This window comes from Collinsella aerofaciens, assembly GCF_039758965.1.
GTDB classification, from domain to species: domain Bacteria; phylum Actinomycetota; class Coriobacteriia; order Coriobacteriales; family Coriobacteriaceae; genus Collinsella; species Collinsella aerofaciens_BR.
In genome coordinates this window covers 1-57137 of record NZ_JBDMSL010000017.1, presented here as the reverse complement: position 1 = coordinate 57137, position 57137 = coordinate 1, and the positions used below count along the sequence as shown (strand labels likewise).

Here is a 57137-nt window from a genome sequence, read left to right as displayed (position 1 = left end):
GATTTAGCGAAACGAGTGACGCCGATCGCTTCGGCTTTTTGGGCGCTCGCCGTGGCGTGGGCGGCAACGGGGCGCGCGCTGCGACCGGTGGCGGAGGCCGAGGCGCGGGAGTGCGCGTTCATTTGCACCGCCTTGCACGACCTCGTCACCCTGCTCATGGCGGTGACTGCGAACTGCGACGTGCTTGAGGCGGAGGCATCCGATCAGGCCGGCCTTGCGTCCTGGGTCGCCAACATCCGTCCAGCGGCGGACGAGATGGCGACTCGCATCGCCGACATGCTCATGCACATGGGCGGCGACAAGCCAGGGCGATCCCCGCAACGGGCATTATTATCCGGGAAGAGTTTGGTTGCGAGCCACGCCGGTGTGAGGGCCTGAGTCGTCAGGCCCCGCACAGGGGGACCGCGATGGTGGCCACCGCGCCGCCCGAGGGGCTGTTGGCGAGCGAGACGGAGCCCCCGTGGGCGCTCGCGGCCTCGGAGGCGGCGTGGAGGCCGAGCCCGTAGTGGCGGCCTCCGTCGCGCGAGGAGCGGGAGGAGTCGTCTGTGAAGAGGCGCTCGCAGCCGCGTTCGAGGGCGGCGGGAGAGAAGCCCGGTCCGTCGTCGGACACCTCGATGACGAGGTGTCCGCCCGCGACGTCGCAGGAGACCGCCACGCGCGAGCGCGCGTGCTCGGCGGCGTTGGCCACGAGGTTCGCGGCGGCTCGCGTCAGGGCGGTTCGGTCGAGCGGGGCCTCGGGCGCGCCCGCGACAGCGGGGCCCGTGGCCGCGTCGAGCGTCACGCCTCGCGACCGGGCGATCTGGGCGGCCTCGGCGAGGACCTGCTCGCAGAGCTCGGCCGGCCGCATGGGGGCCCTCTCCGCCCCGCCGGACCCGCGCGAGGCCTCGATGAGCAGGCGCACGTAGCCGTCGAGCCTTTCGACACTGCCGGCTATGTCGCGCGCGGCGGCCGCGAGGTCGGCGTCTTTCTCGTCTTCCAGCTCCTCCGCCACGAAGTCGGCGTTGGCGCGCAGCACGGTGAGCGGCGTCTTGAGGTCGTGGGCGAGCGACGCCACCTGCTCGCGCTGCCCCCGCTCCGCGGCCCAGCGGGCCTCGAGCGACTCGGCGAGGGAGGTCCGCATGGCGTCCATCGCGGCGAGGACGTCGTTCACCTCGCGTACGTTGGTGCTGCCGACCGCGAAGTCGAGCTCCCCCGCGCCGACGCGCCCCGCCGCCTCCGCGAGCGGCGCCATCTTGCGCGAGATCACGCGGCTCGCGCGGCGCGCCACGAGCGCGAGCGCGAGCGCGCTTCCCGCAGCGGCGCCGACGAGCATGAGGTTCTGCGGGTTGGGAAGCAGGCCGGCGAGGTCGCGCGAGACCCACTGAGGCAGGTACTCGCTGACGAGTGCGCAGGCCCCGCCGCCCTTGAGTGGGAACGCGGCGTAGGTGAGGCCCGAGCCCCCGCCCTCGATCTCCACTGTGCCCGGATCCGCGGCAAGTGCCGCACGGGCCATTTCCGTCGCGCCCTCGAGCCGTGTGCCCTCGAGGTCTGTCATCAGCACGTGTCCGTCCTTGTTCAGGATGAGGTAGCGGTACGCCGTCGGCACGTCCTGCTGCCCGCAGACGCCGTCGCGTGCCAGGCCCACCGCGACCTCGCGCGCATTGGCCGGCCCCCAGCTTGCCTCGTAGACGAAGCCCGCGTTGATCGCCGCGGAGAGCGCCATGAACGAGGCGAGCCACGCCGTGGCGACCGCCGCGAACGCGTAGGCGAAGTAGCGCGCGATGACGAAGGAGAGCGGCATGCCCCCGCGACCTCGCGCCCCGGTCCTCAGAGCTGCCACTTGTACCCCATCCCCCAGACGGTCGCGATCGGATCGGCGCCGGCCTCGGAGAGTTTCCTCCGGGCGCGGCTGACCTGCATGGATATGGCCGCGTCGTCGGCGTCGCTCTCCCAGCCGAGCACTGCCTCGCGGATCTGCGCGCGGCTCATGACCTGTCCGGGGTGGCGGGCGAGGTACTCGCAGATAGCGTACTCGGTGGGCGTGAGCGGCACGGCCTTGCCGCTCACGGCGAGGCCGCGCGCCCCGAGGTCGATCCGCACCTCCCCGAAGGAGAGGGCGTGCGAGCGCGGCCGGCGCTCACGGCGTAGATGGGCCGCGACCTTGGCGCGCAGCTCCGCGGCCCCGAAGGGCTTGCGGACGTAGTCGTCGGCGCCCAGGCCGTAGCCGGCCACGGCGTCCTCCTCGGCCACGCGCGCGGTCAGGAAGATGATGGGCCCGTCGAAGTCCGGGCGGATCTGCCGCACGAGCTCGAAGCCGTCGAGCCCCGGCATCATGACGTCGCAGAGCACGAGGTCGAAGCGCGAGAGGTCCATCCCCGGGACCGCCGTCGGGTCCGTTGCCTTGACGACCTCATGGCCGTCGCGGCCGAGGACGCGCGCGAGCGCGTCGAGGATCGCCCGTTCATCATCCACTGCCAATATCCTCGCCATGTTCGACCTCCTGAAACTTCCGTCGGAATTGTACTAGCGCCGCACTCAGCGGTCCAGAGCCCCGCGCGCAGCCGCGGGCGCGGGCGCCCACATGGCGATCTCAGGGTTGGGCAGCACGCGGTCGGCGATCGAGCGCAGCGCCGACCCGCAGCCGGCGTCGAGCAGGGCATTCCCGCCCAGGACGAGCGCTGCGGAGAGGAGGGCGAGCACGGCGGCGAGCGGCTTCCTACTCATCTGCCCTCCCGTCCTCGAAACGGCAGAACCAGGCCAGAAGGACGGCGGCGGCTGCCAGGGCGAGCACGAGGCCAGCGAGCGCAGTCGTGAGGAGAGGGGCCGCCGCGCGCGCGGCGTCGATGAAGGCCTCTATCCCGAGCGACCCCAGGCGCGCGGGCCAGGCGAGCGGCACCCAGCTCAGGGGCGTCGCCAGGGCACCGGTGAGCTCGCCGGTCATGAGGCCGTGCGCAAGTCCGCCCACTGAGAAGAACGCGAGGAGCATCCCCGCCGCGCCGGCGCAGATGGCGGCGTTGCGGCTGAGGCGCAGGGCCACGCCGAGCCCCAGCGCGTAGAGGGGCAGGCTGCCCAGCACGATGCCCGCCCAGGCGGCCGCAAGCGGAGCGGGCCCGAGCGGCAGGCGCCCGGCGACGGCGAGCACGGCCCCGAACACGCCGAGCGCCACGGCCAGCGCGCCCGCGCCGAGCGCCGCAAGGGCGAGCAGCTTCGCCGCGACGGCGCGCCCGCGCGAGGGGACCGCCGTGAGGTTGGCGAGGTGCCCGGCAGCGCGCTCCTCGTCCACGGCGAGCCCGCAGACGATGGCGGACATGAGCGGCATGAGGGCGCCGAGGAACTGGGCGTAGGCGTCCGCGCCCAGCGCCGGGTCCCATCGGGTTACGGAGAAGTACTCGCCGCAGGCAAGACCGGCTGCCAGGCCGCAGACGAGGTGCACCGCCGTGAGCGGGGAGCGCGCCAGGCGCAGGGCCTCGGAGAGCAGGGCCCGCGGGAGAGTCATGCGCGGCGTCGGGTCGGAGAGTCGTGTCATGGCCATCACCTCTCCTCGGAGCGCGCGAACCAGGCCGCGCCCGCCGCCGTGAGCGCGGCGAACGCGAGTGCGCAGACCGCAAGGCCCGCCAGTGTGAGCATGCCGTCCGCCGTGAGCGCCCCGCCGAGCGCCATGTCCGCCGCGAGTGGCTCGCCGCTCGGCAGCACGGGGATGAAGCTCGTGGGGATGACCATGCTCGCCGACGGCGGAAAGAGCTGCGGCAGCGGCATCAGTGACCAGGCGAACCCACCCACGAGCTGCGCGGCGAGCGGGCAGAAGATGCCCGCGAGCATGCCGAGTCGCGCCGTGAGGAAGAGCCCTGCGGGGATCATCCACGCCGCGGTCACCGTGTTGGCGAGCGCGCAGAGGAGCATCGTGAGCGTGCCCGCGGCCGTGAGGCCCTGCGAGGAGAACGCCGAGCCCGCGAGGTAGATGCCGAAGACCACGAGGTTCGAGAGCGTGCAGAGCGCGAGGCACCAGAGCGCCTTGGCCCACCAGGCGCGCCCGAGCGGGAAGCCCAAGCCTAGAAGCCCCCGCATCCGCGTGCGCGTGTCCGCCCGCGCGACGCACGCCACCACGAGCGAGAGAGACACGGGCAGAAAGAGCGCGTACCAGTAGTTCCACGCGCTGAAGATCTGCACGCCCCGGTAGGGCATCGCGCCGAGCAGCGGCATCGGCAGCGCCATGAGCACGGCCAGGCGAACCGGTGCCGCGTGGCGCGACTTCAGGGCCTCGGCACGCAGGCCCGCGAGCAGGCCGCCTTTCTCGCCCGTCATGCCGCCACCTCCCCGCGCGCTCGACGCCCCTCCCGGCAGACGCTCATGAAGAGTTCCTCGAGGTCCTGCCCGGGCCGAAGCTCATCCTCGTAGGCGAGGCGCCCACCGTAGATGATGCCGATGGTGTCCGCCATCTGCTGCACCTCGGAGAGGATGTGGCTCGAGACGATTACCGTCGTGCCCGCCGCCGCGAAGCCGCGGATCTGGTCGCGCAGCTCCTCGATGCCGATGGGGTCGAGGCCGTTGGTGGGCTCGTCGAGCACGAGCAGGCGTGGCCGGGCGATCAGCGCCAGCGCGAGCCCCAGGCGCTGCCGCATGCCCATCGAGAAGCGCCCGGCGCGCTTCTTCCCGGTGTCCGCGAGGTCCACGGCGGCGAGCACCTCATCTACGCGGCTCTCGGGAAGGCCCAGCAGCGTGGTGCGCACGCGCAGGTTCTCGCGCGCGGTGAGGTTGGGGTAGAGCGGCGCCTCCTCGATGAGGCTGCCGATTGCGTAGAGGTCCTCGCGGCGCCAGGCGTGCCCGGCAAAGAGGATCTCCCCGGCCGTCGGCCGCAGCATCCCGCAGATCATCTTGAGCGTTGTCGACTTGCCGGCGCCGTTGGGGCCGAGCAGCCCGTACACCTCGCCCTCGCGGATATGAAGGCTCACGTCGGCCACGGCATCCTGCGCCTGGTCGCCGCGGCCGAAGCGCTTGGTGAGCCCGCGCGTCTCGAGCATGTAACCCATGGGTTCGTCCTTTCTCTTCCGGGCGCGCGGGCCGAGTCGCCGTGTCCGCGCGCCTTGCCTTTCGGGTTCACCATCCATGGTGGGGCGCGTTTCTAACGAAGCTGTAACGGCCGTTGGGCTCTTTTGGCGCCAGCCCTTCTCGACCCGTACGCCACTCATGGTATGTTTATCGCGATAACAAGGACGGAGGTGCCCGTGGCACGCAATAAGTACCCGGAGGAGACGGTCGAGAAGATTCTCGACGTTGCCGAGCGGCTCCTCGTGGAGCGCGGCTACGAGCACACCACGATGATCTGAAGAGCAATACGCTAAATCGAAAAAGGTAATCGAAGCCGCGCCTGTGGACTTATCGAGGGTCGAGATTCCCGCCCCATCCATCGGCACCCAGCAGAAGGTCGTCGACATCCTCGACCGCTTCGACACCCTAACGAAATCGCTCACCGACGGTATCCCTGCCGAGATCGAGGCGCGACGTCAGCAATACGAATATTACAGCGACCGCCTGCTCGACTTCCGAAACTAAGTGAGAATAAGTTATCGGTACGCTTTTTTATAAAATGTAAAAAAGTACCCCTATAACTGATAAAATGGACACTGAAAAAAGGGGGTGCATCTTGCGTATATACCGACGTGAAAAGTATCTGAAGCAAATGCGTGGTTTCTACCACGATGACGGGATGATCAAGGTAATCACCGGTGTTCGCAGGTGTGGTAAATCCTGCCTCATGCAATCAATCGCAGACGAACTTGTGGAATCCGGTGTAGCGAGCGACCACATCATCTATATCGACCTCGACTCACGGGAGAACAGGAAGGTCAAGACGACCGATGAGCTCGAAAATCTGATTGACATGTCGACCCCAGCAGACACTGAGGGGACGAAGTACCTCTTCATCGATGAGATTCAGAACGTAGAGGAATTCGAGCTGCTCATCAACGGCTACCGGACAGATGGCGGTTGGTCCATCTTCATTACCGGTTCGAATTCATATCTGCTTTCTGGGCAGCTTGTTACAAAGCTGACGGGTCGCTATATCGAGTTCGAGGTGTTCCCACTCGACTTTGCGGAATATATCGATATGAAGCGTTTTCTCGGCAAGCCTGTCAATGACGTTCTCGTGGGAGAGTTTACCGAGTACCTGACCCTTGGAGGATTTCCCAAAGCGTTGGAGTATGAGGGCGAGGATGAAAAGCGCACCTATATCAAGAGTGTTATTCATGAGATCTTTGAAAAGGACGTCAAACATTCGAACAAGATTAAGAATGTCTCGGTTTTCGATGCCGTCCAGACGTATCTCATCAACAACTTTGGTGCGCCGACGAACCTGAAGAACCTCCTTGCGTACTTCAATGATGTCGAGAAGATTCCCATCAAGCGCGAAACGCTCAATCGGTATATCCAGATTCTTGTTGACGCGAAGATCCTTTATCGCTGCTCGAGGTTCGATCTCAAGTCTCGGCGATCGCTTATCCGCGAAGAGAAGTACTACCTGGCTGATCCCGGCTTCTATTTCGCCATGAACACGGATGCGAGGATTAACTACGGGCCGGCGTTGGAGAACGTGCTCTACCTCTATCTTGCATCGCGCGGGTACGAGCTTTCTGTGGGCCGTATTGGGAAGCTCGAGTGTGACTTCATCGCTCGTAGGCGCAATGCTTACGCCTACATCCAGGTCTCTATGTCGATTGCCGACAGAGGCGTCGAGGAGCGCGAGTACAGGCCGTTCGGCCACATCAGGGATGGGTATCCGCGCTACTTGTTCACGCTTGACCCTCTATTGCAGGAGAGGGATGGCGTCAGGCACCTTAACATGGCGTCGTTTATGCAAGATGGCGGTGATCTTATTTGAGCGGCGGCCAGATTCTTTTGCTCCCTAGTGCGCAAACAGTGCGGGCATCAAATGAGGACCATTGCCTCACGCAGAATCGATAGATTGAGGACTTGTTTTGATGTTGACAAGCTTTTGGCCAGTGACTCCTATTGCCGAGTGGGAATAGCGGAAATAACAGCCTCCGGACCTTTTGGTTCGGAGGCTTTCTTTTTCGTTCTGTTCGGAAGGAGCTCCTTGCCAGAGTCCCATGGATAGCGAACGGCTTTATCGAGCGTGTGCGTTTTCGTAGGCGCCTTTGATTTCTTCCGGCAAATTGTCGGGAATCAGCGTCTCCAGCCTATCCTCGCTGCCATCTTGAATCGCTTGCTCGTAGTACCAGCATTTGAACTTCAACATGTCCAGGGCACGGTTCATCTTCGCGATCTCCGACTCCATGTGGGCCTTCCGCTCCTCGAACATGGCCTTGCGCTGGGGGTATGTTGATGGACCCTCTGCACACCATTCCATGAACAGACGGATGTCCTTGATCTCCATTCCCGCCTTCTTCAGGCATTCGATGACCCGAAGCGCCTCGAGTTCCGTATCGCCGAATCGGCGAATGCCGGACATCCGCTCCAGCCCCGGGAACAATCCCTGCTTGTCGTAATACCGCAGCGTTGAGGCGGGCAGACCGAACATCTCCGCCACCTGTCCGATTGTGTACATGGCCCCTCCGAATAAATCTCGAATTCATTCCTTGACCTAAAGTCAGGTTTAGGTATTACCTTCATTCTCGTCAATACAAATCGGTAGCGCAAGGGGTGGTCTGTAATGGGCAAAACGGTTTTCGCCGGTGGCGTGAACGGTGTGGGCGGAATCGCCGGGCACCCCGCCCTTGAGCAGGCGCGACGAATGGGCATGGGGATCTAGGCGGGCAGCTTGACCGCGCGGAAGCAGTTTTGCACTCAAAACCATCGACAGGAGGAATCAAACATGGCAATTAAGCAGACGGCGGGCAGGGATACCCTGGGGGACTTTGCCCCCAAATTTGCACAGCTCAATGACGATGTGCTGTTCGGCGAGGTGTGGAGCCGAGAAGACGGGCTTTCCCTTCGAGATCGCAGCGTTGTGACGGTGGTTGCCTTGATGGCACAGGGGCTGACGGACTCTTCGTTCCAATATCATCTGATGTCCGCAAAGAACAACGGGGTGACCAGGACTGAGATAGCGGAAATCCTTACGCATGCGGCGTTTTATGCGGGATGGCCCAAGGCGTGGGCGGCCTTTCGCATGGCGAAGGAGGTCTGGGCGGATAGTGATGCCGTCGACGCACGAATCAAGCATCAAAACGAGATGGCCTTTCCCATCGGTGCCCCCAACGACGCATTTGCGAAGTACTTTATCGGGCAAAGCTACCTCGCGCCCCTTTCCACCAAGCAGGTCGGCGTCTACAACGTGACGTTCGAACCCGGCTGCCGCAACAACTGGCACATCCATCACGCCAAAAGCAGTGGCGGACAGATCCTCGTCTGCGTGGCTGGTCGAGGGCTTTACCAGGAATGGGGCAAACCGGCACAAGAGCTGTGCCCTGGCGATGTAGTAAATATTCCCGCGGGCGTAAAGCACTGGCACGGTGCGGCGCCCGACAGCTGGTTCTCCCATCTCGCAGTGGAGGTTCCGGGCGAGGAGGCCTCCAACGAGTGGTTGGAGCCCGTGGACGACGAGCAATACCTTAAAGCGACTGACAAGGAGGCTTAGGCATGGAGCAGTTGAAACTGACGCAGGAATGGGACAAGGTGTTCCCCAAAAACGACAAGGTTGAGCACAGCAAGGCGACCTTCCACAACCGCTACGGCATCACGCTGGCTGCCGACGTGTACGTGCCTAAGAACGCGGAAGGCAAGCTGCCCGCCATCGCCGTCAGCGGCCCGTTTGGCGCGGTGAAGGAGCAGTCCTCCGGTCTGTACGCGCAGAAAATGGCGGAGCTGGGCTTTTTCGCAATTGCCTTTGACCCGTCCTATACCGGCGAGAGCGGCGGTACGCCCCGCTATGTGGCATCCCCGGACATCAACACCGAGGACTTCTGCGCAGCGGTGGATTTCCTCTCCGTGCAGGAAAGCGTTGACCCGGAGCGTATCGGCATTATCGGTATCTGCGGTTGGGGCGGCATGGCAGTCAATGCGGCGGCCATCGACACCCGTATCAAAGCTACCGCGGCTATGACCATGTACGATATGACCCGCGTGACCGCAAACGGCTATTTTGACGCCGAGGATTCCGAGCAGGCGCGCTTTGAAAAGCGGAAAGCGTTGAACGTGCAGCGCACCGAGGACTATAAAAACGACGGCTATGCGCTGGCGGGCGGCGTGGTCGATCCGCTACCGGAGGACGCGCCGCAGTTTGTAGCGGACTATTACGCCTACTACAAAACTCCGCGAGGCTACCATCCCCGCAGCCTGAACTCCAACGGTGGTTGGAATGTGACGTCCTCGCTGTCGTTCCTGAATATGCCGATTTTGCAATACAGCAGCGAAATTCGCTCTGCGGTACTGCTGGTGCATGGCGAGAAAGCACACTCCCGCTATTTCAGCGAAACCGCGTACAGCAAGCTGACGGGGGACAACAAGGAATTGCTCATTATCCCCGGTGCCAGCCACACCGACCTTTACGATCAGATGGACGTCATTCCGTTTGGAAAGCTGAAAGCGTTCTTTGAGGAGTATTTGAAATAAGACGCACCTTGCTTTTTACTTATTAACGGTCATGCATTTAGCGAGGACGGTTTGCGGCAAGACGCCTCGCCGCGCTACTAGTCGTCGGCCCGCGCCGCCGAGAACAAGGCACCCAAGTCTGCCTGGATCGCCTCTGCCTTGCTTCCAAGCTGCAGCGGAGCCGAATCGCCCGAGATGTTCACGCTCAGCAGGTGCGCATCCGGCAGCTTTGCGGTCATGCTCCAGAACGGGAGCGTAATGATGCCGGGGGTCATCTCGCCCACGCCGAGCTCCAGCAACAGCACGCGGCTACTACCGCGCTCGCGCACGAAGCGCTCATATCGTTCGAGACTCTCGCGCCATACCGTGCCCAGCAAAAACGTGTCGTCTCGCACCCACGGCATAAGCTGCCAGCCGCAGTGCGGGCATCGGGGGACATCATCGCTGCGGATCTCGAAGCCCGCACTGCCCACGTGGTTGTAATGATTGGCGTGAAGGCGGCCGTTGGAAAGAAACTCATTTCCGTGGGGAAGAAACTTCTCGGTGAGTAAAGCTCATCGGAGCGGGGATAGAGCTTTGTCTGCGGGGTACGAAATGCTGGCTAGCGGTTGCGACGCCTTGTTGCAGAAATGCCAACTGCCGCAACTACACCACCGGCAACACTCAGGGCGGCTGCCATCGCACCGTTGTCGCCCGTCGCGGGTAAGGTGGTCCCGGCTGGTTTAACCGCCGCTACTGCCTTAGTGGAAACGGGATTTGCCGCGGGCTTGTCTGCCTTGGGCTGCGGTGTGGGCTCGGGCTTGGTTTCCGGTTCGGGTTTGACCTCTGGGCTCGGTTTAACACTTGGATCGGGTTTGGAACCGCTCGTATCGGTTGCAATCAAGTGCACGTCGCTGTCGAAGACGTAGCGGATGTAGTAATCGTGCCGCGTTTCGTGCATAATCCCCTGCCCGCTGTCGAAGTCACGGTCAACGTGTGTGCCAAGGTAGGTTGAGCTGTTGAGGTCCAGCCTGTAAGGGATTTGGTCGTCGGCGTAACTGCCTGTAAAGACCACGGTTGCTCTAACGTGATTGTCAATCATGGTCAGGGCAATAGAGACGCTGGCCTCTTTGGGGTTCTCGGTTTTTATAAGGCTTTCGGTATCGGTGTCGATCTTGAAGAGATGGACGGTGTCGTTAAGCCCGTAGATGAAGTCCTCGGGTTTGTCGAGGAAATCGTATACAAACGCCTCATTCTGGACCAACATGAAGGCAGGAGGGAGCTCCAGGTCATAGTTATGGTCGACAACGGCGGTAGCTGTGAAGCTGCCTTCCGCGTTGGCTTCGTTGCAGGTAATGGGTGCTGCGACATCGGTTTCGGGTATTTCTGTCGCCAGTGCTGCGCAGGGTAGCAAAAGCAGTCCTGCCACAAGAATGCTTACTCCGAAGGCGGCGATTCTGGCGTCTGCATGACGCTTGACGTCGCGGATAGACAGGCCAGTCCGTTTGTTATGGGTCTGCGGTGCAACATGCTGTCCATACATAAGACGCTCCTTGTTCGTAGGCTGGTTTCCGCGGATCTATATTGCGCCTGGCCGATGCGGCTAGGCTCTTTCACGCGAACGCTTATGCGAGCAGGGAGAAAGCTCAAGCTAATTTTCCCACAGTCGATACTTTGCGAGCAACGATTTGCTGTTCAATTCTCGGAGAGAGAATCAAGACGGTCGAGGAGTTATCAGGCAATGAGATTGCGTCTAGAGAACACGAACGAGAGATGTCTTCTGCGGACGACTGAATAGCTCCGTCTGTTCTGGTTACAACGAAATGTGTGCCGTGCGCCTGCGGCATGAAGGAGGGAGATTCTCATGAATATCGTTGTATTGAGTGGTAGCCCGCGCAAGGGCGCCAATACCGACACCATGGTCGAGGTGTTTGCCGAGACCGCGCGCGAGGCCGGCCATACAGTCGAGGCCATCCGCGTTGCCGGCAAGAAGATCGCTGGTTGCCTGGGATGCCAGTACTGCTTTGCCCATGAGGGCACCTGTGTGCAGAAGGATGACATGGCCAAGGTGATCGAGTCGCTGAAAGACGCAGATATGGTCGTCTTTGCCTCGCCTATCTACTGGTTTGATATCACTGCGCAGGAGAAGGCCGCCATCGACCGCCTGTACGCCTTCGGTGCTACGGGCTTCCCGTTCACCAAGACGGCCCTTCTGCTCGATAGCCACAGCGAGGGCGTCTATGATGCGGCGATCGCTATGTACAAGTCAACCTGCGCGTACTGCAAGTGGGAGGACCAAGGCATTATCACCATCAGCGGTATGACCGAGCGCGATAGCATGGCATCGTCACCCAAGTTGGAAGAGGTGCGAGAGCTCGCTCGCAAGCTCGCCTAAGGGCAAGAAGAACGCATGGCAATCGGTGTTGGTGGAAAATGCTTGCTATCCTTACCAAGAGGAATGCTGATTGCCATGCGTTGATGCTTCCGCGGACAATTCCGGCGTGCTAAAACGCCTTCTCGTTCAAGAATTCCCTGAACGCGGGGATGTCGAAGCCAACGAGACCACGCCCGCGCTCTCCGATGACGCCGTCCTCGAGGAGGCGGCGCTTGTATTGGCTTGCATAGTTGCTGGCGACGCCCATACGCTTGGCAATTTCTGAGACCCTGCTGGGGCCAGAATCGGGCAGCATCGCGAGTAAAAACTCAATGTCTTTATCGGAAAGCTCCCGATAGGTCGTTTCGAGAATGCGATCGCGCAGTTCCATGCGGGCAAGCAGAGAACCCTGTTGGACATCAGATGCGCTGATTTTGGGCGAGCTCTCCGAAACATCCCAAGTGCGATATCCGACGAGCTGCATCATGTAGGGGAATCCGTCGACGGCCTTCACAGCATCCTCGAGCGCTTCTGGTGTGATTGAGCGGCCTCCGGCCTCAACGGTTTTGCGGAATGCGTTTGCAATTTCAACGTCAGTGATTCGTCCTAATTGATGATATTGGGAACGTCTGAGGAACGAGACGGAATCGTTGCGTAGCAGTGCCGATACTTTGTAGGGTAGTCCTGCCATGAGTAGGGAGACTTTTTTACCTTCGCGCACAAAGTGCTGGTAAACAGAGGCAAATTGAAGCATTTCTTCGAGATCGACTGTGACTTCATCGATGGTGACGAGAAGTCCGATGTCATGTTTTTCGAGTTGCTTAAAGATGCCATTCATGCGTGTGCGCCAGTTGCCCTGGGCCTCTTGAGCATATGTCCAATCGATGCCCACTGGACCAATTTGAACGCCGTTTATGCGCGCGTGAGGCTGTGAGAGGTAGCTATCTGCGGCTTCTTTGGTTCGCTCGATAATATCTTCGAGCATGCCTGGCATGGCGGAGACATTTGCTGCGATCCAGCCGTGTTCAAGCGCCGTTTCTGAAAGGAGCGAGAGAAGCGCCGTCTTGCCCGTTCCCCTTGCGCCCGTAAAAATAGTCGACAGGTTGGGATCTCCCGGGCCGTTGATAAAGCCACGGTTGATGTCACGCAGGATATGCTCGCGACCCGCTAGAAAGGGAGGGACGCTTCCAAATGTTGGGGTAAAGGGATTCTTGCTGTACTCCATGGTAGCTCCTTTACAAGTTTTGCTAATTTTTGCAACTTTTGCTAATTTTTGCAAGTTTTGCTAACGGTTTAACATGTCTTGTGCCGCGGGATTGCAGGAGTGAAAAACGGGGATTCCTATTATTCCGACTACGTTGCAGCGAGTGGGACCCGGAGCGCGATGTTGCTGCGCTCCGGGCCCCACCGTTTTGAGAGTTTATGGCGGTTCTGCCGTCGTCCTAGTCAAACAGGCTCGGCATGTCGTTTTCCTTCATGAGGGCACCGGCAGAGGGGAGGCTCTGCGCGGTGAACTTCTCGGCCGAGACGCCGGCGCCAAGAATCTCCTCGGTCGTGCCGACGGTGGTGACCGAGCGGCCCTTCTTGGCCGTAAAGGCTTGGACGCCCTGCGTGTTGGTTGTCGTCTTGGTCTTGAGTAGCGACGTGTTGAAGTTCATCAGGCGGTAGTCGCTCGAGACCAGCGCGATGTCGCGATCTTCCTTGAGTACCTGAGCATACAGCAGTTTGCTGCCGCCGTAGATGGCGTTCTTGAGGCGTTTGCGGTTGGTCTTGGTGACGTATCCAGAAAGCGCGACGCGCACCACGCGGCCGTTCTCAAAGACGAACAACACGTCGGCCTTGTAGTCCTCGGGGTCGATGACCCAGATGACACTCTCGTCGGGTTCCATCTCAAGATCGGTCGGCAGGTACGAGCCCAGCTGGGCCGACTTGGTGTCCTCAAACGCCGCAACCTTGCACTTGTACACCTGGCTCTTGTTGGTAAAGACCAGCAGCTCGTGGGTGTTGGAGGACGGAAACTCGATAAAGGGTTTGTCGCCGTCCTTGTACTTGAGTGTGGTCGCCTTCTTGAGCACGCGGTCCGTCATCTTCTTAAGGTAGCCATCGCGCGAGAGCATGATGGTGACCGGGTACTCCTCGACCTCGGGCTCCAAGCTTACCTCAATAACCTCGTGGGGCTCAATCCTGCCCGTGCGGCGCGGCATCACGTACTTCTTGTTGACCGCGGCCAGCTCGTCGCTGATGACCTTCTTGATGTTCTCCTCGCTGGAGAGGATCTCCTCAAGCTCGGCAATCTCGCCCTCAAGCTTGGCAATGTCCTTGGTGCGGTTGAGGATGTACTCCTCGTTGATGTTGCGGAGCTTAAGCTCGGCAACAAACTCGGCCTGGGTCTCGTCGATGTCGAAGCCACGCATAAGGTTGGGCACGACCTCGGCCTCGAGCTTGGTGCCACGGATGATGGCGATCGCCTTGTCGATGTCGAGCAAGATCGCCTCGAGGCCGTGCAGCAGGTGCAGGCGCTCGGACTTTTTGCCCAGGTCAAAGTTAATGCGGCGACGCGTGGACTCAATACGCCACTTGACCCACTCGTGCAGGATCTGGCGCACGCCCATGACACGGGGATAGCCGTCGACGAGCACGTTGAAGTTGCACGAGAACGAATCCTGCAGCGTGGTCGAGCGATAGAGCTTGGCCATGAGCTTGTCGGGGTCGACGCCGCGCTTAAGGTCGATGGCGATGCGCAAACCCGAGAGGTCGGTTTCGTCGCGGATGTCTGCGATCTCCTTGACCTTGCCCTCCTTGGAGAGCTTGACGATGCGCTCGATGATGACATCGGTCTTAGTGGTGTAGGGAATCTCGTAGACCTCGATGATGCGCTCTTCGGGAATCCAGCGCCAGCGGGAGCGGATCTGGAAGCTGCCAAGGCCGGTCTCGATAATCTTTTCCATCTCCTCGCGGCGGTAGATAATCTCGCCGCCGGTCGAGAAGTCGGGCATGGGCATGTACTCGAGCAGATCGCAGTCGGGATCCTGCAGGTAGTGCATGGTGGCGGTGCAGACCTCGTTGAGGTTGAAACCGCAGATGTCGGACGCCATGGCGACGCCGATGCCCTTGTTGGCCGAGACGAGGATATTGGGGAACGTGGTGGGCAGCAGGCGCGGCTCCTTCATGGCGCCGTCGTAGCTGTCGACGAAGTCGACCGGGTCCTTGTCGATGTCCTTGAAGATCTCGGCGCTGATGGGGGAGAGCTTGGCCTCGGTGTAACGCGAGGCGGCGTAGCTCAGGTCGCCCGAATAGTACTTGCCAAAGTTGCCCTTCGACTCCACGAAGGGCGCAAGCAGCGCTTCGTTGCCCGTCGCTAGGCGCACCATCGTCTCGTAGATCGCGGCATCACCGTGCGGATTGAGCTTCATGGTCTGGCCCACGATGTTGGCGCTCTTCTGGCGCTCGCCCTTGAGTAGGCCCATCTTGTACATGGTGTAGAGCAGCTTGCGGTGCGAGGGCTTAAAGCCGTCGATCTCGGGGAATGCACGCGAGACGTTGACGCTCATGGCGTAGGGCATGTAGTTGACCTCGAGCGTCTGCGTGATCGGCTGATCGGTGACCTCAGAGTGCAGGCCGATGACGTTCTCGGCGTTAACCTGCTTTTTCTTTGGCTGGTTCTTCGTCTTCTTCTTTGCCACGATATCCTCTTGAACTTCTTATAGGCCGTCGTTATCGATTTGCTGCTACTGCAGGTCCAGCTGGTCCAGGTATTCTTTGCCGTGCTCGGAGATATGGCGCTTGCGGCCTGCCTCGTCGTTGCCCAGCAACAGGTTGAACATGGTCTCCATCTTAGTGACGTCCTCGGGCTCCACCTTGATCAGGCGACGCGTCTCGGGGTTCATGGTGGTGAGCCACATCATGTCCGGATCGTTCTCACCAAGACCCTTGGAGCGGTTGATGGAACACTTCTGGTCGCCGATCTCCTTAAGGATGCCGTTCTTCTCGAGCTCGGTGTAGGCAAAGTAGGTCTTTTCTTTGCAGTTGATTTCGTAGAGCGGCGACTCGGCGATATACACGTAACCCTCGTCGATAAGTGTGGGCACCAGGCGGTAGAGCATGGTGAGCACGAGCGTGCGGATGTGGTAACCGTCGACGTCGGCATCCGTACAGATGATGACCTTGTTCCAGTTGAGGTTGTCCAGGTCGAAGGCGCCGAGGTTCTTGATGCGCTTGTCTTTGATCTCCACGCCGCAGCCCAGCACGCGCATGAGGTCCATGATGATGTCGGACTTAAAGATGCGCGGGTAGTCCTCCTTTAGGCAGTTGAGGATCTTGCCGCGGACGGGCATAACGCCCTGGAACTCGGCATCGCGCGAGGTGCGAATGGCGCCTGCTGCCGAGTCGCCCTCTACGATGTAGATCTCGCGGCGGCTCTTGTCCTTGGAGCGGCAGTCGATGAACTTCTGCACGCGGTTGGCCATGTCGGTCTTCTGCTGCAGGTTGGTCTTGATGCTCTGGCGCGTCTTCTCGGCGTTCTCGCGCGAGCGCTTGTTGATGAGCACCTGCTCCATGATCTTATTGGCGGCGTCCTTGTTCTCGATCAAGTAGGTCGAGAGGCGCTCCTTAAAGAAGGCCGTCATGGCCTGCTGGATAAAGCGGTTATTGATGGCCTTCTTGGTCTGGTTTTCGTAGGACGTCTGGGTGGAGAAGCAGTTGGTCACCAGCACCAGACAGTCCTGGACGTCCTGCCACTTAATGCCGCTTTCGTTTTTGTTGTATTTGCCCTGTTGCTTAATGTAGGCATCGATGGCGCTGGTCAGAGCGCTACGGGCCGCCTTCTCGGGCGAGCCGCCGTTCTCGAGCCACGATGAGTTGTGGTAGTACTCCTGCATCATGAAGGTGCGCGAGAAGCACATGCACGCGGTAATCTTCACGTTGTAGTCGGGCAGGTCCTCGCGATCGCGACCGCGACGGTCGGCCTCGATAAAGAAGGGCTCGGTGAGGTAGTCGGTACCGACCTTCTCGAGCACGTAGTCCTCGATGCCCTTGGGATAGCAAAAATCCTCTTCGGAAAACTCGCCATCGTCGCCCTCGATACGCAGGCGGAAGGTCACGTTGGCGTTGACCACGGCCTGGCGGCGCATTGTCTCGCGATACCAATCGTGGGGGATGCTGATGGAGGTAAAGACCTCAAGATCGGGACGCCACTTGATGGTGGTGCCGGTGCGATCCTCGTCGCTGGGCTCAATCTCGAGTGCCTTCTTTTTGGCACCGACGACCTTGCCCTTCTTAAAGTGCAGGGAGTACTTGTTGCCGTCGCGCCAAACCGTGACGTCCATGTATTCGGAGGCGTACTGGGTTGCGCATGAGCCCAGGCCGTTGGTGCCGAGCGAGAAGTCGTAGTCGCCGCCCTGGTTATTGTTGTATTTGCCGCCGGCGTAGAGCTCGCAAAAGACGAGTTCCCAGTTAAAGCGCTTCTCGGAGGGGTTCCAGTCGAGCGGACAGCCGCGGCCGTTGTCCTCTACCTGAATGGAACCATCGCGAAAGGCGGTAAGGGTGATGAGCTTGCCGTAGCCCTGGCGCGCCTCGTCAACGGCGTTGGACAGAATCTCGAAGGCGGCATGCGCGCAGCCATCGAGTCCGTCCGAGCCAAAGATGACGGCGGGACGCAGGCGTACGCGCTCCTCGTCCTTGAGCTGGCGGATACTGTCGTTACCATAGTTTGCGGTGTTTTTTGCCATACTCGCTCTCTCGGTACTCCTTTGCTGCGTTTAAGTCATATAGATAGTCAAGGTAGCATAGCCCAGCCCATAGGCGATTCCAACCAACACGAAATCCATCGAACAATCGTTCGGAGTTCGATGGAGATTCGTTTACTTGGACAAAACCGAGTCGGCTCTGTCCGAGTAAGTTTGAAGACGGCCGAATGTGTCTTGCTGCGTTTGCGGTTGGATACGCTGTCGAAGACGTGTCGTGCGGATTGTTGGCGAAAAGACGGTGTGCCAAGCTCGAGGCAGAACTCGACTCCTCTGACGATATCTAATGCGTAATGGGCTGGCTCTGGGTATCCAGAACCAGCCCATTTTGATGGTCGATGAGCCGAGTCGGCGTCTCTCGCAAAGGTAACTGAGAGCTAGTGAGGCTTATCAGAATTGACCTCATCGGCGGTGTCTTTTTCGAGCGCCGTGCGGCGGGCGCTGTAGGCGATGAGGCCGGCGCCTGCTGCGGCGAGTGCTGCTGCGGCTGCTGTCAGGGGGACGTTGCTGTCGCCCGTGCCCGCAAGCGCGCCCGCTTTTCCGGGGCGCTTGTTATTGCCGTGATCCTTGCCGCTGCCAGAGCCACTGCCGCTACCGGAGCTGCTTCCGCCGGAGCCACCTCCACTCGTGCCGCCCTCGCCGTCGACCGTCATCGGTGCATCGTGAAGCCCCGTCGTATCCGCGTTGTCGCATACGCCGACCTGAACTTCTGAGCGTTCGCATGCCGCGTCGGGCACATGAAGCTCGTGCAGTACGGCACCCAGCGCCGAGTTTGCGCCCGGTCGAATTTCCTCGAGCGTTACGGGATCGAGCGCCACCAGATTACGCGCCTTCGCATATAGCGTTACGCGTTTGCCCACCTCGTCGCTCCAACTCTCGGGGATGGCGAAGCTCATGCGGAACTGTGCCGTGCAACCCGGTGCCAGCACGGCGTTGCCGCTGTCGGCTACCAGCGGGTGCGTTGCTAAACGTGCGCCCAGCGTCTCGAGCGCGTACTTCACGTGTGCCATGTCGTTGGCCGAAGCATCCTCGGCAAGCTCCGGATCGTAGATCGAAGCCATGCGTGCGTTTGCTCCGAACCCGATGGATGCGCTGGAGAACGGCTGGCTGGAGCCCTCTCGGTACAGATCGATCGTGCCGGCGGTCAGCAAGGTGTTACCGTCGTTTCGCACCGTGACCATGAAGGATTCGCCTGCTGCTCCGGGCACCACCGCGCCCGAGGTAGCGACCGCGCCCGTCGGAGTGGCACACGCCACCAAGGGCACTTCGATGCCGTGTAGTTCTGCCTCGCTCTTCTCCGCGCTCACAATGTGCGTGGCGAGCGCGGAGAGCATGCTCCCCGACGTCAAAAATGTCGTTATCTGATCGACGGGATGGTCCAGCTCGCACATCACGAACGGCTCCGTAAACAGATCGCCTGACAAGGTGCTGGCGAAGATGCGGAAGTGCTTGCCCATCACTGCAACTGGGTTGCCTTCTTCGTCGTAGGTCTGTCCCACCTTGCCATCGGTGTTCTCTACATAGAGCGCGCACCTGCCGTTGTTGCTTACGCTAAACGATGCCGGGCCACAGCCTGCGGCACCCACGGGCTGCGTTGCAAACGCCGATGCGCCTCGCGTCCAAGTAATATGCTGCAGTTGCTCGTTGACGGTTGCCAAAAAGCCCGAATGTTGTGGCCACGGTACCGCACGGGGTGCTGTGGCGTCTGGTGGCATAACGCCCCAGCCCGCAATGGACTGGCCGATCACGGCGTACGATGCGCAGCCGCAACCGTCTGCGGTCTCGTACGCAACGGGCACCACCATTTTGCCGTTGATATTCTCGGGCTCGCCCAGCTCGATGCTCGACGTTGCCTGCGGAAAGCGGAGGACCTGACGGAACGTGAGGCTGTCGCCCGAAACGTCCGACCACAGGGTAAAGCACTCGAGCGCGACCTCTGCCTCGGTGCCCAACGCCTTTTCTGCCGTGGTTCCGCGGCGGTGGAGATAGGCGCCCGACAGACGCCCGTCGACAAGCGTCTTGCCCACCGTGATGCGTGGACACTGCAGACAATGGTAACCGTCCTCCTGCAGGCGACCGCGCGAGATGCTGCGCCACGACGTGTGCGATACCACGCGAACTTCGCTATTGCTTATGCGCAGGCGCACAACGGACAGTATGCCGGCTGTGCTTGCCGTATCGAAAAGGGTGCTGTCGCCGTCGGGGCGCTCGCCCGAGACCAACAGCACGTAGGCGTCCTGGTTTCCTCTTCCGTCCGTATATTCCACTACGTCGAAGTCGTAATCGTATATGCCGTCGCGCTCCACGTCTTCCTCGCCAAACCCAAGGGGAAAGTCCACAGGCGTGGGAGCGGACCACGTTCCGTTTGCCTTTGTGTGTACCACCAGGCGCGAGCGACCATTGTCGCCGTAGCGCACCGAGGCGATACGGAACAGGCACTCCACGCCGGCAATCATCGTTAGCTTCATGTGGGCTTCGCTGAGCACGCCGGAAAACAGCACGTTGTCGCTCGAGGGTTTTATGCCGCCACGCTCGTCCTCCGACACGCCGGCAGAATTGGCGTTCGGGTCGGCAACGGTGTTTGTTGCCTGACCGATGTAGGTGTACTCATACATCGGCGCGACGTTTTCGTCGTTCTCCATCAGCACGTGGACGAAATGCTCGATCTGTCCCGTGTCGTCGCTTTCTGCATCCGCCTCGAGCTCAATGCGCGTGACCGCCCGCTCCCAATCGCGCACGACAGGCGCGGCGTTTACGGCAGTGGCCTTAACCTCGGCGCGTGCGAGCAGTTCGGCGTTGGTGACGATGGTGGCCGATGCGATAAATTGCGGAACGCCGCCCGCCTCAATGTTGCCGGGCGTGCCGAAGCGGGCGTCCAGCGTGTAAGGCGTATCTCCACCCAATGCGAGCTCAGAGCGCTGGAGCGCATACTGGTCGCCATTGTTCACCGACATATTCCACGAATCGATGAGTGTGGGCCACGACCCCGACCAAGCCTTGGTGGTCCACTTGAACATTACGAACTGGAGTATCACATCGACATCGACGTCTGCACCTACGCGCAGTCGCGGAAGCTGGTGTCCATCCGCCTTCTCGTACCCAATGAACAGCGTGAGGGATGCGGCGCCGCGCACGGCAGACGAAGCGACGCCTGCAACGCCGGCGCCAAAGGTGACGGCAAGCCCGATCTGGATGGTGAACGAGCCCGACGTGTTTGAATAGTCGAGCGAAATGTTTTTAAAAAACGCCGCGCCGCTGCCGTGCGTGTGGGCACCCACGGCGAGCGCCAGTTTTGCCAGCACCCAGGGGTTGACGTTTAGGAAAAATGGCACCGGTCCTAGGGTAAACTGCTCGGTCCAATTGAGGTCGGTTCTTACCTGGAAGAGGGCCTTAATATTGCCGTATGCGGGGTCGTTGTTGTTACCCCAGGTTTTGCCCACCCAATCGTAGGCGAGCGAGCCGTACAGCTGTGTGGCGATATCCATCGTGAACAGCGGCGTGCAATGGTGGCGAAGGAGCTTGGTGTTTCTTGGATCGGTGCCCGAACCGGCACTCATCCTCTTGTACTGATTCCACTTCCCCTCCATCTCGTCGAGGTAGCGGTTTGCCTGCTTGGCGCCCGACTCACGCGGTGACTTCTTCCAGTATTCAGGATCAGGGTTGCCCGAATCGTTCATATAGCTGGCTGGTTTGTATCCTCCGCCAAACAGTACGTACCCGGCAAACGAGAAATCGAACAAAATGGGGAACGAGGGCATCCAACACGTGAATTTATTGCCGCCGATGCCGGGAAACGCCGCGGGGAAATCAAACGGAGTGATCTCTTGGTCCATGGTGGTGGGAATGATGGTGGTCGAGCCCGATTCCGCCTTTGCGGCCGGCGCGGTGACAACGGCCATGGGGGAGGAGAGCGTGTAGGTTTTGCCCTGATAGTCGAGGACAAAGCGCAGCCTGCACCCTTCTTCCAGAAGACCCGAAGCTGCATCGAGGAACGTGTCTTCGAGCGTGAACGTCGCCAGATTATCCGCGCCCGATGCGCTGGCCTTGATCTGGCCGATTTGCGTGACGGTTTCGGTTGAGCTGCCCGCAGCGGGCATCACTTTATTGATATGCAACGTTGCCTGCCCGCCCTGCGGCAGATGAGCCTGCACGGTAAAAGCGTGCGTGTCGGGCTGGTCGTTTGCTGCTTCGTCCGCTGGCATTGCCATGAACGTGGCTTCAGCGTACTGGATGTCCCATTCGTCGAATGTGAGCTGGCGGAAGTACGGCTCGCCGTCGGAAAGCGGACGCGTGGGAGCGGTAATGGCAGTACCGCCCAGAATGCGAGCGAGGGGAATCTCGACATCACGGTAGCCCGCCACGCTAATGGAAATGCCGCCGTTAAAGTCGTACGCGTCGAGAAGCGTTGCCTCGTCCACGTAGCCTTCCGAAAGCGGCGCGACCTCAAAGATGGCCGTGCCTTCGTCATCGGTCGTGGCGGTGAGCTGCTTGCCTGCGGCATAGCGCGATGTGAGCGTGACCTGGGCACCCGTGATGGGCGTATTCTTGTTGGCGACGTCGACCACGACCACACCAAACATGGTGCGCGAGAGAACGAGCACCCTGAAAGGGTCTTTTTCGTCGGCATAGGCTTCGGTGGGCGCGAACGGCAATATGAAGGCGTTTGCGCTTCCCGGCACGCGGGGCAACATAATGCCTGCCAGCGAGGATGCTCCGGCGATAAGTAACGAACGGCGATCAAGCATTTTTGGGCTCCCATCCTGCAAATATCGGAGGAAATAATCCAATTTTGCGAGAAGGTGCCCCATGGCGGTAGTGCCGTTCGATGGTCAAAATGTCCAATTTGAGTGCGCGAAAGCGTCACGCCCCCGGGAGCGTTTTCGATACGCCGGGCAGTCTGGCCACTAGCGCAACATGTGGGCAACCAGCTCGGCGCGTGTGCCGATGCCAAGCTTTGCGTATACGCCGGATAGGCGGTTTTTGACGGTGCCCGGCGATACTCCCATATGGCGTGCGATTTCGGCGTTGGTCCACCCACGACAGGCGAGCATGGCCATGGTGAATTCCGTGGTCGTTAGATCGTCGGCCACGTCCTCGCCCGAATCGGGGTTGTGGATGCGCCGCCAGCCGTAGCTGAAGCGGTACGTGATCTCGATGATGCGTGCGAAGTCGTCAGGGTATTGCGTTTTTAGGCATGCCTCGATAAGCCCCTGTAAAAGGCCGTGATGCTCGCCAATGAGCTCGATAAGGCCGTCGGGACGCGCAATGTTCCAAGCAGTTCCGAAGTGCGTTTTTGCGGCGTCGATGTCCTTGAGACTCATACAGGCCATGGAGGCTGCCAGGTGCAGGAACAGTTCCGAGATCGGATAGCTCCCTTGTTTCATGATCAGGGCGTTTTCCGCCATGCCCAGACTGCGGCCATATTCGCCGCGCAGGTACAGGGCATGCGCCATCACGTAGCTGGCGAACAGGCGCAGGCCTTCGGGCAGATGCGCCGCAAGCGGATAAAACTCTTCGGCAGAATACGGGGAAGGCAAGTGCAACAGGACGCTCGCGGCCGAGGCGAACAGGATATGCGTGGCGTGGATGGCGGGCGATTCTTTGTCGGCTGGCGTATCGAGGATGCCCGCAAGGCACCGACGGGCGTCGGCGATACGGTTGAGCGACAGACTGGCATATCCGCAGATAAAGCATGCGGAATAGCGCGGTGCGGGATCGGTGGCGTCAAGATAGGGGCGCGCCGTCTTGGCAGCGAGGGTGGCCTGTCCGCGAAAGTACAGCGCTTCTGCCGTGGCGATGGCGCGCGAATCGGGGTCGGAAATGCCTGCAACCGCAGCGTCAATCTGCCCCGGCACAAAGGCGGTGCACATCAACGGCATGGGAACGCATGGATAGCCATCGCAGTCCATCTTCCATCTCCCAACAGCTGGCAACAATGCAGCAATTGTACCCCTGCTGCTCGGGACCCCTTTCGTTTTACTGTTCGGTTGACGCTGCGGATCGTTTTGGAAGGCTTACGAGCATGGTGGTCCCGTTCTCGGAACTTGCTTCGACCTCTACAGCGCCACCGTGAAGCGCTGCAATCTCCCAAACGAGCGTTAGTCCGAGTCCTGCACCGCCATATGCCCTGCTGCGGGATTTGTCTAGACGAAAGAACGGCTGGAAGATGCTCTCTCGGTACTTCTTGGGTATTCCCGGGCCCTCATCTTTGACTCGTAGGAGCACGTGGCTGTCGCTGTCGCTGATGGAGACGCTGGCAGTCGAGCCGGAGCGGCTGTAACGGATGGCGTTTTCGACCAGATTAAACACCAGCCGATAGAGGAGCGTGTCGCTCCCGATTACTAAAGCGTCTCCAGCACAATTGAGGGCTATGCCTTTATTTTCGGCAAGTGGTGCAAGGTCGGTGAGGACCTCTTCGGACAAGGGGCCAAGTTCAACATCGTCCTCGCAAGGAACGCTGCGGAGCTCGCTCATCTCGAGCAATACCTTGGTCATTCGAGACATGCGCTCGGTTTGTTCTTGTAGCAGGCCGAGCAACTCGGCTGTTTCGGGTTGTAAGTTGGAGCGCTCGGAGACAAACAGTTCGATCTGTGCCTGCATAAGGGCGAGCGGGGTTCGCAGCTCGTGCGCGGCGTTGCCGGTAAATTGACGCTGCGCGGAGAAACCTTCGTCGAGTCGGACAATCATGTCGTTGAAGGAGGCGCTGCATCGCTGTAGTTCGGTGGGTACATCTTTGCTGAGCTTAATTTCGCTTAGGTTGTCAGGCTGCACGCGCTCAACCTGGGCTGCAAAAGCCCGCAGCGGTTTGAGTGCACGGCCGCTCACAAAGTATGCCAGCACGCCGCCAAGGAGTGTGACTCCAGCCGTGATGCGCCAGGCTGTCGTGCCAAAAGACTCCTGTGCGTCGTTTACGACGATCGTGACCTCGTCATCGAGGGTCGCTTTCGTTGGGTCGAACGCCTGGGGCGAATCTTCGCCAGTTGCGTTAAAGGCCGAGATGTCACTGCCGATGGCTTCCATATAGCGCATGCTCGTATAGCCGACCAGGCAGTTCGTCAGCACGCACGCCGCACACGTCAGCAGTGCCGTCATGATCGTTATGCGCCATTGCAGCGAAAGCCTTTTCATTCGCTATCCTCCATAACGTAGCCCTCTCCAATCCGATTGCGAATCGGGTCGTATCCCAAAGCGCTGCGTAGCTTTTTGCGGAGTGACGAGATGTGAACGCGGGTCGCGTTGCTAAAGCTGTTCACGCTGCTATCCCAAACGTGCTCTATAAGTTCCTCTTGGCTTACCGGTCGCCCCTGATTAAGCATCAGGTATTCCAAGATTCCCGTTTCCTTGCGCGTAAGAGATAGGGCTTCGCTGTCTACGGAAGCGATGCGCGCCTTGGTGTCAAAGCGGAGCTTTCCACAGGTTAATACTATGTCGCTTTGTGCAAAGCGCCTGAGGGTAAGGCTGCGGATCCTTGCCGCAAGCTCGTCAAGATGAAACGGCTTGGTAAGGTAATCGTTGGCGCCGGCATCGAGTCCGGCGACCTTGTCGGCGACCTCGCCGCGTGCGGACAGAATCAGTACCTTGGTCTCGCAGTCGGTTTTCCTAAGTTCCCTGAGCACGGTCATGCCATCGATACGGGGAAGGTTGAGGTCGAGTACCACGAGGTCAAAGACTTCGACGCCCAGCAGGTCGAGCGCCTCCTGTCCGTCGTGGCAGCAGTCGACGCTGTACGCCAAGTTTCGCAAGCTGCGCGCGATTGCATCGCACAGCGCTCGCTCGTCTTCGACGATCAAAATACGCATAACAGTCTCCTTGCACATTCCAAATCGCGCTTAACACGGATTTTATAGTCGATATGGTCCAATGGTCGCGTAACGAAAGGAGTGGTCAGGTTGTTCAAAGCGGTAAAGCCCGTGGTACAGGTCGCTTTGTTGATCGTCGGAATTGCCATGGTGTGCTTTGGTGTTATGCGTGGCGAGGCGGATGCCGTGCTGGCCAAAGCGATTAGGCTGTGCTTGGAGTGTATCGGAATTGGATAAAAGAGAAAACACTGCGTCGCATGTTTTGGCCCGATTTCGCGGATTCATTCAGGCGGCGGCGACGCTGGTCACCAACATTCACCTGCCAAACTTTGCCAAAGGCGGCATCTATCAGGGCGCGGGAAAAACAGTCTGCGTACCTGGACTTAATTGCTATTCGTGCCCCGCGGCATCGGGTGCGTGCCCCATCGGGTCGTTCCAGTCGGTGGTAGGTTCATCCAAGTTCAACTTTTCTTACTATGTTACCGGTACGCTCATTTTGCTCGGCGTGCTGCTGGGACGCTTTGTATGCGGCTTTCTGTGCCCGTTTGGCTGGCTGCAGGAGCTGCTTCATAAGATTCCCGGCAAAAAGTTCTCCACGAAAAAGCTCAAGCCGCTCACGTACATCAAGTACGTCGTGCTGCTGTTTGCCGTGGTGCTGCTGCCCGTCTTGGTGGTTAACGACGTGGGCATGGGCGACCCGTTCTTTTGTAAGTACATCTGTCCGCAGGGCGTGCTCGAGGGTGCCATTCCGCTGGCCATTGCCAATGCCGGCATTCGATCTGCGTTGGGACATCTCTTTACTTGGAAACTTGCAGTTCTCATTGCCGTGGTAGTGCTGAGCGTTTTGTTCTACCGCCCCTTCTGCAAATGGATTTGTCCACTCGGCGCATTCTATGCGCTCATGAATAGGGTGTCCCTACTGGGGATTCGGGTTGACGCATGCAAATGTGTCTCGTGCGGCAAGTGCTCAAAGGTTTGTCAGATGGACGTTGATGTGGTCCGCGCGCCCAATCATGCCGAATGTATCCGGTGCGGAAAGTGCATCGGGGCCTGCCCTGTCGATGCCATCAGCTATCGCTATGGCCTGGATGTGTCGGCGGAAAAGCTTCCCTTGACCGCCGATAAAAAGTAAACAAGCTTCGACAAAACGGAGGAATGACTATGAAGCTTTCTAAGATTGCGGCCCTGTTTATGGTGCCGGTATTGGCCTTGTGCCTTGTGGCATGTTCGGCGCCCGGTGGCAATGCGAGCGAATCTGCGAGCTCCGATCCTAAGATCGCAGAACTCACTGCGCAGAAGCCGGCCAATGCCGACGAGGCCGCCGAGCTGTATGCGAAGCTCATGCAGAAGGAGAACGAGATCTTTTCGAGTGATAACGCGCTGTGGGAAAAGGTATTCAATGCGGCAAATAAAGACTCGGCAATGATTGAGGACGGCAGCAATTACGGCGATTTTCTGCTCAAGACCATCGACGGCGCCAAGGATGAGTTCACGGCGGATGAGCTTAAGACACTCAAGGCCGGTGCACAGCAGATCAAGGAGATCGAGGACAAGCTCGAGAGCTTGGAGAAGGAGTTCCCCGGCTGTGGAAGCACGCCGAGCGCAGGCGAGAGCGTCGACGCTTCGACCGCTGGCATGACGGCTGGTGCCAATGCTTCGAGCGAGGCGACGAAGTTCCCCAGCTTTACGGGCAAGGACCTGGATGGCAACGACGTGAGCAGCGACGAGCTGTTCTCTAAGAACAAGGTCACCGTCATGAACTTCTGGTTCACCACTTGCAAGCCGTGCGTGGGTGAGTTGGGCGACCTTGAGGACCTGAATAAGGAGCTTGCCAAGAAGGGCGGCCAGGTCGTGGGCGTCAATTCCTTTACGCTCGATGGCAACAAGGGCGAGATTGCAGATGCCAAGGACGTGCTGAGCAAGAAGGGCGTGACATATAAGAACATCTGGTTCAAGTCGGATAGCGAGGCCGGTAAGTTTACGTCAAATTTGTTCTCGTTCCCGACGACGTATGTCATCGATCAGAATGGCAACATCGTAGGGGATCCAATCGTGGGAGCCATCAGCTCCGCCGAGCAGCGCGCAGCGCTCGACAAGCTTATCGACCAGGCGATTGCGAATAGCGAGCAGTAGAAAACGCGTAAAGCATAGCGAGGATCGTGTGTCGCTGTGCGGAGTAGTCCGCTGCCTTTCAAGATAAGCTCCACCATATAGAGGCCCCACTTGGGGCCTCTTTTTTTGGGCGCCGTCCCATTCGTTTTTTGGCGCGGTTCGTTACATTCCTCACTGGCGCCGGCAAAAAATGGGGATAGAGTAGGACAAACGCGTCGAATACGAACGGCGGGGAAGAGCGGGCAAGTGCGCCCGCGTGGGAGAGGTTGCCGTCCATGTTGGAGCTCAAAGGTATTTGCAAAAGGTACGTCACGCAGTCGTTTACGCAGGTGGCGCTCGACAGCGTAAGCCTGTCTTTTCGCGATAACGAGTTCGTGGCCATTCTGGGTCCCTCAGGCTCAGGTAAAACCACGATGCTCAACGTTATCGGTGGGCTCGATCATTTCGATTCTGGCGACCTGCTGATCGACGGTATTTCGACCAAAGACTTTCACGATCGCGATTGGGATGCCTACCGTAACAACCGCATCGGCTTTGTGTTCCAAAGCTATAACCTCATTCCGCATCAGACCATTTTGGAAAACGTGGAGCTGGCGCTTACGCTCACGGGTGTGGGCCATGCCGAGCGCCGCCAGCGTGCACGTAAGGCGCTCGAGGCAGTTGGTCTGGGCGAGCACGTGAACAAGCGCCCGAGCCAGCTTTCGGGTGGACAGATGCAGCGCGTGGCCATCGCCCGTGCTCTGATCAATGATCCCGAGATTGTGCTGGCCGACGAGCCGACCGGCGCTTTGGATTCAACGACGTCCGTACAGGTCATGGACCTGCTCAAGGACGTGGCGCGCGACCGCCTGGTCATCATGGTCACGCACAATCCCGAGCTGGCGTACCAGTACGCTACGCGCATCGTCAACCTGGCGGACGGCAAGATCACCGACGATTCCGACCCTTTCGATGTCGCCGACGCCACGCGCCGCGAGGCCAAGCCTACGCGCAAAACCTCGATGAGCTTTGTGACGGCGCTGGGGCTTTCTGCTCGAAACCTCATGACCAAGAAGGGCCGCACGGCCATGACTGCCTTTGCGGGCTCGATTGGCATTATCGGTATCGCGGCGATTCTGGCGCTGTCCAATGGTGTAAACGGCTACATCAAAAAGGTCGAGGAGGATACGCTCTCGAGCTACCCGCTCACCATTTCCAAGCAGGATTACGACCTGTCGTCCATGATGGGCGGACAGGGGGCTGCGGATGATGACTCGCCAGAAAATGTGGATTCGTCCGACGACAGTGCCGGCGGCAAGGCTAAGGGAACTGATAAAATTCCCGTGGTTACGGCCGTAAAGGATATGTTTGCGAGCGTTAAGTCTAACGACATGACGAGCTTTAAGGCATGGCTCGATGCCGGTGGCGACGGCATCGATAAAGAGGTCAACGCCATTCAGTACGGTTACGGTGTATCGCCGGTTGTCTATCGTGCCGGCAAGGGCGATGAGAAGCCTGTCCGGCTGGTGCCCAACGCCATGACCGAGGCCATGAGCGGAGGCGCGAGCTCGGCGGCAACGGTGAGCATGGAATCCATGGGAACCTCGGTCTTTAACGAGATGATCGACGACCAGAGCCTGCTCGACAGCCAGTACGATGTCGTCGCCGGTCATTGGCCCACGTCCGCCAACGAAGCCGTGATGGTGCTTTCGAGTCGTGGCACGGTGGGCGACTACACGCTCTACAGTATCGGCGCGCTGGATATCAATGAGCTCAACGATCTGGTAAACAGCGCTATGACGGCTGACGGTGGGGTCGAAACGCCCGAGACCGGCACCGACTTTACCTACGACGATGCGCTGTCCACGACGTTTAAGGTGCTGTCGCCGGCCGATGCCTATCGCAAAAACGAAGAGACCGGCATGTGGACCGACATGTCTGACGACGCCGACTTTATGGCTGCCAAGGTTGCCGACGGTATTGACGTGCACATTGTGGGCGTGGTGCGACCTAACGAGACGGCCAATGCGAGTGCGTTGTCTCCGGGCATTGCCTATACGCATGCGCTGACTCGCCAGCTTATGGAGCGCGCCGCCGATTCGCAGATTGTGCAGGAGCAACTCGACCACCCCGAGACGGATGTCTTTACGGGCAAAACCTTCGACGAACTGCAAGGCGAGGCCAAGCAAGGCGTGGATCTGGGCAGCATGTTCAGTGTGGACGAGGCGGCGCTCAAGAGCGCGTTCTCGTTCGATACGTCTGCACTTTCGGGTGCGGCCGGCGGTATGGACCTGTCGGATCTTGACTTGTCCGGGCTGGACATTGACCTTTCGGGCGTTGGCAAGGACATCGACTTCAGCGACATCATGGCAAAAGCGCCAACCCCAGATTTCTCGGGTATCTTTGACGGTCTGGAACTCACGCCCGAGCAAATGCAGCAGGTGGGAACACTAGCCAACCAGCTGTTTGAGGGCTTTTTGCAGTCTGATCAGTTTAAGGCGCTGTCGCCCGAAGATCTTAAGGACGCGTCAAAGCTCTCTGCCGCATTCTCGACGTATCTTGAGAATGATGACACAGCTCAGCAAATCCTGGCCCAGCTCAAAGCGCTCGGCGGCGATGCCCTGGCCGAGCGTCTGCAGCAGGCGATGAGCGACTATGTGCAAAAGCAGCTGGCTCCGTATCTGCAGCAGGCTATGGATCAGGTGATGAAGGCAATCAGCGAGCAGATAGCGTCGACGGTATCATCCCAGCTCAAGGCGGGCGCGGCAGGGCTTATGGACCAGGTGGCGACGCAGATGTCTTCGAGTTTTGAAAACCTGGCGGGCGCCATGCGTGTGGATGCGAGTGCCTTTGCTCGTGCCATCCATTTCAACATGGACGCCGAGGACCTGAGTTCGCTCATGATGAGCTATGCCAAGGCTTCGAAGCTCACCTACGACAACAATCTGACCACGTTGGGCTATGCGGATGAGGCAGACCCCATCTCGGTCAAGATTTTCCCGCGCGACTTTGAGGCCAAGGAGCGCGTGCTCGATCACATCGATGCGTACAACAAGCAGGTCAAAGCCTCTGGCCACGATGAGCAGGCAATCTCGTACACCGACTACATGGGCATCATCATGGGTTCGGTGACCGACATCGTGAACACCATCAGCTTGGTGCTCATCGCATTCGTGAGTATCAGCCTGGTGGTGAGCTCCATCATGATCGGCATCATCACCTACATCAGCGTGCTGGAACGCAAAAAGGAGATTGGCATCCTGCGTGCGATCGGCGCGTCGAAGCGTAACGTGGCCAACGTATTCAATGCCGAGACCTTTATCGAGGGCCTCATCGCCGGCGTCTTTGCCATTGTCGTGGTAGTACTCGTGAGCTTCCCGGTCAATGCCTGGGCGCTTGCGGCCAAACAGGTCCCCAACCTGATGAGCCTGCCCGTGCAGGATGCGCTGGTGCTCATTGCGATTTCTGTGTTGCTAACGGTCATTGCCGGCCTGCTGCCGGCCCGAAGCGCATCCAAGAAGGACCCCGTCGAAGCCCTGCGCTCCGAATAATGTGACAAAGGGACAGTCCCTTTGTCACGTTCGTTGATATGAGAGAAGAGTAGATGATTCTATCGTTGGCCCCTATGGAGGGGATAACCGGGCATGTGTTCCGTCGCGTGCATGCGGAGTGCTTCGGCGCGCTCGATTGCTATTACACGCCGTTTTTGCCGCCGCCGCGGGTGGGAAATCGCTTTGGCGGCAAGGCGTTTAAGGAGATCGATCCTGCCAATAACCAGGGGCTCAACGTAGTGCCTCAGCTGATGTCCAAGAACGCGGACGAGTTTGTGTGGGCGGCACAGGTGCTCGCCGACATGGGCTACCGCGAGGTCAATCTCAACTTGGGTTGCCCTTCGGGAACGGTTGTCGCCAAGGGCAAGGGCTCGGGTTTCTTGCGCAATCTCGACGAGCTCGAGGCGTTCTTAAGCGATGTGTGCGAGCGGTCGCCGTTGCCGGTATCGGTAAAGACCAGGCTGGGGTTGGAACGCGATGACGAGTATGAACGTGTGCTCGATCTGTATTGCCGCATGCCGTTGTCAGAGCTGATTGTGCACCCGCGCGTACAGAAGGACCGTTATACGGGCTCGCCGCGCAAGGAGTTTTACGGCGAGACGCTGGAGCGTGCGCCGTTTCCGGTGGCCTATAACGGCGACATTTTCGATCTTGAGGATATGGACGCGCTGGCGGAGGCCTATCCCGACACGCGCCATGTAATGCTAGGGCGTGGCCTGCTCGCGAACCCCGCGCTGGCTCGCATGGTTAAGGGCGGTCCTGCTGCCACGGCAACCGAACTGCAGCGTTTCCACGACACGCTGTTTGCGGTCTATGCAGAAGAGATTGGCGGCAACGCAGTCTTTCGTATGAAGGAGTGGTGGTTCTACGCCAAGTGCGCTTTCGCCGACCCCGCTACCGTTCACAAGCTCGTACGTAAGACCAAAAAGGTCGACGAATACCGCGCCGCCGTCGAGCGGGTCTTTCGCGAGCAGCCACTCGCACCCATAGCTCGCTTCCGCGGCTAGTTAGTCATCGGGGACGTTCTTTAGCGACTAGTCATTTAAGAACGTCCCCGATGACTACCCGCAAAAACTGTACGTCAGCATCCAAAGATGTCGAAAAATGTCGACTTTGGATGCTGGTGTACATGTTTGGGTCGTATGGGCTGGGGCCCTGGACGGACAGAGCGTGCGTACTAGAGCAGATTCTCCTGCAGCCATGCGATGATGTCGCTCGACTCGTAGAGCGGCTTTCCGTCGATGAACAGGCAGGGAACCTGGCGCTTTCCGCCGACGGCGATGAGTGTCTGCTCGGCTTCGGTATCGGTCGAGATATTGCGCTCGGGAATGGTCACGCCGTTATCGGCAAGGAAACGCTTGACCTTTAAGCAATACGGGCAGCCGGTCATAACGAACAGCGCGAGCTCATGATTAGTAGCCATAGGTCTCCAATCGGTTGCGGTTTTGATTGAAATACCCAAAGCCGCCGCAGTCTATGCGCGCGTCAACGACGACTCGATGGCCTGTACCAGAAACGCCGTGGCTCCGGTGCCACAGGGCTTGTCGTAGTAGTCGATAAAACGCCGATCGGCAAGATAGCCGTGGGCGAGGCCCAGGTATGCTTCGTCTTGGGGTTCGTGTCCCCAGTTGAGACCAATCCAACGACGATGCATCGCGACGAGCTTGCGAGCCTCGTTGCTCTCTGGGTCGCCAATGCCCATGGCAATCGAAAGCTGGCCCAGAACAGCGCGTTCAAGTTCCTTCATGTCGTTCCATGTCTCGGGGTCCATGTCCAGCAGCGCTTCGTTTACCGCATCGACGGCTTCATCGCCATAGCGCGCCCGCGCTTCGGCGCCGTAGCGCTCCTCGTTTTCCTGCACGGTGTGCCAGCGCTCCAGTTGCGGCAGGACGGCGCCCATGAGCGAGACGGCTTCGTCGAGCGACATGCCGGTGTTTTGCGCCAGCCGCGGGGCACAATCCTCAATCATCGCCTCCATCGTGGTCTCGTAGGTGTACTTGCCGTGGTCGTAGCACCACTTGCAGTAATGGTCGGTCGTGGCGCCTGTGGCATCGGTGCCGCAGTCGTCGGGCGTGAGTATCATGCCGCAGCTCTGGCAATAATGCTCGGGCATTTCGAGCAGGTGGGACAGTGGCTCGCCGGTTACGGCGGCAATGAGTTTCATCATGTCGATGCCCGGGGTGACCTCGTCGCGCTCCCAACGGCTGACGGCTTGGCGCGTGACAAAGAGTTTGGCGGCGAGCTGCTCTTGGGTAAGGTGATGGGCGCGACGGATGGCAATGAGCTTTTCTGCAAAGGCCATAGCGGCTCCTTTCTGCTGGTTGATGGCTTAAGCATACGCGGTAGCAGGCACCCCTCCAAGCAACCGTTGGTTGCAGGACGGAGGACCGCGGCGAAGAATTGCGCACAACGCCTCACACCTTCATGCCGTACAATGACCGGCATGGAACCTATCGCACACATCCATACCGACCTGCCGCAAAAGTTTGGCATTCCGCGCAACAGCTTTTTGGCGCCCCATCTGCAGGGACGCATCGTCTTTGAGCCGGAATTTGCCTCCAATGCGGCGGTTGAGGGTTTGGACTCCTTCTCTCACCTATGGCTGCTGTGGCGCTTCGAAAACGGAACGCCCGGCGGCACGGCTAAGGACATAGCTGCCGATGCCAAGTCGCAGGACAGGTCCGGCACCAACGTCAAGTGGTCGAAGACCGTGCGTCCGCCGCGTCTGGGTGGAGCCGAGCGTGTGGGCGTGTTTGCCACGCGCAGTCCGTTTCGCCCTAACCCCATCGGGCTCACCTGCGTTAAGCTCGACCGCGTGGAGCTTACCGACGACGGCCCCATCATCCATGTGCTGGGGGCCGACCTGCGCGACGGCACGCCCATCTACGACATTAAGCCCTACATTCCGTTTGCGGACTGCCACCCGGATGCAACGGGCGGCTGGATTGAAGATGCTCCGTGGCAAGAGCTCGATATCGAGTTCCCGCAAGCGCTGCAGGATATGATTCCGCCCGCAAAGCTCCCCGGCTTGGTCGAGGTCCTTCGCCAAGATCCACGCCGCGCGGGCAGCAAGCACGAGCCAAACCGCGTTTACCACTTGGCCTACGCCGGACTCGACATATCTTTTACGGTCGATGAAACCCAGCTAACCGTAGTCGCCGTCACCGACGCGCGAGACTAACCAGCCATTCGTCCGCACCCGTCAAATTAAGCGCCAAACCCCGCTCCAAAATCGCCTACGCTGGTGGACAATAACGCCTACCAAAACAATCAACTTTGCACGGGGGCTCAGCATGAAATACGACTTTAGCTCGCTTATCGACCGCCACGGCATGGACTCCATCGCCGTTGACTCTTGGGGTGAGATCCCCGGTATGGCTCCGAACGCACCCGACGAGGGCTTCGACCGCATTCCCATGTGGGTGGCCGACATGAACTTTGCCACGGTGCCCACGGTCCAGGAACACATCATTCAGCGCGCCCAGCACCCCATGTTTGGCTACTTCAATCCGCGTCCCGAGTACTTCGACCGCATCATCGAATGGCAGAGCCGCCGTAATGGCGTCAAGGGCTTGGCGCCGGAGCATATCGGCTACGAAAACGGCGTGCTGGGCGGTGTCGTGTCGACGTTGCGCGCGTATGTCCAGCCGGGCGATGCGGTGCTGGTCCACAGCCCCACCTACATCGGCTTTACCAAGTCCATCGAGGCCGCGGGCTATCGCATTGTCCACAGCCCGCTTAAACTCGACAACCGGGGCGTGTGGCGCATGGACTTTGAGGACATGGAGTGCAAACTCGCCCAAAACAACATCCATGCCGCGGTGTTCTGCTCGCCGCACAATCCCTGCGGCCGCGTATGGGAGCGCGACGAGATCGAGCGCGCCATGGACATCTATTGCCAGCACGATTGCGTGGTGATCTCGGACGAGATTTGGTCCGATATCATTCTGCCGGGTCACAAGCATATTCCGACGCAGTCGGTGAGCGAGGATGCCCGCATGCGCACGGTTGCCCTCTATGCGCCGAGCAAGACGTTCAACCTGGCGGGCTTGGTCGGCAGCTACCACATCATCTATAACGAGACGCTGCGCGACCGCGTGTGCGCCGTGTCCAACAAGACCCACTACAACGAGATGAACGTCCTCTCCATGCACGCGCTTATCGGTGCCTACCAGCCGCAAGGCTACGAGTGGGTGGACGAGCTCAACCAGGTGCTTGCCGGCAATATCGAGTACTTCTGCGATTACGTGGTCGAGCATTTTGAGGGCGTGTCCTATTCGCGTCCGCAGGGCACGTACATGGTGTTTCTGGACTGCACCGAGTGGTGCCGCGAGCATGGCCGCGATATTCAGTGGTTGCTCGACGAGGGGGCGCGCGTGGGCGTGGGGTATCAGGACGGTCGTCCGTTCCACGGGCCCTGCCACATTCGCGTGAATCTGGCGCTGCCGCTTTCGCGCGTAAAGGAAGCGTGCGACCGCCTGGACCGCTACGTTTTTAATGCACGGTAAGTGAGCACTGCATGCGGGGTCTTCTGCCAAGTTGGCTGGAAGGCCCCGCATGGTAAAACGTCTGTAACCATTGGACGCTCGAGTGGTTTCGTTTGCTATTATCTTTAACCATTTTAGTCTGTAAACAGGATCTTCTGGAGCTCGATGAAAAGACCTCGCCGCTCGGTGTCCATATCGTTGTTTGTCGCGCTTGCGGTAGCGTGTGCCTTTGTCGTAGCGATAGCTAGCTGTTCTGGGCGTAATGACGAAGCCTCGACGTCTGCATTAGAAGGTCTGGACGCCTCGCAGATCAAAGACGACGACCTCAAGACGCTCAACGTCGGCAGCGACCTCTATCCACCGTTTGTGTATACCGATGAGTACGGCGATATCGTTGGCCTGGATGTCGAGATACTAACCGAGGCTTTGGCCCGCATTGGTTACAAGCCAAAGTACCAGCTGATCGATTGGGAAAAGAAGAAAGAGCTGCTGGCGAGCGGCGAGCTCGATTGCGTCATGGGCAGCTTTAGCATGACGGGTCGCGAAAATGAGTATCGTTGGGCCGGCCCGTACCTTGCGAGCCGCCAGGTGGTCGCGGTCGATCCCCAGAGCGATATCTACACGCTTGCCGATCTTGAGGATAAGGTCGTGGCGGTCCAGTCCACCACCAAGCCCGAGGGCATTTTGCTCAATCGTACAAATGAAAACGTTCCACAGATCAAAGAGCTCTACAGCTTTTCGGACCACTCATACCTGAACCCAGCGCTTGTTGAGGGTCTGGTCGACGCCATCGCCGCGCATGAGTCCTCGCTGCTCACCTACGAAAAAGACTATGGTGTGACGTATCGCATTTTGGATGAGCCGCTGCTAGAGGTCGGTTTGGGCACCGCTTTCGATATCAACGATACGCGTGGCATCGACGTCAAGCTCACCCATGCCTACCAAGAATTGCTTGCCGATGGCACCATGGAACGTCTGGTGTCAAAGTACTTTGATGACCCTTCGCCATTTTTGAATATGGAGGGCCTGTCATGATCGATGCGCCCGACCACGCCGCTCAGGAGCGGGGCAATCGTTCGGCAGGGGCATGGCTCCTTGTCGCTCTGCTGGGGATAGCGCTCTCGGTTGTTGCCGGCATGATGAGCTACGGTTACACGACGGCCCAAGCCGAGCAGCGCTTTGCCGACGTTGTCGATTACGTGGCGACGCAGAGCCTTTCCTACGATGCATTCAATAGCGCCTATACGACCAAAAACCTGATTCGCGTTATGGAGATCGCCGGAGAGACAGCGCGCGATATGGAGCGCGACGGTTCGGTGGATAACGCTACGCTGGAGCAATATGCCGACCAGTTCAACGTGAGCGCACTGATCGTGACGGACGCATCGGGCAATTTGGTGTCCGAGTCCTCGACGGATGGCGTGGGCTACGAGTCGATCGCTACGTACCTCAAGGAAGCGCCCGTGCTGGAGGTGGCAGCCTATCCGCTTAAGTCCTATACCGCCCGCATCACACTTGCGGATGACTCGGTCGCAGACATTGGCTGCGTGACCCGGCAAGATGGCGAGGGCATCGTTATCGCGGTAAGGCATCAGAGCGCGAAGGCAGTTGCAAGCAATACGCTCAAGCTGCAGAGTCTGCTCGGTGGTTATGAGACCATTGACAGCGGCAATATCGTGATTGAAAGCGATGGCAAGGTCGTTGCGACCAATGCCGTTGAACCCACCATATTGGGCGTATTCGATCTGCCTGCGACGGATGCCTTCATTGTCGACGGTATAAAGGATCGGTGCCCGGCTGGTAAGGTCAGATTGGTCAACGCCAATGGCGAGTGGTATTTGGGCACATTTGGAAAAGCGCGCGGGTTCTACGTGTACACCTATGCCTCGGCGCGGCGCTACTTTGAGGTCGTCGCGGCTGTTGCTGCCGGCGTGCTGGTGCTCTACAGCGGTGTTGTAGCCGTTGTTGTGATGGTGCGTCGCCGCGCTGACCGTCGACGTTTGACGGACTTGCTGCAGCAGGAGCGCGACTATGGCGACAAGCTGGCAAAGGCGGCGCGTGAGGCCTCGTCTGCCAACTCGGCAAAGACGGAGTTTTTGCGCCGCATGAGCCACGATCTGCGCACGCCCATCAACGGCATTCGCGGCATGGTCGAGGTTGGCGATGCCAATGCGGACGATCTGCAAAAGCAGACTGAGTGCCGTTCAAAAATCTGGACGGCATCGGGACTGCTGCTCGACCTTGCCAACGAGGCACTCGATATGAGTCGCCTGGAGAGCGGGCAGGTCGACCTGAACCTCGTACCCACAAATTTGGTGGCACTCAACTGTGAAGTGCGCGATATTCTGGAGCGCCAGGCCGAGGAACGTCTGGTGACAATTATCTGCGACCAGCAGACGCTTAATCATCCCTATGCGCGGGTGAGCGTGACGCACCTCAAGCGCTTGTTGCTTAATATTGCCGGCAATGCCGTCAAGTACAACCGCCAAGGCGGCTATGTTCGCCTGGTGTGCCGCGAGGTGGAGCCAGCGGATGGCGTCCCCGTCTATGAATACACGATCGCCGACAACGGTATTGGTATGAGCGAGGAGTTCCAACAGCACCTCTACGAGCCGTTTTGCCGCGAGGAGCAACAGGTGGAAGGCGCTTCATCGGGAACTGGCCTGGGCGCGCCTATCGCAAAACAGTTGGTCGAGCTTATGGGCGGAACCATGAGCTTTACGAGCGTCTTGGGGCAGGGGACGACGTTTACCATCCGCCTGCCGCTCGAGAAATGCAAGCGCTCCGAGATTCCTCGGGCAGTTCGCGCGGATGCGGGCGATGGCGATGCGCTTCAGGGCTTGCGCGTTTTGCTCGTAGAGGATAACGATCTGAATGCCGAGATCGCGCAGTTTACGCTCAGCCGTGCCGGTGCCGTCGTGACGCATGCTAAGGATGGCGAGTCTGCCGTTGAGGCGTTTGCCGCGAGCGCACCGCACGAGTACGACGTGGTGTTGATGGACATCATGATGCCCGGTATCGATGGCCTTGAGGCCACGCGTCGAATTCGAGCACTCGATCGCGAGGATGCCGCGACCACGCCGATTATCGCCGTGAGTGCCAATGCCTTTGCCGACGACCGCAGACTTTCGCGCGAGGCGGGCATGGACGCGCACCTGAGTAAACCCGTGAGCTCGCAGGAGCTCGTTGAGGCGCTTGCGCACATAGCCGCCGACGCTTCATAAGCATATGGCCCGGTTCCAAGGTGGGTTGGAACCGGGCCATATTGCCATTTGTGAGTTTTGCTTTTGAGGCTTACTTTTCTTGAATCTGCTTGCCGCAAAGATGCTCAATCGTAATCTCGTAGAGCTGGACGCCCTTAATGTCCTTGGCGATTTCCTCTTCGACTTCCTCGGCAGAAGGGTAGTACTTAAGCGCGAGCTGGCGGACTGTATCCTCGATAAACGCGGGAGTGTCATTCGCCAGGCGACAGCGGCCAAAGACCACGGTGCTCATAACGTAGGGAGCCCAGTCACCGTCCTTGTACCACTCGTTGCCGTAAACGGTAAAGCAGACCTTGTCATCGCGCTTGAGTGAATCGACCTTGTGGCCAGCCTTGGCACCATGGAAATAAATCTTGTCGTGCTCGGTGTCAAAGAAGTAGTTGACGGGAATGGCGTACGGGTAGCCATCGTCGCCGTTGACGGCAAAGACGCCGCGCTTGCAGGTGGCGAGCAGTTCGCGCGCTTCCTCGTCAGTGATGGCGCGTTTCTTTCGACGTAAGGGCCTAAACATCGTTGGCTTCCTTTCTGCTGCGTATGGTTGTTGAGCACAAACTATAGCGAAACGGATCCGTTTTTCTTGATGCGGGCGAGTATGTTTTTGAGCTTGTTAAAGTCGAGCGGTTTGGACAGATGAGCGTTCATGCCGGCGTCGTGTGCCGCCTTGGCGTCCTCGGCAAAGGCATTGGCGGTGAGCGCGATGATGGGGATATCGGCTGCATCGACCTTCTCGCTCAGACGAATCGCGCGGGTTGCCTCGTAGCCGTCCATGTCCGGCATCATAATGTCCATCAGGATCGCATCGAAGCTGCCGGCGGGACGGCCAACGTATAGGTCGACCGTTTCGTTGCCGTTGGCGGCACGAGTTACGACGATGCCTTCGCTTTCGAGCAGAGCCTGGGCAATCTCGGCATTGAGCTCGTTATCTTCTGCCAAAAGGACGTTCATGCCGGCAAGCGAGCAGCTGTTTGCCTGGCCGTCCGCACGTTCTCTTGCCTGAGGGTTCTTGTCGATATCGAGCGGAATCTGGACGTTGAACGTACTCCCCACGCCAACCTCACTCGAAATCTCAATCGTGCCGCCCATCAGTTCAATAAGCGACTTGACGATTGGCATGCCCATGCCGGTTCCTTGGAACTTGCTGCGCGCATCGTCACCTTCTTGGGCAAACGGCTCATAGATATGCTTTAAAAACTTGGGAGCCATGCCAATGCCGGTATCCGAAACGCTAAAGCAAAAGAGCGCGCGCTTGTTATCGAGTGGCTTGGTCTTTGAGCTAAAGGTGACGGAGCCGCCGTGCTTGTTGTACTTAATGCTGTTGTCTAACAGGTTGATCATGATCTGTCGGATATGGGTGGGACTGCCGATCATGTATGGCCCCGTGGCGTATGGCAGACTATTGTCCTGCATTGTGATGCCGTTACTGGACGCGCGGAGTTTGCACAGCACTAGCGTATCGTCACAGAGCTCTTTGAGGTTAAAAGGCGCATGCTCCAGTGTTAGCTTGCGGTCTTCGATTTTGCCCATCTCGAGGATGTCGTTGATCAGCGAGAGCAGGTGATTGGCGGCAACGCGCGCCTTGGCACGGCTCTCGCGGGCGACTTGCATATCGCCTTCCTTCAATTCCTCGATCTCGATAAGGCCCAGGATACCGTTGAGCGGCGTACGGATGTCGTGGCTCATGCGCGTGAGGAATGCCGTCTTAGCGGCGTTGGCAGCATCGGCTTTTTTGCGCTCGGTTCGAGCGCGCACGAGCGCCCAGATGAGCAGGACGATGCCGACCGACAACATACCGATGAGGGTGGCGGCAATAGCGGTGCGGTTGCGATAAAGGAATCGAAGCGTGTCGGATTCCTGGGCCGTGTACGACGTGGGGGAGAAATTGCTTGCGGAGAGCGATTCTCCGGAATTGATGATGCCCTTGTTGATGATTCCCAGCAGCTCGGGTTTTCCGCGCGAAATCCAGCACGAGAGCTCACAGGTGTCAGGGAGCTCGGTCGTCTCGCAGTCCTCGAGATCGTAACGGTCACCGATGGTCTTTACGCGTGAACTGGGAGCGACGATGCAGTGCGCCGTTCCCTTCCTGAGGGCGTCGAACGCTTCATCGTCGGATTGGTATTCGGTCACGGTCGCTGTGGGGAACAGACTTTCAAGTGCATTTTTGTTGACAAACGATGATTTGGTACAGGCGATGTTCTGAAGGTCTTTGTTCAGGTCGCTGCCGGTGTGGATGGCGGTGAGGGATATGGTCCCCAACGATATCGACTGCACAACGCCTGTTTGCTCGGCAAACCAGTAATCTCGGTATACCGGCAGCGCAACGTCTATGCTTCCCTTTGACAGGGCCTTTGACATCATCTTGTAGCTATCAAAGGCGACGGTTTTGACCGTAATGCCAAATTTATCGTGCAGCGTCATCGCAAGCGATGCGAGCGAACCTTCCATTTCGCCGTCTTCGTCTTCGTTACAGTAGGGGAGTTTGCCCGTAATGTAGCCGAGCGTGACGGTGCTGTCATTTGCTTTGAGCCAGGAACGCTCGGGGCCGTTGAGCGATGATGAACCGCTGTTTTGGGCCGAGTAGTTAGATTTGACTTCGTCGATATAGCGTGGGTTGACGCGGGCGATTGCCGTCATGGCGGCATTGATGTCGTCCATCAGGTCGGGGCGGCTTTTGGGGACGGCAAAATAGTAGTCGCTCGAACCAATGTAGAACATGGGGGAGGCGCTGGGCGACGAGGTCGTGTCGTTCATGATGATGGCATCGACCTCGTTGTTTGCGAGCGCGTCAAAGAGAACGGAGTTTCCGTCATACTTCCTGTATGTGCAGGCGATTCCTTCGTTGGCGAGCCACTGCTGGCCAACGAAGGTTTGCATAACGCCGGGGTTGCAGCCGATGGTAAGGCCTTGGAGCGCTTGGGGGTCACCCTTGGCCAGATCGTCGCGCTCGGGCTTGGCGTAGATGTAGTAGCGCTCGGTGCCCTCGGGGTTCGAGGAAAAGAGCAGCTTTTGGGCGCGTTCCTCGGAGTAGGAGATGTTGGGCATGAGGTCGATCTTGCCCGCCTCGAGCATGTCCATAAGCTCGGTGAAGGTGCCGGAGACGTATTCGTACCGCCAGCCGGGCGTGTAGTACGACAGGGTCTGGAGGTACTCGTAACCCCATCCCGAGAGACGCTCGCCGGGGGTGCCGTCCTGGAAGCCCTCGTTGTTGACGAGCCAACCAACGCGGACTGTCTTGGCCTGCTGATCGGAGTCGGCGGCAAAGGCAGGGGCGGGCGCGACGGCGCTCAGTGCGGCGAGCGCGGTAAGCGCAACGGCTAGGGCGCGATATATAGCTGAACGAAGGACAGTGGCAGCTCTCACATGTAATCCTAACGAATCGAGACATTACCGCATAAGAATACCAGCTCAGCCTGCCCAGCCGGCAGCAGCACCGCTAAACGGTTCCGCCCGGCAGTTGGGGACAGTCCCTTTCTGCCGGCACAAAAGGAACGTCCCTAACTGTCGGTTGTGGGACAATACCGAGCGAACGTGATTGGTCGTCCGCGGAAAGGGTCGCGATGAAAAAGCTCAGGACGCTTGCTGACGTACTGCGACAGGCTGGCTTTGCACGCATCACGGGCCTGTTTCTTATCTTTTACCTGCTGTGCTCGACGGCCGTCTGGTTGTCCGAGCCCACGACCCTCACGTTTGGTGATGGTCTGTGGTTTAGCTTTGAGACGGTCTCGACCATCGGCTTTGGCGACATTCCGGCCGAAACGCCGATTGCCCGCGCTATTACCGTCGTCTTGAGCGTTATCAGCATTTTCTACATCGCCATGCTCACGGGCGTGGCGGTGAACTACTGCAATACGCTCATCAAGATGCGTCAAAAGGACACCATGGCGCGTTTTATGGATAATCTGGAGCATTTGGAAGAGCTCGATCGTGACGAGCTTGCCGATCTTTCGCGTCGCGTGCGCGAGTATCGTCGACGCCAGCGCTAGAACGGGCGCCACGCGTCACGATGAGGGGGACTGAATATGAATATCACCGTGTATCTGGGTGCCAGTGTCGGCAATGATCCGGCATTTCTGCCCGCGGTGCAGGAGCTAGGCAACTGGATTGGCGCCAACGGGCACGCGCTGGTATACGGCGGGTCCAAATCGGGCCTGATGGGTGCGCTCGCCGATAGCGTACTCGAGGCGGGTGGACACGTGACGGGTGTGGAGCCGAGCTTTTTTATCGAGGCCGAGTTTCAACATGACGGTATCAACGACCTTATCGTGACGAGCGATATGGCAGAGCGTAAAGCAAAGATGATCGAGCTCGGCGATGCGTTCATCGCCTTTCCCGGTGGGACGGGTACGCTCGAGGAGATTGCCGAGGTTATGTCCGCGGTATCGTTGGGACACCTGAGTGCTCCGTGCATCCTGTATAACCTGGACGGTTACTACAACGACCTTAAGGCGCTGCTCGAGCACATGATCGATAAGGGCTTATCGAGCCCACGGCGCCAGCAAGGCATTTACTTTGCCGAGGATCTGCACGAAATCGCATCAATTATCAACGGATAAGCCTTGAGCCTGTCCCGCCGTGGTCTCCGGTGGCTCCGTTTGCAGCGCAGACGGTTGGCTTGTCTGGGCCACGCTCGCTCTACAATAAAGCGTATCTATGTCGACTTTGACCGCGGGAGGACCCGATGGACAACCTTGCCAAACCCACAAACCGCGCGCTGTTTTTAGTTAGCGTTGCCGTGACCGGTGCGTTCGCAGGCGCCGCGGTCTGGCTGTTCTTTTTTGCGATGGAGCACGGCATCGACTATCTATGGACCGAGATTCCGCACGCGCTGGGCGTCGCTTCGCCCGAGCTTGCCAGCGGTCCGTTTGGCTTTTTGCCGTACCCGTTTTTTGTCTGCCTGCTGGGCGGCCTGTTAATCGGTCTGTACGAAAAGATGACAGGCACCAAGACCGATGATCTCAACCAGGTGATGGCTAAGGTTAAGCAAGACGAGCGCTACCCATACGACAACCTGGGCAAGCTTTCGCTCGCGGCGTTGCTGCCGCTGCTGTTTGGCGGAAGCATTGGACCGGAGGCCGGCCTGACCGGCGTTATCGCCGGTCTGTGCAGCTGGGTCGGCGACCGCATGCGTCGCTTTGGCGCCGAGTTTAGGGAGCTCACGCTGCTGGGTACCCAGGCTGCCCTGACGGCGCTCTTTACCGCGCCCGTCTTTGGCTTTGTGGCGCCGCTTGCCGGTAGCGCCGACGGCGACGAGGGCTCTGCGTCCGACGAGATCACGATCAAGCTGCCCAAAGCACAGAAGACCGTGGTCTACGGCATTGCGATTGCCGGCGGCCTGGGCACCTATCTGCTGCTCGGCCAGCTCATGGGCGGCGGCATGGGCATGCCCAGGTTCGAGTCCGCCGAGGTGGGCAACCTGGAGCTTACCTGGCTCATTCCGCTGGCGTTGGTTGGCACCGTTTGCGGTTGGCTGTACTTTGTCTCCGAGCATGCAAGCGAGGCATTGTCCCATGCAATAGGGGAACGTCCTGTCGTCAAGGCCATGCTGGCCGGTCTGGCGCTCGCCACCTGCGGCACGGTCCTGCCCTACACCATGTTTGCCGGCGAGACCCAGGCCGACGTGCTCATGGAAACCTACTTGACCATTCCCGTCGGCGTGCTTATCGCGACCGGTCTGGTCAAGGCCATGCTGACCCCCGCCCTCATCAACCTTGGTTGGCGCGGCGGCCACTTCTTCCCGGTTATCTTCTCGGGCGTAAGCCTGGGCTATGGCCTTGCCATCCTCACCGGCGCAGATCCGGTCTTTTGCGTCGCCGTCTGCACGGCATCGACGATGGGCGCCGTTATGCGTCAGCCCGTCATGGTCGTGGGCCTGCTGCTCATGTGCTTCCCGCTCAAGGGTATCGTCTGCATGATCATCGCCGCCGTTATCGCCGCCGGCATTCCGCTGCCCAAGCCGCTGCGCAAGTAGCGCGGTTTTTCACGAGTCAATTCCAGGGGTACAAGATGATCCTGTACTTTAGCGCGACAGGGAACAGCGAGCATGTGGCGCGTCGCATTGCAGCGGCGACAAGCGACAAAGTTATGTCGATTGAGCGCTTTGATGCCGAGATCCTTTACCTTGCTGTGATGGAAGGCCCCTGTCGGCTGGGGTTTGTCGCCCCGGTATACGCCTGGGGCTTGCCGACGCCAATGATCGAGTTTTTGAAGACTGTCGACCTATCGGTTGCTGCCGGCACAAAGGGCGGCGAGCGCCCCTATACGTTCTATGTCTCGACATATGGTTCGACGACCGGGCAATCGGCCAAGTTCGCCCGCGATCTGCTACACGAGCGTGGGCTCGAGTTAGATGCGGCGATGAGCGTCAAGATGCCCGATACCTGGACGCCTGTTTTCGACCTGTCTGACCCTCAAAAGGTTGAGGGTATCAATAGAGCTGCCGAGGCGCAGATTGATGCCGTGATCGAGGCGGTGCGGGCACGCCGCACGGGCAACATGATGCGCCATCGCGTGCCTCTGTTTGCATCGTGCGCGTATCACGCAATTGGGCTGCCGCGCATGCAACAGACGAGCAAGTTTGCCGTCGATGCCGATCGCTGCATCGGCTGCGGCCTGTGTGCCAAGCGCTGCCCCATGGCGGCGATTGAGATGCGCGACGGCCTTCCCGTCTGGACAAAGCCGGAGTGCGCAGCCTGCCTTCGTTGCCTGCACTGTTGTCCCAAATTTGCCATCTCGCACGGTAAGCGCACGGCATCCCACGGTCAGTACAGGCATCCCAAGCCAGGTGTGAGGATGTAGCGGCTGCTGGCCGCGCTACTTCCAAACTGCGAGCGCGGCGGTGCCCAGTACGATGAGGGCGAGACCGATGACGCTGCGTCGTGAGAGTTTTTCGTTGAATGTCAGGCGCGCAAATAGTACTGATACGACAATCGATAGTTTGTCGATCTGCACCACGACGCTCACCTGGCCTGTGGCGATGGCGTAGTAATAGAGCAGCCACGATGCTCCGGTCGCGATGCCCGATGTTGCGAGAAATGTGAGTTCGCGCCGGTCAGCGTGCGCGACCTGATCCAGCTTTCCCTTGGCTGCCACGATCGCCCATGCCATAACCAGTACCACGCAGGTGCGGATTGCCGTGGCCAGGTTTGACTCGACGCCTTCGATGCCAACCTTGGCAAGGATGGACGTGAGCGCCGCGAACACGGCGGCGCCGAGGGCGTAAGCGAGCCAGGCCCGGTCTTGCTGCTGCTCGGGTCCGGCAGACTGCTTCTTCTCGATCATTAAAAACGTGCCGAGGGTGATGACAGCGGTTCCCACGAGCTTAACCGCAAGGTTGCTCGTCTCGCCAAAAAGCACGATGGCGATCAGTGCGGCGAGTACGGTGCTCATCTTGTCGACCGGTACGACCTTATTGACGTCTCCGATGTCCAACGCCTTAAAGTAACAGATCCACGAAGCACCGGTAGCGAGTCCCGAGAGGACGAGAAAGAGCCAAGATCTGGGTTCGATGCTGCCGATGGTTCCAATGGATCCAGAAATGCCCGCCATTGCCCAGGCGAAAACGAGCACCACGCAGGTGCGAATGGCCGTCGCGACATCGGAGTCGGTCTGCTTGATGCCGCATTTGGCCAGGACAGATGTGATGCCGGCAAAGAAAGCCGACACAAATGCTGCTGCGACCCACGACACGGGTGAAATGCCTCCCCAAAGAACAACCGCGCCAGATTTACGGCGCTCGTCCGATGATACCGTCCCGCCATGAAGCTTTGATATCGCTGTGGTGAGACAGGGGCCATAGTTCGAGAGGGCATTTGGTTAAGGCTCGAATCGAAGGTGAATGGTTTTCCGCGAAGTGAACGAGTAAATCTGGACCCCTGGAACATGCACACTTTTTTCGAACAAAACTGCAGGATTCTTAGACAAAAACCGCAGGAATTGAGTCCTTAAAAATGTCGATGCTACAGGGCACTGTTTTTACTCGTTCACTTCTCGGAAAAGTATTCACCTTCGATATGCTGACGGTGTCTTTTTGGTTGCCAAGAACTAGACGGCCTGCTGTGAGGGGCGGTGGTGACGCTATGCCGCCTTGTTTCATTGAAAAAATAAGCGGGGTACCACCTAAGCTTTTTTAGCTGTCGATTACAGATCGCGTACTCGATAAACCTTGGTGCTGACGGTGCAGCTGATTGCACATAGCGCGAGGGCAAGTACGGCGATGCCTGCACACAGACAGCTAAGAACGGCAGGATCGGGATTCGCCCCGGCAATCGACATGAGCCAGTTGCTGATGGGGTTGGAGGAACTCAGCATTGCCATGGTGCCGCAGCCAAACAGAGCAAACAGGCCAAGGGATAGGCGCAGCGCCTCCATGTGTCCAAATCGGTAGAACAGCGGCTGTGTCAAGAATACCATCATGAGGGAGATGAGCATCGATGCCGCCGAGGCGGTTGCGATTTCAAAGATCGTCTGGCATATCGAAGGGATGCCCATGGGGTCGAAGAGCGGAAGGGCGAGGATGTTCAGAAGCGTAGCCGCGCATGCCATGACGACCGAGAAGACAACGATGCACAGGTAGCGTGCACAAATAATGTCTTTGCGCGAGAAGGGCAACGTTGCTCGATAACGCTCCCAGCCGTTTTGGTTATCGTAGCCAGCTAGCGAGTTCATGATTATGATGGGCGACATTGCACTGACCGCACAGGCGCCGGCGCTCATGCCGGAATCGCCGTCTGTCGCGTTGGCAAGGGTCAATACGACGAATATGAACAGGCCGACACCTGCGATGCTCGGGACGAGCGTGCGAACGATGGCAAGCTCGGACATAATGGCGCGTTTCATTTCAAAGCCCCTTTCAGCATGAGGCGCAGATAGTCATCAATGGTTGCCCGATCACAGGGAATCTCGGGAAAGGCCTCGAGCGTTTCGCGACGGTTGGGCACGAGCACGTCCACGCTATAGGCGTGGTGGGCGGCGCGGGCGCCTTCGACGTAAGCCATAAGCTCGGCGGCCTGTGCCTGAGTGCAGTGGGCGATGCCGGCGCGGTCGGTAATTTCCTCGCGCGGCAGGTCAAACACAATCGAGCCGTTATCGATGCAGATGACGCGGTCGGCAGCACGATCGAGATCAGACGTAATGTGGCTCGAGAGCAGCACACTGCGCTGGCCGTCGGCGACAAAGGCGAGCAGCTCATCGAGCAGTTCCTCGCGTGCCATGGGATCGAGGCCCGCGGTGGCTTCGTCCAAAACGAGCAGCTTGGCATTGTGGCTGAGCGCGCAGGCGAGCTGCAGCTTCATACCCATGCCGCGGGAGAGGTCCTTGACCTTTGTCTTGGGATCGAGGCCAAATCGGTTGATGAATCCGGCGAACGTTTCGCGGTCCCACGTGGGGTACGCCGGGCCTACGAGCGCCTCGATCTGGCCCACCTTGAGCGTGGAGGGGAAGGGGCACGTGTCCAGGACAAGACCGACGCGGGAGCGTAGATGGCGTTGCGTCTCATCGGGCGCGTCGATGCCACAGCGCTGCCCAAACAGGTGCACCTCGCCGGCATCGAGTTTGATAAGCCCGAGCGCGGCTCGAATCGTCGTTGTTTTGCCGGCACCGTTGGCACCCACAAAGCCGACGATCTGGCCAGGCTCCACGGCAAGCGTGACGTTGCGCAGCGAAAAGCGGTCGCTTACAGTGCGTGAGATGCCTTTGAGTTCAAGCAAGTTTTGCATGGTATAGCCTTTCTTGCAGATGGCTACTGCATGGTTTCGGGGGCTACGAGGTCGAGCATCTCGTGCAGCTTGTCGCGCGTGACGCCCAAGGCTTCGGCTTGGCTTGCCGCTTTTGCAAGCAGCTCTTCGATATGGCAGAGCTGGTTTTCGCGCAAGAGTTCTTGGTTGCTCTCGGTGACAAAACAGCCCTTGCCCTGTACGGTGCAGATAAACCCGAGCTGCTCCAGGTCGGCGTAGGCGCGCTTGGTGGTGATGACGCTCACGCCAAGATCGCTCGCGAGTGCACGGATGCTGGGGAGTTTGGCTCCCGCAGCGAGCGTGCCCGAAAGGATTTGAGCTTTGACTTGCGAGGTTATCTGCTCGTAGATGGGCTTGTCGCTCGAATTGGATAGGATGATGTCCACAGCGGCTCCTTAGCTGATGGGCTACACGTGTATATAACCGGTAAGCACAGTATATATACACTATGCACAGTTCTGCAAGAGGCAATTGCGGATTGCCCGCTCGTTCATTCATCTCAATCTGTAACATCTGGAACCGATTTGGACGGCTACCTGTTACAGATTGAGATTTTGCTGGCGGGCCCCACCTGTTTGTCTAAATCTGTAACAGGTAGAGGTTCAAAAACCGTCTAGATGTTACAGATCGAGACAAACTGCTGCGGAGTGCCGCCATCGACTGCTACCCTGGCCCTAACTGATGAATTTGTCCTGATAGGTGCCCTATGGCGGGATTTCGCGGCTACAATAATGCGGTTACAACGACGTAATGCACTCAATGCAAGAAAGGATCCGCATGGCAAGCCTGTCGGATGAAATCTCGTCGCGTCGCACATTCGCGATCATCAGCCACCCGGACGCCGGTAAGACCACGCTTACCGAGAAACTGCTGCTCTATACCGGCAGCATTCAGACCGCCGGCTCGGTCAAGGGCAAGAGCTCGGCCAAGCATGCCGTCTCGGACTGGATGGACATCGAGAAGGAGCGCGGTATTTCCGTTACCTCCTCGGTCCTGCAGTTCACCTACAACGGCGCCTGCGTCAACATCCTCGATACCCCCGGCCACCAGGACTTCTCGGAGGATACCTACCGTACCCTTATGGCCGCCGACGCCGCTGTCATGGTCATCGACGGCGCTAAGGGCGTCGAAGCCCAGACCAAGAAGCTCTTTAAGGTCTGCACGCTGCGCCACATTCCCATCTTCACCTTTGTGAACAAGCTCGACCACGAGGCCCGCGACCCGTTTGAGCTCATGGAAGAGATCGAGAATGTCCTGGGCATCAATACGTATCCCATGAACTGGCCGATCGGCAGCGGCCGCAACTTCCGCGGCGTGTTCGATCGTCAGACTCGTCACGTCATTGCCTTTGAGGGCGACGGCCACGCCAACGCCACCAAGAAGGTCGCCGAGGTCGAGGCCGAACTGGGCGATCCTTCCATGGACGAGCTCATCGGCGAAGAAAACCATAAGAACCTGATGGACGATATCGAGCTGCTCGATGGTGCCGGCGACGAGCTCGATTTGGATGCCGTGGCCTGCGGCAAGCTGAGCCCGGCGTTCTTTGGCTCGGCGCTCACCAACTTTGGCGTGGAGCCTTTCCTGAAGGAGTTCCTGCGTCTGGCCCCGACGCCGCGCGCCTATACCGATACGCTCACCAGCGAACCGGTCGATCCCTGCCGCGACGACTTTAGTGGCTTTGTGTTTAAGATCCAGGCCAACATGGACAAGAACCACCGCGACCGCATCGCCTTTGTGCGCATTTGCTCGGGCAAGTTCGAGCGCGGCATGGACGCCTTCCACGTGCAGGGCAACCGCAAGCTTAAGCTTGCTACGGGCACTTCGATGATGGCCGATGACCGCGCCATCGTGGACGAGGCGTACGCGGGCGATATCGTGGGTCTGTTCGACCCGGGTATCTTTAGCATCGGTGATACCGTGTGCTCCGGCAAGCGCCACGTGCAGTACCCGCAGATCCCGACGTTTGCCCCCGAGATGTTCGCTCGCATTACGCAGGTCGATACGCTCAAGCGCAAACAGTTCGTCAAGGGTATGGAGGAGCTTGCCCAGGAGGGTGCCATCCAGATCTTCCGCGAGCTTGGTGCCGGCATGGAGAGCGTCATCGTGGGCGTGGTCGGCGTGCTGCAGTTTGAGGTGCTCGAGCGCCGCCTCAAGGCCGAGTACCGTGTTGAGGTTCGTCGCCAGCCGCTGCCCTATACGGACATTCGCTGGATCCAGAACGACCCCGATACCATCGATATCCCGGGCCTTTCGCTCACGCGCGACACGCTGCGCGTCGAGGACATGCGCGGCGGTAAGCTGCTGCTGTTCACGAGTCCGTGGAACGTGGATTGGGCAACCGATCACAACCCCGATCTTATCCTGTCGGAGTTTGGCAACGTAGCCTTTTAACGCATCGGCGCGGTGGCCCTGTGGGGCTGCCGCGCCGCTTGCTTGCCTGATGCCGTGTGAGCGGCTATCATACCCACCGTCGTCTCAAGACCGGGGCGTCCGAGCAGTTCGGGTCCGATATCCTGCTCGTAAAACCTAAAACCAAAGGAGTACATAATGATCAAGAAGGTCATGGAGGACTACAAGGTCCTGTTGCGGAGCATTCCCGCGGCAACGGTTTCGCTGTTTTTCGTGAGCGTCATCATGATGAACCTGCTGGCCAACAAAGAGCTTATCAGCCTGCCGTATCTGGCACTCGATTGCGGCTTTGTGGTGAGCTGGGTTTCGTTTTTGTGCCAGGACATGATCTGCAAGCGCTTTGGCGCCAAGGCATCCATCAAAATCTCCATCCTCGCGCTGGCAGTCAACCTCGCCGTGAGCCTGTGCTTTTGGGCATGCTCGCTCACGCCCGGCATGTGGGGCGCCTACTACGACACGGGCATGATCGAGGTCAACACTGCCCTAAACGCCACCATCGGCGGCACCTGGTACGTGGTGCTGGGCTCTTCGCTGGCAATGCTCGTTTCTGCCGTGGTTAACTCCACGCTCAACCAGTCGCTTGGCCGTATGCTCAAAAAGAATAACTTTGCGAGCTTTGCCTTCCGCTCCTATGTGTCCACGGGTGTTGGCCAGTTTATCGACAACTTGGTCTTTGCCATCGTGGTGAGCCACACCTTCTTTGGTTGGACCTGGGTGCAGGTCCTTATGTGCTCGCTGACCGGCGCTGTTGCCGAGCTGCTGTGCGAGGTCTTCCTGAGCCCCGTGGGCTACAAGGTCGTGCGCGGTTGGGAGCGCGAGAACGTGGGCGCCGAGTACCTCGAGCGCCACGCAACCGCCTAAGGAGCAAGTATGCGGGTTTTGATCACGGGCGCTTCGGGCGGTATCGGAGCTGCGTGCGTGCAGCGCTTTTTGGATGAGGGCCACGAGGTCGTGGGCTTTGATCTGCTGCCGGCGACGATCGAACACGAGCGCTACCGCCATCTGATTGTTGATGTCCGCGAGCCTAACTCGTTTCCAGGCGACCTTGAGCCTCAGGTAATCGTGAACGTTGCCGGTACGCAGGATTCGGCCGATGACATCGCCGCCAACCTGTGTGGCACCATCAACGTGACCGAGCGTTACGCCTTTGTGGGGGAGGGGCTTGCCGCCAAGCCGGCGCCGGCTATCAAATCCGTGGTCAATGTGGGGTCGGCGAGCGGGCATACGGGATCGGAGTTTCCCGCCTATGCCGCCAGCAAAGGCGGCGTTATCGCCTACACCAAAAACCTTGCAAATCGCCTGTCACCGCAGGCCATCGCCAACAGTGTGGACCCGGGTGGCGTTATCACGCCGCTCAACCGTTGCGTGATGGAAGACGAGCACCTGTGGAACCAGATTATGGAGCTCACGCCGCTTAAACGCTGGGCTACCGCCCAAGAGATCGCCGAGTGGATCTACTTTGTGGGCGTGACCAACCGGTTTATGACCGGGCAGAGCCTGCTGATCGATGGCGGCGAGGCCGGCCGCACACAATTTATTTGGCCCGAATAGGAAACGCGCCCGATGGAAAGCCGTCGGGCGCGTTTTTGATGTATCGATTTTTAGCCGAGGCAAGTCCAGTTGACGGGGGTCGAGCCGTGTTGCTCGAGCAGTTCATTGGCAGCGGAGAAGGGGCGCGATCCCATAAAGGCGGGGAGTTCTGCCGTGGCACGGTTGGCCGAAAGCGGCGAGGGGTGCGTGGATGCCAGGCAGAACTTGCCGGTTGCCTTGCCCGCGCCAGTTGCGGCGAGCTTGCCTTCAACCATCTGCTGGGCAAAGCGACCCCATGCCAAAAAGATTACCGGCTGGGGCAGCTGGCAGCAGCGTTCGATAACGTAGTCGGTGAGCGTGCTCCAGCCCAGCTTGGCGTGCGAGTTCGCGGCATGCTCGCGCACGGTGAGCGTAGTGTTGAGGAGCAGGACGCCCTGTTGTGCCCATGGGGTTAGGTCTCCCGTGGCGGGAATGGGGCAGCCCAGATCGGCTTTGAGCTCCTTATAGATGTTGCGCAGGCTTGGCGGCAGCTTGGTTTGCGTTGCGGGGACCGAGAACGACAGCCCCATGGCCTGGTTGGGTCCGTGATAAGGGTCCTGACCCAAGATGACAACTTTGACCTGGTCGGCCGGCGTGTAGGCGAGGGCATTGAGGATGTCGTCTTGTGCTGGGTAGATAGTCTGCTCGGCACGCAAAAGGGCGATGCGCTCGAGCAGCTGGTTCGTAGTGTCACGTACCGGCTGCGGCGCATCGCCCAACCAAGTTGCTATGTTGCGGTCGCGAGTTGCGGTGTCCATGGGGCTCCTTTATGGCAGATGCTCTGTTGGCATCTATTGTAAAGGCGCACCGGTTGCCTTTATGCCGCGGCTGTATAAGGAGTGGGGTCTACGAGACGCGCTCGGGCGCTCCTGCCATGCGAGCCTGTCCATGCGCGCGAAGGCGCGGGAGCTGCACGGTTGCTGCCATGACGCCGGTGAGGATGAGAGCGGCACCAAAGAAGGCGATGGGGCTCAGGACCTCGCCGACCAGGAAGAACGAGAAGACGGCGGAGCAGACTGGCTCGAGCGAGAAGGCGAAGCCGGTGGTCTCGGCAGGCACGTGGGGCTGCACGAGCGTCTGGGTGATAAAGCCGTAGGCAGAGCAGATGAGTGCGAGCGCAACGACGACCACGATCTCGCTGGGCGTACTGGGAAGCGTGAAGCCGCCAAAGGTGAATGCGGCGATGCCCGAGAACAAGCCGCCAAAGCCCAGCTGCCAAACGCCCAGAGCAAGCGGATTGACTTCTTCGACAAACCGCTTGGCGACAATGATGTGCCCGGCGTAGACAAAGGCGGAGAACAACATGATGAGCGCGCCCGGGTTCAGGCTGGTGAAGTCGGCGCCCGAGAGCAGCAACATACCGCAGGTGACGATGGCAGTGCCGACGAGCATTTTGCGTTCGGGTGCGCGGCGCAGCAGGGCGGCGTTGGCAAACGGCACGATCACGACCGTCAGGCTCTGCAAAAAGCCGGCAGTGGAGGCGGAGGTGAGGCTGGAGCCCAGGCACATGCAGGTGAGTTCGGTTGCCATAATGGCGCCGATGATGGCGGCGCGGACCATAAGGTCACGGTTGATGCGCAACGCGTGCTTGTGGAAGAGCAGCAGGCAAGCCGCAAAGGCGATGATACAGCGCAGCGCAACGATGCACGTGGCGTTCATGCTGTCCATGCCGATCTTCATGAGGGGATACGAAAAGCCCCATGCGACGGGAACGGAAAATGAGAGCGCGATTGCTTTTTTGCGATCCATGGGACTCCTTTTGTTACAGAACGGTTTCGCACAAAGGATTCTGCTCCCAGATTTGGATGTAGTAAAGCGAATGTATCTTCAGTATGATTAAGAAATACTAATGTTGACAGAAAAACCCTGGCAAAACGTTTTACGGCTGCATTGATGTGGAGGCACGATGGCATCGCGGTATCAGATTGTTTGTATGGTGGTCGATCGCGGCAGTCTTAAGGCCGCGGCGGACGAGTTGGGCTATACGCAAAGTGCGGTGAGCCAGGCCGTCAAGGCGCTCGAGCGCGAGCTGGGCACCACACTTATCGAGCGCGGTAAGCAGGGCGTTTCGCTTACGCGCGACGGTAAACAATATCTGCCGTACCTGCGCCAGATTGTGACCGCCGAGGCCGAGCTCGAGGGCAAGCGCCAGGAGCTGCTGGGGCTTTCGTCGACCGATATTCGCATTGCGACGTTTACCAACGTGAGTCGCACCGTGCTGCCGCGTGTGATCCGCGACTTTGGGGCCCTGCACCCGGGCGTACGCTTTACCCTCAAGCAGGGCGATTACACGCGCAACGCTCAATGGGTGCACGATGGGGTGGTTGATTTTTGTTTTACGGCGCGCGGATTTACCGCTGGGCTCGAGAAGCGCGTGGTCTATCACGACGAGTTGGTGGCGTTGTTGCCTGTCGCGCATCCGCTGACGGCAAAGGAAAAGGTGACGCTCGCCGACCTGGCGTCCGAGCCGTTTGTGCTGTTGGATGAGGGCGAACAGAGTCTGGTGCTCGATGCATTTGCGGCGCATGGCCTGTCGCCGCACGTGACGAGTGAAGTGACCGACGACTACACCATCATGGCGATGGTGGAGGAGGGCCTAGGCGTGAGCATGCTGTATCGCCGTACCGTTGAGGGCATGCAGGCCGATATTCGCGTACGTCCTATCGTGCATGCCCCCTCGCGCGACGTGGTGGCCGCCTGGCGCAGCTGGGACACCATGCCCATCGCCACGAGGCACTTTATCGACTATATGAGCTCGCATATTGTCAATTAATGACTGGCGTGGCGTTGAGTGCGGTGTTTAGCGGGCTGTCGCTTTGGCTTGGGTGGCGCGATAGGTGCGTGCCGGGTGGCAGAGTAGCACCGCCACGACCATAAAGAACGCCGTGGTGCCCAGGCTGATGGGGTAGACCATCATGATGTTTGCAAAGGTGCGGAAGTGCGGGAACACGCAGAACACCCAGTAGAAGCGGATGCCGCAGACGCAGATCATGGTGATGAGGGCGGGCGTGAGCGAGATGCCAAAGCCGCGCAGGTAGCCTGACATGTTTTCGTAGAACATGCTAAAGGCGTACGCCGGGAAGATCGAACACACGCGGATATAGCCGATTGAGACAATGTTGGGATCGCTGTTGAACAGCGACAAGATCTCGCGCCCCAGGCCGACAATAACGATAATTGTGGTGAGCGCGACGATACCGCCTTCGACTAGGCAGACCTTGAGCGTTTTGGTGCAGCGATCGATCTGGCGGGCGCCGTGGTTTTGTCCCACAAAGGTGGTGCAAGCCTGGCTAAAGCTGTTGAGCAGGTTGTAGCACACGTACTCCAGACTCATGGCGGCGCTCGATGCCGCCATGACCTCGGTGCCCAAGCTGTTGATGGCAGACTGGATGATGATGTTGGCGACAGCAAAGACGGCGCTTTGGATGCCGGCGGGCAGGCCGATCTTGACGATGCGCTTGAGGGCGACGGGGTCGATAGCTAGGTCGCGTAGGGTGACGCGGACGACGGAGTCGGTCTTGAGAAGGCGGATAAAGAGCGTAGCGGCGCTGACGGTGTAGGCGATGGCGGTGGCGATGGCGACGCCCGCGACGCCCCAGTGGAGTATTGGGACAAAGATGAGGTCCAGGCCAATGTTGAGGACGGTGGACACGGCAAGCGCCTGCAGCGGCATGCGGGTGATTCCGACGGAGCGGAAGATCGCGGCCTCAAAGTTGTAGAGCAAGATCGAGGGCATGCTGAGCAAAAAGACGCGCAGATAGAGTGAGGCGAGCGGCATGGTCTCGGCGGGAACGTTGAGCGCGGCGAGCATGGGCTCGGCAAAGATCTCGCCCAGTGCGATGACGACAAAGCCCACGAGTGCCATTAAAATTGAGGTATGGACGGCGCGTTTGACCATGTTCTGATCGTTGCGGCCGATAGCGTTGGCGATGACCACGTTGGAGCCAAGTGACATGCCAATAAACAGGTTGAGCATAAGGCTGGTAAGCGGAACATTGGAGCCGACCGCCGCCATGGCGAGGGTTCCCTGGTCACCCGAGAAGTTACCGATGATGACCGTGGCGATGAGGTTCGACAGCTGCTCCAAGATGCTCGTGGCGGCCACGGGGAAGGCGAACAGGGGAATATTGCGCCACAGCGAGCCGGTGGTCATGTCAATGTGCTTAGATACGGTGTCAGCCATACGCTCTCAATCTCTAATATGCTCTTTCGTGCTTATTTGCGCAGACGATGATACTCCTAATCGCCTAGTCGTTGGGTGTTCCTATAGTTTTGTCAACCGTCGGGGCTACTCCCGGTAGGGCACCCGGTCGCGCATCACGGCGTATATCGCCCTGAGCCGCTTCCTCGCGACGGCCTTGAGCGCCCGCCCGTGCCCCATGCCCCGTGCCCTGCAGGCCCGGTAGTACTCGCCGTAGCGCCCCGAGGACCTCACCAGGCTGTTGCACGAGAAGATCAGCAGGGACTTGAGCCTCGCGTCGCCGCGCCTGGACGCCCTGACCGACCTCACCGACGTGCCGGAGCTCCTCACCCTCGGGGCTATGCCGCAGTACGAGGCCAGGTGGTCGTGGTCCGGGAACCTCCCGATGTCGACCGACACCGCGAGCTGCGCTGCGGT

The 57137-nt window shown here is 59.4% G+C and carries 53 protein-coding genes (1 of these 53 running past the window's edge); 25 read left to right on the top strand and 28 right to left on the bottom strand.

Translation table 11 applies throughout. The annotated features are described in order from the left end of the window. Together ABHU32_RS06890 and ABHU32_RS06885 are read left to right on the top strand one after the other, a co-directional pair. Nucleotides 1–7, top strand: partial view of a GyrI-like domain-containing protein gene (locus ABHU32_RS06890; protein ID WP_260698972.1) — the 3' end only. 629 nt of this gene lie to the left of the window's left edge; 7 of the gene's 636 nt are visible here — the last part of the coding sequence; its start codon lies off the left edge, out of view; it ends in the stop codon at nt 5–7. Between the two features lie 8 nt (nt 8–15). After that, nucleotides 16–378: a hypothetical protein gene (locus tag ABHU32_RS06885; protein WP_346979482.1), complete on the top strand. Its 363-nt coding sequence runs from the start codon at nt 16–18 to the stop codon at nt 376–378. A 4-nt stretch (nt 379–382) separates the two neighbouring features. Here ABHU32_RS06885 and ABHU32_RS06880 read toward each other — a convergent pair whose 3' ends face one another. From ABHU32_RS06880 to ABHU32_RS06855, 6 genes are read right to left on the bottom strand one after another with little or no spacing between them, the layout of a single operon-like run. Further along, a complete protein-coding gene (locus ABHU32_RS06880) occupies nt 383–1780 on the bottom strand; it encodes a sensor histidine kinase (RefSeq protein ID WP_346979481.1) in 1398 nt (465 codons plus the stop codon). Nucleotides 1781–1806: 26 nt separating this feature from the next. Further along, on the bottom strand, nt 1807–2469 hold the full coding sequence (locus ABHU32_RS06875) for a response regulator transcription factor (RefSeq protein WP_346979480.1): 663 nt from the start codon (nt 2467–2469) through the stop codon (nt 1807–1809). A gap of 45 nt (nt 2470–2514) precedes the next feature. Then, nucleotides 2515–2703: a hypothetical protein gene (locus tag ABHU32_RS06870; RefSeq protein ID WP_346979479.1), complete on the bottom strand. Its 189-nt coding sequence runs from the start codon at nt 2701–2703 to the stop codon at nt 2515–2517. After that, nucleotides 2696–3505, bottom strand: a complete 810-nt coding sequence (locus ABHU32_RS06865) for an ABC-2 family transporter permease (RefSeq protein ID WP_346979478.1) — start codon at nt 3503–3505, stop codon at nt 2696–2698. Before ABHU32_RS06865 ends, ABHU32_RS06870 begins: the two co-directional genes overlap by 8 nt. Nucleotides 3506–3510: 5 nt before the next feature. Then, a complete protein-coding gene (locus ABHU32_RS06860) occupies nt 3511–4281 on the bottom strand; it encodes an ABC-2 family transporter permease (RefSeq protein ID WP_035136942.1) in 771 nt (256 codons plus the stop codon). Then, the gene (locus ABHU32_RS06855; RefSeq protein WP_346979477.1) at nt 4278–5006 is read right to left on the bottom strand and encodes a lantibiotic protection ABC transporter ATP-binding protein; all 729 of its coding nucleotides are present in this window, start codon (nt 5004–5006) and stop codon (nt 4278–4280) included. The genes ABHU32_RS06860 and ABHU32_RS06855 overlap by 4 nt, the downstream gene beginning before the upstream one ends. 195 nt (nt 5007–5201) lie before the next feature. On the opposite strand from ABHU32_RS06855, the gene ABHU32_RS06850 reads away from it, so the two are divergent. From ABHU32_RS06850 to ABHU32_RS06840, 3 genes are all read left to right on the top strand, one after another. Then, nucleotides 5202–5303, top strand: a complete 102-nt coding sequence (locus tag ABHU32_RS06850; RefSeq protein WP_218565035.1) for a TetR/AcrR family transcriptional regulator — start codon at nt 5202–5204, stop codon at nt 5301–5303. A 43-nt stretch (nt 5304–5346) separates the two neighbouring features. Continuing rightward, nucleotides 5347–5529, top strand: a complete 183-nt coding sequence (locus ABHU32_RS06845; protein ID WP_346979476.1) for a restriction endonuclease subunit S — start codon at nt 5347–5349, stop codon at nt 5527–5529. 154 nt (nt 5530–5683) lie between these two features. Then, complete coding sequence (locus tag ABHU32_RS06840) at nt 5684–6856, top strand: ATP-binding protein (protein ID WP_346979475.1); 1173 nt, start codon at nt 5684–5686, stop codon at nt 6854–6856. Nucleotides 6857–7102: 246 nt separating this feature from the next. Here ABHU32_RS06840 and ABHU32_RS06835 read toward each other — a convergent pair whose 3' ends face one another. Then, complete coding sequence (locus ABHU32_RS06835; protein ID WP_346979474.1) at nt 7103–7543, bottom strand: MerR family transcriptional regulator; 441 nt, start codon at nt 7541–7543, stop codon at nt 7103–7105. Nucleotides 7544–7810: 267 nt separating this feature from the next. Between ABHU32_RS06835 and ABHU32_RS06830 the strand changes: the two genes are divergently transcribed. Together ABHU32_RS06830 and ABHU32_RS06825 are read left to right on the top strand one after the other, a co-directional pair. Beyond that, the gene (locus ABHU32_RS06830) at nt 7811–8575 is read left to right on the top strand and encodes a carboxymuconolactone decarboxylase family protein (RefSeq protein ID WP_346979473.1); all 765 of its coding nucleotides are present in this window, start codon (nt 7811–7813) and stop codon (nt 8573–8575) included. A gap of 2 nt (nt 8576–8577) precedes the next feature. Then, nucleotides 8578–9549, top strand: coding sequence for an alpha/beta hydrolase (locus ABHU32_RS06825; protein ID WP_346979472.1), 972 nt, complete (start codon nt 8578–8580; stop codon nt 9547–9549). 77 nt (nt 9550–9626) lie between these two features. Here the strand turns inward: ABHU32_RS06825 and ABHU32_RS06820 are convergent, their stop codons facing one another. Both ABHU32_RS06820 and ABHU32_RS06815 read right to left on the bottom strand, forming a co-directional pair. After that, the gene (locus ABHU32_RS06820) at nt 9627–9932 is read right to left on the bottom strand and encodes a hypothetical protein (RefSeq protein ID WP_260698987.1); all 306 of its coding nucleotides are present in this window, start codon (nt 9930–9932) and stop codon (nt 9627–9629) included. A 197-nt stretch (nt 9933–10129) separates the two neighbouring features. After that, nucleotides 10130–11050, bottom strand: coding sequence for an LPXTG cell wall anchor domain-containing protein (locus ABHU32_RS06815; RefSeq protein ID WP_346979471.1), 921 nt, complete (start codon nt 11048–11050; stop codon nt 10130–10132). A gap of 321 nt (nt 11051–11371) precedes the next feature. Between ABHU32_RS06815 and ABHU32_RS06810 the strand changes: the two genes are divergently transcribed. Further along, entirely contained in the window at nt 11372–11902 is a 531-nt protein-coding gene (locus tag ABHU32_RS06810) for a flavodoxin family protein (protein ID WP_346979470.1), read from the top strand. Between the two features lie 109 nt (nt 11903–12011). On the opposite strand, the gene ABHU32_RS06805 is transcribed toward ABHU32_RS06810, so the two are convergent. The 7 genes from ABHU32_RS06805 to ABHU32_RS06775 form a co-directional block, all read right to left on the bottom strand. Further along, nucleotides 12012–13106, bottom strand: a complete 1095-nt coding sequence (locus ABHU32_RS06805; protein ID WP_346979469.1) for a P-loop NTPase family protein — start codon at nt 13104–13106, stop codon at nt 12012–12014. A gap of 217 nt (nt 13107–13323) precedes the next feature. Beyond that, nucleotides 13324–15564: a DNA gyrase subunit A gene (locus ABHU32_RS06800; protein ID WP_346979468.1), complete on the bottom strand. Its 2241-nt coding sequence runs from the start codon at nt 15562–15564 to the stop codon at nt 13324–13326. 45 nt (nt 15565–15609) lie between these two features. Continuing rightward, nucleotides 15610–17607 carry a DNA gyrase/topoisomerase IV subunit B gene (locus ABHU32_RS06795; protein ID WP_117820832.1) on the bottom strand — a complete coding sequence of 666 codons (1998 nt, stop codon included), beginning with the start codon at nt 17605–17607 and terminating at the stop codon, nt 15610–15612. Between the two features lie 392 nt (nt 17608–17999). Continuing rightward, on the bottom strand, nt 18000–22367 hold the full coding sequence (locus ABHU32_RS06790) for a hypothetical protein (protein ID WP_346979467.1): 4368 nt from the start codon (nt 22365–22367) through the stop codon (nt 18000–18002). 159 nt (nt 22368–22526) lie between these two features. Next, nucleotides 22527–23531, bottom strand: a complete 1005-nt coding sequence (locus ABHU32_RS06785) for a helix-turn-helix domain-containing protein (RefSeq protein WP_346979466.1) — start codon at nt 23529–23531, stop codon at nt 22527–22529. A 67-nt stretch (nt 23532–23598) separates the two neighbouring features. Next, a complete protein-coding gene (locus ABHU32_RS06780) occupies nt 23599–24750 on the bottom strand; it encodes a HAMP domain-containing sensor histidine kinase (RefSeq protein WP_346979465.1) in 1152 nt (383 codons plus the stop codon). After that, nucleotides 24747–25439 (bottom strand): response regulator transcription factor, encoded by a 693-nt coding sequence (locus ABHU32_RS06775; protein ID WP_430393433.1) that lies wholly within the window; start codon nt 25437–25439, stop codon nt 24747–24749. The genes ABHU32_RS06780 and ABHU32_RS06775 overlap by 4 nt, the downstream gene beginning before the upstream one ends. A gap of 129 nt (nt 25440–25568) precedes the next feature. On the opposite strand from ABHU32_RS06775, the gene ABHU32_RS10090 reads away from it, so the two are divergent. From ABHU32_RS10090 to ABHU32_RS06750, 5 genes are all read left to right on the top strand, one after another. After that, a complete protein-coding gene (locus tag ABHU32_RS10090; RefSeq protein WP_022094046.1) occupies nt 25569–25658 on the top strand; it encodes a CD1871A family CXXC motif-containing protein in 90 nt (29 codons plus the stop codon). Nucleotides 25659–25863: 205 nt separating this feature from the next. Then, a complete protein-coding gene (locus ABHU32_RS06765) occupies nt 25864–26553 on the top strand; it encodes a 4Fe-4S binding protein (protein ID WP_430393432.1) in 690 nt (229 codons plus the stop codon). Between the two features lie 29 nt (nt 26554–26582). Next, complete coding sequence (locus ABHU32_RS06760; protein ID WP_260699002.1) at nt 26583–27554, top strand: TlpA family protein disulfide reductase; 972 nt, start codon at nt 26583–26585, stop codon at nt 27552–27554. A 254-nt stretch (nt 27555–27808) separates the two neighbouring features. Then, nucleotides 27809–31063: an ATP-binding cassette domain-containing protein gene (locus tag ABHU32_RS06755; RefSeq protein ID WP_346979464.1), complete on the top strand. Its 3255-nt coding sequence runs from the start codon at nt 27809–27811 to the stop codon at nt 31061–31063. Nucleotides 31064–31116: 53 nt separating this feature from the next. Further along, on the top strand, nt 31117–32070 hold the full coding sequence (locus tag ABHU32_RS06750; protein ID WP_346979463.1) for a tRNA dihydrouridine synthase: 954 nt from the start codon (nt 31117–31119) through the stop codon (nt 32068–32070). A 170-nt stretch (nt 32071–32240) separates the two neighbouring features. On the opposite strand, the gene ABHU32_RS06745 is transcribed toward ABHU32_RS06750, so the two are convergent. Together ABHU32_RS06745 and ABHU32_RS06740 are read right to left on the bottom strand one after the other, a co-directional pair. Next, nucleotides 32241–32486: a glutaredoxin family protein gene (locus tag ABHU32_RS06745; protein ID WP_346979462.1), complete on the bottom strand. Its 246-nt coding sequence runs from the start codon at nt 32484–32486 to the stop codon at nt 32241–32243. Between the two features lie 51 nt (nt 32487–32537). Next, a complete protein-coding gene (locus ABHU32_RS06740) occupies nt 32538–33365 on the bottom strand; it encodes a TipAS antibiotic-recognition domain-containing protein (RefSeq protein WP_346979461.1) in 828 nt (275 codons plus the stop codon). 141 nt (nt 33366–33506) lie between these two features. On the opposite strand from ABHU32_RS06740, the gene tsaA reads away from it, so the two are divergent. From tsaA to ABHU32_RS06720, 4 genes are all read left to right on the top strand, one after another. Further along, the gene (gene tsaA, locus ABHU32_RS06735) at nt 33507–34244 is read left to right on the top strand and encodes a tRNA (N6-threonylcarbamoyladenosine(37)-N6)-methyltransferase TrmO (RefSeq protein WP_346979460.1); all 738 of its coding nucleotides are present in this window, start codon (nt 33507–33509) and stop codon (nt 34242–34244) included. A 112-nt stretch (nt 34245–34356) separates the two neighbouring features. After that, entirely contained in the window at nt 34357–35571 is a 1215-nt protein-coding gene (locus ABHU32_RS06730; RefSeq protein WP_346979459.1) for a MalY/PatB family protein, read from the top strand. A gap of 165 nt (nt 35572–35736) precedes the next feature. Beyond that, nucleotides 35737–36585, top strand: coding sequence for a substrate-binding periplasmic protein (locus tag ABHU32_RS06725; protein ID WP_346979458.1), 849 nt, complete (start codon nt 35737–35739; stop codon nt 36583–36585). Then, entirely contained in the window at nt 36582–38774 is a 2193-nt protein-coding gene (locus tag ABHU32_RS06720; RefSeq protein WP_346979457.1) for a hybrid sensor histidine kinase/response regulator, read from the top strand. Before ABHU32_RS06725 ends, ABHU32_RS06720 begins: the two co-directional genes overlap by 4 nt. A 70-nt stretch (nt 38775–38844) precedes the next feature. On the opposite strand, the gene ABHU32_RS06715 is transcribed toward ABHU32_RS06720, so the two are convergent. Both ABHU32_RS06715 and ABHU32_RS06710 read right to left on the bottom strand, forming a co-directional pair. Further along, nucleotides 38845–39324: a pyridoxamine 5'-phosphate oxidase family protein gene (locus ABHU32_RS06715; protein ID WP_316364549.1), complete on the bottom strand. Its 480-nt coding sequence runs from the start codon at nt 39322–39324 to the stop codon at nt 38845–38847. Nucleotides 39325–39365: 41 nt separating this feature from the next. Further along, entirely contained in the window at nt 39366–42170 is a 2805-nt protein-coding gene (locus ABHU32_RS06710; protein ID WP_346979456.1) for an ATP-binding protein, read from the bottom strand. Nucleotides 42171–42367: 197 nt separating this feature from the next. On the opposite strand from ABHU32_RS06710, the gene ABHU32_RS06705 reads away from it, so the two are divergent. The 4 genes from ABHU32_RS06705 to ABHU32_RS06690 all read left to right on the top strand — a co-directional run bounded on the left by ABHU32_RS06705 (nt 42368) and on the right by ABHU32_RS06690 (nt 45605). Continuing rightward, nucleotides 42368–42793, top strand: a complete 426-nt coding sequence (locus ABHU32_RS06705; protein WP_346979455.1) for a potassium channel family protein — start codon at nt 42368–42370, stop codon at nt 42791–42793. Nucleotides 42794–42829: 36 nt separating this feature from the next. Beyond that, nucleotides 42830–43363, top strand: coding sequence for an LOG family protein (locus tag ABHU32_RS06700; protein WP_346979454.1), 534 nt, complete (start codon nt 42830–42832; stop codon nt 43361–43363). Nucleotides 43364–43488: 125 nt separating this feature from the next. After that, nucleotides 43489–44778: a chloride channel protein gene (locus ABHU32_RS06695; RefSeq protein ID WP_346979453.1), complete on the top strand. Its 1290-nt coding sequence runs from the start codon at nt 43489–43491 to the stop codon at nt 44776–44778. Nucleotides 44779–44813: 35 nt separating this feature from the next. Next, entirely contained in the window at nt 44814–45605 is a 792-nt protein-coding gene (locus tag ABHU32_RS06690) for an EFR1 family ferrodoxin (protein ID WP_346979452.1), read from the top strand. 15 nt (nt 45606–45620) lie between these two features. Here ABHU32_RS06690 and ABHU32_RS06685 read toward each other — a convergent pair whose 3' ends face one another. The 4 genes from ABHU32_RS06685 to ABHU32_RS06670 all read right to left on the bottom strand — a co-directional run bounded on the left by ABHU32_RS06685 (nt 45621) and on the right by ABHU32_RS06670 (nt 48927). Then, nucleotides 45621–46496 (bottom strand): EamA family transporter, encoded by an 876-nt coding sequence (locus ABHU32_RS06685; protein WP_346979451.1) that lies wholly within the window; start codon nt 46494–46496, stop codon nt 45621–45623. Nucleotides 46497–46946: 450 nt separating this feature from the next. Next, nucleotides 46947–47645, bottom strand: a complete 699-nt coding sequence (locus ABHU32_RS06680) for an ABC-2 transporter permease (protein WP_346979450.1) — start codon at nt 47643–47645, stop codon at nt 46947–46949. Further along, nucleotides 47642–48523 carry an ABC transporter ATP-binding protein gene (locus ABHU32_RS06675; RefSeq protein WP_346979449.1) on the bottom strand — a complete coding sequence of 294 codons (882 nt, stop codon included), beginning with the start codon at nt 48521–48523 and terminating at the stop codon, nt 47642–47644. Before ABHU32_RS06675 ends, ABHU32_RS06680 begins: the two co-directional genes overlap by 4 nt. 23 nt (nt 48524–48546) lie before the next feature. Beyond that, complete coding sequence (locus ABHU32_RS06670; RefSeq protein WP_346979448.1) at nt 48547–48927, bottom strand: GntR family transcriptional regulator; 381 nt, start codon at nt 48925–48927, stop codon at nt 48547–48549. Nucleotides 48928–49318: 391 nt separating this feature from the next. Between ABHU32_RS06670 and ABHU32_RS06665 the strand changes: the two genes are divergently transcribed. The 3 genes from ABHU32_RS06665 (at nt 49319) to ABHU32_RS06655 (ending at nt 52501) form a co-directional block, all read left to right on the top strand. Next, complete coding sequence (locus ABHU32_RS06665) at nt 49319–50932, top strand: peptide chain release factor 3 (RefSeq protein ID WP_118081383.1); 1614 nt, start codon at nt 49319–49321, stop codon at nt 50930–50932. A gap of 156 nt (nt 50933–51088) precedes the next feature. Continuing rightward, nucleotides 51089–51811 (top strand): VUT family protein, encoded by a 723-nt coding sequence (locus ABHU32_RS06660; RefSeq protein WP_240125889.1) that lies wholly within the window; start codon nt 51089–51091, stop codon nt 51809–51811. A 9-nt stretch (nt 51812–51820) separates the two neighbouring features. After that, nucleotides 51821–52501, top strand: coding sequence for an SDR family NAD(P)-dependent oxidoreductase (locus tag ABHU32_RS06655; RefSeq protein WP_346979447.1), 681 nt, complete (start codon nt 51821–51823; stop codon nt 52499–52501). Nucleotides 52502–52551: 50 nt separating this feature from the next. Here the strand turns inward: ABHU32_RS06655 and ABHU32_RS06650 are convergent, their stop codons facing one another. Continuing rightward, entirely contained in the window at nt 52552–53277 is a 726-nt protein-coding gene (locus ABHU32_RS06650) for a uracil-DNA glycosylase (protein ID WP_346979446.1), read from the bottom strand. A gap of 88 nt (nt 53278–53365) precedes the next feature. Beyond that, nucleotides 53366–54268, bottom strand: a complete 903-nt coding sequence (locus ABHU32_RS06645) for a DMT family transporter (protein WP_346979445.1) — start codon at nt 54266–54268, stop codon at nt 53366–53368. A gap of 157 nt (nt 54269–54425) precedes the next feature. Between ABHU32_RS06645 and ABHU32_RS06640 the strand changes: the two genes are divergently transcribed. After that, nucleotides 54426–55292, top strand: a complete 867-nt coding sequence (locus ABHU32_RS06640) for a LysR family transcriptional regulator (RefSeq protein WP_346979444.1) — start codon at nt 54426–54428, stop codon at nt 55290–55292. Nucleotides 55293–55319: 27 nt separating this feature from the next. Here ABHU32_RS06640 and ABHU32_RS06635 read toward each other — a convergent pair whose 3' ends face one another. Together ABHU32_RS06635 and ABHU32_RS06630 are read right to left on the bottom strand one after the other, a co-directional pair. After that, entirely contained in the window at nt 55320–56702 is a 1383-nt protein-coding gene (locus ABHU32_RS06635) for an MATE family efflux transporter (RefSeq protein WP_022093969.1), read from the bottom strand. A gap of 105 nt (nt 56703–56807) precedes the next feature. Then, the coding region (locus ABHU32_RS06630; protein ID WP_346979443.1) for a transposase at nt 56808–57137 on the bottom strand (330 nt) is incomplete at its 5' end.

Coding starts and splice junctions, on each gene's coding strand:
- ABHU32_RS06655 (WP_346979447.1), top strand. CDS start 51,821: ATGCGGGTTTTGATCACGGGCGCTTCGGGCGGTATCGGAGCTGCGTGC.
- ABHU32_RS06715 (WP_316364549.1), bottom strand. CDS start 39,324: ATGTTTAGGCCCTTACGTCGAAAGAAACGCGCCATCACTGACGAGGAA.
- ABHU32_RS06790 (WP_346979467.1), bottom strand. CDS start 22,367: ATGCTTGATCGCCGTTCGTTACTTATCGCCGGAGCATCCTCGCTGGCA.
- tsaA (WP_346979460.1), top strand. CDS start 33,507: ATGGAACCTATCGCACACATCCATACCGACCTGCCGCAAAAGTTTGGC.
- ABHU32_RS06635 (WP_022093969.1), bottom strand. CDS start 56,702: ATGGCTGACACCGTATCTAAGCACATTGACATGACCACCGGCTCGCTG.
- ABHU32_RS06875 (WP_346979480.1), bottom strand. CDS start 2,469: ATGGCGAGGATATTGGCAGTGGATGATGAACGGGCGATCCTCGACGCG.
- ABHU32_RS10090 (WP_022094046.1), top strand. CDS start 25,569: ATGGTGTGCTTTGGTGTTATGCGTGGCGAGGCGGATGCCGTGCTGGCC.
- ABHU32_RS06660 (WP_240125889.1), top strand. CDS start 51,089: ATGATCAAGAAGGTCATGGAGGACTACAAGGTCCTGTTGCGGAGCATT.
- ABHU32_RS06700 (WP_346979454.1), top strand. CDS start 42,830: ATGAATATCACCGTGTATCTGGGTGCCAGTGTCGGCAATGATCCGGCA.
- ABHU32_RS06680 (WP_346979450.1), bottom strand. CDS start 47,645: ATGAAACGCGCCATTATGTCCGAGCTTGCCATCGTTCGCACGCTCGTC.
- ABHU32_RS06795 (WP_117820832.1), bottom strand. CDS start 17,607: ATGGCAAAAAACACCGCAAACTATGGTAACGACAGTATCCGCCAGCTC.
- ABHU32_RS06840 (WP_346979475.1), top strand. CDS start 5,684: ATGATCAAGGTAATCACCGGTGTTCGCAGGTGTGGTAAATCCTGCCTC.
- ABHU32_RS06835 (WP_346979474.1), bottom strand. CDS start 7,543: ATGTACACAATCGGACAGGTGGCGGAGATGTTCGGTCTGCCCGCCTCA.
- ABHU32_RS06640 (WP_346979444.1), top strand. CDS start 54,426: ATGGCATCGCGGTATCAGATTGTTTGTATGGTGGTCGATCGCGGCAGT.
- ABHU32_RS06755 (WP_346979464.1), top strand. CDS start 27,809: ATGTTGGAGCTCAAAGGTATTTGCAAAAGGTACGTCACGCAGTCGTTT.
- ABHU32_RS06750 (WP_346979463.1), top strand. CDS start 31,117: ATGATTCTATCGTTGGCCCCTATGGAGGGGATAACCGGGCATGTGTTC.
- ABHU32_RS06820 (WP_260698987.1), bottom strand. CDS start 9,932: ATGCCGTGGGTGCGAGACGACACGTTTTTGCTGGGCACGGTATGGCGC.
- ABHU32_RS06775 (WP_430393433.1), bottom strand. CDS start 25,439: ATGTGCAAGGAGACTGTTATGCGTATTTTGATCGTCGAAGACGAGCGA.
- ABHU32_RS06785 (WP_346979466.1), bottom strand. CDS start 23,531: ATGGACTGCGATGGCTATCCATGCGTTCCCATGCCGTTGATGTGCACC.
- ABHU32_RS06695 (WP_346979453.1), top strand. CDS start 43,489: ATGGACAACCTTGCCAAACCCACAAACCGCGCGCTGTTTTTAGTTAGC.
- ABHU32_RS06650 (WP_346979446.1), bottom strand. CDS start 53,277: ATGGACACCGCAACTCGCGACCGCAACATAGCAACTTGGTTGGGCGAT.
- ABHU32_RS06665 (WP_118081383.1), top strand. CDS start 49,319: ATGGCAAGCCTGTCGGATGAAATCTCGTCGCGTCGCACATTCGCGATC.
- ABHU32_RS06760 (WP_260699002.1), top strand. CDS start 26,583: ATGAAGCTTTCTAAGATTGCGGCCCTGTTTATGGTGCCGGTATTGGCC.
- ABHU32_RS06805 (WP_346979469.1), bottom strand. CDS start 13,106: ATGGAGTACAGCAAGAATCCCTTTACCCCAACATTTGGAAGCGTCCCT.
- ABHU32_RS06720 (WP_346979457.1), top strand. CDS start 36,582: ATGATCGATGCGCCCGACCACGCCGCTCAGGAGCGGGGCAATCGTTCG.
- ABHU32_RS06730 (WP_346979459.1), top strand. CDS start 34,357: ATGAAATACGACTTTAGCTCGCTTATCGACCGCCACGGCATGGACTCC.
- ABHU32_RS06860 (WP_035136942.1), bottom strand. CDS start 4,281: ATGACGGGCGAGAAAGGCGGCCTGCTCGCGGGCCTGCGTGCCGAGGCC.
- ABHU32_RS06825 (WP_346979472.1), top strand. CDS start 8,578: ATGGAGCAGTTGAAACTGACGCAGGAATGGGACAAGGTGTTCCCCAAA.
- ABHU32_RS06810 (WP_346979470.1), top strand. CDS start 11,372: ATGAATATCGTTGTATTGAGTGGTAGCCCGCGCAAGGGCGCCAATACC.
- ABHU32_RS06675 (WP_346979449.1), bottom strand. CDS start 48,523: ATGCAAAACTTGCTTGAACTCAAAGGCATCTCACGCACTGTAAGCGAC.
- ABHU32_RS06870 (WP_346979479.1), bottom strand. CDS start 2,703: ATGAGTAGGAAGCCGCTCGCCGCCGTGCTCGCCCTCCTCTCCGCAGCG.
- ABHU32_RS06705 (WP_346979455.1), top strand. CDS start 42,368: ATGAAAAAGCTCAGGACGCTTGCTGACGTACTGCGACAGGCTGGCTTT.
- ABHU32_RS06740 (WP_346979461.1), bottom strand. CDS start 33,365: ATGGCCTTTGCAGAAAAGCTCATTGCCATCCGTCGCGCCCATCACCTT.
- ABHU32_RS06880 (WP_346979481.1), bottom strand. CDS start 1,780: ATGCCGCTCTCCTTCGTCATCGCGCGCTACTTCGCCTACGCGTTCGCG.
- ABHU32_RS06745 (WP_346979462.1), bottom strand. CDS start 32,486: ATGGCTACTAATCATGAGCTCGCGCTGTTCGTTATGACCGGCTGCCCG.
- ABHU32_RS06690 (WP_346979452.1), top strand. CDS start 44,814: ATGATCCTGTACTTTAGCGCGACAGGGAACAGCGAGCATGTGGCGCGT.
- ABHU32_RS06865 (WP_346979478.1), bottom strand. CDS start 3,505: ATGACACGACTCTCCGACCCGACGCCGCGCATGACTCTCCCGCGGGCC.
- ABHU32_RS06815 (WP_346979471.1), bottom strand. CDS start 11,050: ATGTATGGACAGCATGTTGCACCGCAGACCCATAACAAACGGACTGGC.
- ABHU32_RS06855 (WP_346979477.1), bottom strand. CDS start 5,006: ATGGGTTACATGCTCGAGACGCGCGGGCTCACCAAGCGCTTCGGCCGC.
- ABHU32_RS06645 (WP_346979445.1), bottom strand. CDS start 54,268: ATGGATCGCAAAAAAGCAATCGCGCTCTCATTTTCCGTTCCCGTCGCA.
- ABHU32_RS06830 (WP_346979473.1), top strand. CDS start 7,811: ATGGCAATTAAGCAGACGGCGGGCAGGGATACCCTGGGGGACTTTGCC.
- ABHU32_RS06780 (WP_346979465.1), bottom strand. CDS start 24,750: ATGAAAAGGCTTTCGCTGCAATGGCGCATAACGATCATGACGGCACTG.